Origin of the sequence: Nocardiopsis rhodophaea (genome assembly GCF_039530945.1) — a bacterium.
Taxonomy (GTDB): Bacteria; Actinomycetota; Actinomycetes; order Streptosporangiales; family Streptosporangiaceae; genus Nocardiopsis_C; species Nocardiopsis_C rhodophaea.
On the sequence record NZ_BAAAPC010000028.1, the window covers coordinates 1 to 57,671 of the forward strand.

37 protein-coding genes are annotated in these 57,671 nt (G+C 65.4%); 16 read left to right on the top strand and 21 right to left on the bottom strand.

All coding sequences use genetic code 11. The annotated features are described in order from the left end of the window. Nucleotides 1-317 precede the first annotated feature (317 nt). Nucleotides 318-1,826 carry a cellulase family glycosylhydrolase gene (locus tag ABD259_RS23695; protein ID WP_344165324.1) on the bottom strand — a complete coding sequence of 503 codons (1,509 nt, stop codon included), beginning with the start codon at nt 1,824-1,826 and terminating at the stop codon, nt 318-320. 256 nt (nt 1,827-2,082) lie between these two features. Between ABD259_RS23695 and ABD259_RS23700 the strand changes: the two genes are divergently transcribed. After that, a complete protein-coding gene (locus tag ABD259_RS23700; protein ID WP_344165326.1) occupies nt 2,083-2,508 on the top strand; it encodes a hypothetical protein in 426 nt (141 codons plus the stop codon). A 236-nt stretch (nt 2,509-2,744) separates the two neighbouring features. Then, a complete protein-coding gene (locus ABD259_RS23705; protein WP_344165328.1) occupies nt 2,745-3,380 on the top strand; it encodes a Crp/Fnr family transcriptional regulator in 636 nt (211 codons plus the stop codon). A gap of 310 nt (nt 3,381-3,690) precedes the next feature. Here ABD259_RS23705 and ABD259_RS23710 read toward each other — a convergent pair whose 3' ends face one another. Continuing rightward, nucleotides 3,691-4,071, bottom strand: a complete 381-nt coding sequence (locus ABD259_RS23710; RefSeq protein WP_344165331.1) for a YbbD-related protein — start codon at nt 4,069-4,071, stop codon at nt 3,691-3,693. 390 nt (nt 4,072-4,461) lie between these two features. Here ABD259_RS23710 and wrbA point away from each other — a divergent pair, with 390 nt between their 5' ends. Beyond that, nucleotides 4,462-5,079 (top strand): NAD(P)H:quinone oxidoreductase, encoded by a 618-nt coding sequence (gene wrbA, locus ABD259_RS23715; protein WP_344165334.1) that lies wholly within the window; start codon nt 4,462-4,464, stop codon nt 5,077-5,079. A gap of 83 nt (nt 5,080-5,162) precedes the next feature. Here wrbA and ABD259_RS23720 read toward each other — a convergent pair whose 3' ends face one another. Continuing rightward, nucleotides 5,163-6,494, bottom strand: coding sequence for an MFS transporter (locus ABD259_RS23720; RefSeq protein WP_344165337.1), 1,332 nt, complete (start codon nt 6,492-6,494; stop codon nt 5,163-5,165). A 186-nt stretch (nt 6,495-6,680) separates the two neighbouring features. On the opposite strand from ABD259_RS23720, the gene ABD259_RS23725 reads away from it, so the two are divergent. Continuing rightward, a complete protein-coding gene (locus ABD259_RS23725) occupies nt 6,681-7,280 on the top strand; it encodes a TetR/AcrR family transcriptional regulator (RefSeq protein ID WP_344165340.1) in 600 nt (199 codons plus the stop codon). 106 nt (nt 7,281-7,386) lie between these two features. Further along, a complete protein-coding gene (locus ABD259_RS23730) occupies nt 7,387-8,166 on the top strand; it encodes an aminotransferase class IV family protein (protein ID WP_344165343.1) in 780 nt (259 codons plus the stop codon). 47 nt (nt 8,167-8,213) lie between these two features. On the opposite strand, the gene ABD259_RS23735 is transcribed toward ABD259_RS23730, so the two are convergent. The 3 genes from ABD259_RS23735 to ABD259_RS23745 form a co-directional block, all read right to left on the bottom strand. Further along, nucleotides 8,214-9,455, bottom strand: a complete 1,242-nt coding sequence (locus ABD259_RS23735; protein ID WP_344165346.1) for an FAD-dependent monooxygenase — start codon at nt 9,453-9,455, stop codon at nt 8,214-8,216. Then, nucleotides 9,452-11,110 carry a (2,3-dihydroxybenzoyl)adenylate synthase gene (locus ABD259_RS23740; RefSeq protein ID WP_344165349.1) on the bottom strand — a complete coding sequence of 553 codons (1,659 nt, stop codon included), beginning with the start codon at nt 11,108-11,110 and terminating at the stop codon, nt 9,452-9,454. The genes ABD259_RS23735 and ABD259_RS23740 overlap by 4 nt, the downstream gene beginning before the upstream one ends. A 93-nt stretch (nt 11,111-11,203) precedes the next feature. Then, complete coding sequence (locus tag ABD259_RS23745) at nt 11,204-11,812, bottom strand: pyridoxamine 5'-phosphate oxidase family protein (protein WP_344165351.1); 609 nt, start codon at nt 11,810-11,812, stop codon at nt 11,204-11,206. Nucleotides 11,813-12,012: 200 nt separating this feature from the next. Here ABD259_RS23745 and ABD259_RS23750 point away from each other — a divergent pair, with 200 nt between their 5' ends. From ABD259_RS23750 to ABD259_RS23760, 3 genes are all read left to right on the top strand, one after another. After that, nucleotides 12,013-12,729 (top strand): methyltransferase, encoded by a 717-nt coding sequence (locus ABD259_RS23750; protein ID WP_344165354.1) that lies wholly within the window; start codon nt 12,013-12,015, stop codon nt 12,727-12,729. 63 nt (nt 12,730-12,792) lie between these two features. Then, nucleotides 12,793-14,265 (top strand): AMP-binding protein, encoded by a 1,473-nt coding sequence (locus tag ABD259_RS23755; RefSeq protein ID WP_344165357.1) that lies wholly within the window; start codon nt 12,793-12,795, stop codon nt 14,263-14,265. A 48-nt stretch (nt 14,266-14,313) separates the two neighbouring features. After that, nucleotides 14,314-14,982, top strand: coding sequence for a TetR/AcrR family transcriptional regulator (locus ABD259_RS23760; protein WP_344165360.1), 669 nt, complete (start codon nt 14,314-14,316; stop codon nt 14,980-14,982). A 41-nt stretch (nt 14,983-15,023) separates the two neighbouring features. Here the strand turns inward: ABD259_RS23760 and pabB are convergent, their stop codons facing one another. The 6 genes from pabB to ABD259_RS23790 form a co-directional block, all read right to left on the bottom strand. Then, complete coding sequence (gene pabB, locus ABD259_RS23765; RefSeq protein ID WP_344165363.1) at nt 15,024-17,159, bottom strand: aminodeoxychorismate synthase component I; 2,136 nt, start codon at nt 17,157-17,159, stop codon at nt 15,024-15,026. Nucleotides 17,160-17,184: 25 nt separating this feature from the next. Then, nucleotides 17,185-18,360, bottom strand: a complete 1,176-nt coding sequence (locus ABD259_RS23770; protein WP_344165366.1) for a 3-deoxy-7-phosphoheptulonate synthase — start codon at nt 18,358-18,360, stop codon at nt 17,185-17,187. Between the two features lie 6 nt (nt 18,361-18,366). Beyond that, nucleotides 18,367-19,404: a class I SAM-dependent methyltransferase gene (locus ABD259_RS23775; RefSeq protein ID WP_344165369.1), complete on the bottom strand. Its 1,038-nt coding sequence runs from the start codon at nt 19,402-19,404 to the stop codon at nt 18,367-18,369. A 41-nt stretch (nt 19,405-19,445) separates the two neighbouring features. Continuing rightward, complete coding sequence (locus tag ABD259_RS23780; protein WP_344165372.1) at nt 19,446-20,174, bottom strand: thioesterase II family protein; 729 nt, start codon at nt 20,172-20,174, stop codon at nt 19,446-19,448. 70 nt (nt 20,175-20,244) lie between these two features. Next, a complete protein-coding gene (locus ABD259_RS23785) occupies nt 20,245-21,399 on the bottom strand; it encodes a Gfo/Idh/MocA family oxidoreductase (protein WP_344165375.1) in 1,155 nt (384 codons plus the stop codon). 45 nt (nt 21,400-21,444) lie between these two features. After that, nucleotides 21,445-26,958, bottom strand: a complete 5,514-nt coding sequence (locus tag ABD259_RS23790; protein ID WP_344165378.1) for an amino acid adenylation domain-containing protein — start codon at nt 26,956-26,958, stop codon at nt 21,445-21,447. Nucleotides 26,959-27,210: 252 nt separating this feature from the next. On the opposite strand from ABD259_RS23790, the gene ABD259_RS23795 reads away from it, so the two are divergent. Next, a complete protein-coding gene (locus ABD259_RS23795; RefSeq protein ID WP_344165381.1) occupies nt 27,211-28,764 on the top strand; it encodes an MFS transporter in 1,554 nt (517 codons plus the stop codon). A gap of 583 nt (nt 28,765-29,347) precedes the next feature. On the opposite strand, the gene ABD259_RS23800 is transcribed toward ABD259_RS23795, so the two are convergent. Beyond that, a complete protein-coding gene (locus tag ABD259_RS23800; RefSeq protein WP_344165384.1) occupies nt 29,348-29,779 on the bottom strand; it encodes an ester cyclase in 432 nt (143 codons plus the stop codon). Between the two features lie 58 nt (nt 29,780-29,837). Then, complete coding sequence (locus tag ABD259_RS23805; protein ID WP_344165387.1) at nt 29,838-36,887, bottom strand: amino acid adenylation domain-containing protein; 7,050 nt, start codon at nt 36,885-36,887, stop codon at nt 29,838-29,840. A gap of 846 nt (nt 36,888-37,733) precedes the next feature. Between ABD259_RS23805 and ABD259_RS23810 the strand changes: the two genes are divergently transcribed. The 5 genes from ABD259_RS23810 (at nt 37,734) to ABD259_RS23830 (ending at nt 45,165) form a co-directional block, all read left to right on the top strand. Beyond that, nucleotides 37,734-38,594: a thioesterase family protein gene (locus tag ABD259_RS23810; RefSeq protein ID WP_344165390.1), complete on the top strand. Its 861-nt coding sequence runs from the start codon at nt 37,734-37,736 to the stop codon at nt 38,592-38,594. Between the two features lie 55 nt (nt 38,595-38,649). Further along, nucleotides 38,650-39,867, top strand: coding sequence for an MFS transporter (locus ABD259_RS23815; protein WP_344109402.1), 1,218 nt, complete (start codon nt 38,650-38,652; stop codon nt 39,865-39,867). A gap of 52 nt (nt 39,868-39,919) precedes the next feature. Beyond that, nucleotides 39,920-41,629 (top strand): acyl-CoA dehydrogenase family protein, encoded by a 1,710-nt coding sequence (locus ABD259_RS23820; RefSeq protein ID WP_344165393.1) that lies wholly within the window; start codon nt 39,920-39,922, stop codon nt 41,627-41,629. A gap of 49 nt (nt 41,630-41,678) precedes the next feature. After that, nucleotides 41,679-42,851 (top strand): FAD-dependent monooxygenase, encoded by a 1,173-nt coding sequence (locus ABD259_RS23825; RefSeq protein WP_344165396.1) that lies wholly within the window; start codon nt 41,679-41,681, stop codon nt 42,849-42,851. A gap of 349 nt (nt 42,852-43,200) precedes the next feature. Beyond that, on the top strand, nt 43,201-45,165 hold the full coding sequence (locus ABD259_RS23830; RefSeq protein WP_344165399.1) for a helix-turn-helix transcriptional regulator: 1,965 nt from the start codon (nt 43,201-43,203) through the stop codon (nt 45,163-45,165). Between the two features lie 116 nt (nt 45,166-45,281). On the opposite strand, the gene ABD259_RS23835 is transcribed toward ABD259_RS23830, so the two are convergent. Then, nucleotides 45,282-46,217 (bottom strand): sulfite exporter TauE/SafE family protein, encoded by a 936-nt coding sequence (locus ABD259_RS23835; protein ID WP_344165402.1) that lies wholly within the window; start codon nt 46,215-46,217, stop codon nt 45,282-45,284. Nucleotides 46,218-46,648: 431 nt separating this feature from the next. Between ABD259_RS23835 and ABD259_RS23840 the strand changes: the two genes are divergently transcribed. Continuing rightward, entirely contained in the window at nt 46,649-48,106 is a 1,458-nt protein-coding gene (locus ABD259_RS23840; RefSeq protein WP_344165405.1) for an SDR family oxidoreductase, read from the top strand. 92 nt (nt 48,107-48,198) lie between these two features. Here ABD259_RS23840 and ABD259_RS23845 read toward each other — a convergent pair whose 3' ends face one another. The 6 genes from ABD259_RS23845 to ABD259_RS23870 form a co-directional block, all read right to left on the bottom strand. After that, nucleotides 48,199-49,515 (bottom strand): cryptochrome/photolyase family protein, encoded by a 1,317-nt coding sequence (locus tag ABD259_RS23845; RefSeq protein WP_344165408.1) that lies wholly within the window; start codon nt 49,513-49,515, stop codon nt 48,199-48,201. Between the two features lie 589 nt (nt 49,516-50,104). Further along, nucleotides 50,105-51,016: an NADP-dependent oxidoreductase gene (locus tag ABD259_RS23850; protein ID WP_344165438.1), complete on the bottom strand. Its 912-nt coding sequence runs from the start codon at nt 51,014-51,016 to the stop codon at nt 50,105-50,107. A 616-nt stretch (nt 51,017-51,632) separates the two neighbouring features. After that, nucleotides 51,633-51,806: a hypothetical protein gene (locus ABD259_RS23855; RefSeq protein ID WP_344165411.1), complete on the bottom strand. Its 174-nt coding sequence runs from the start codon at nt 51,804-51,806 to the stop codon at nt 51,633-51,635. A 380-nt stretch (nt 51,807-52,186) separates the two neighbouring features. Then, on the bottom strand, nt 52,187-53,044 hold the full coding sequence (locus tag ABD259_RS23860) for an NAD(P)-dependent oxidoreductase (protein WP_344165414.1): 858 nt from the start codon (nt 53,042-53,044) through the stop codon (nt 52,187-52,189). A gap of 84 nt (nt 53,045-53,128) precedes the next feature. Then, on the bottom strand, nt 53,129-53,392 hold the full coding sequence (locus tag ABD259_RS23865; protein ID WP_344165417.1) for a Cif family virulence factor: 264 nt from the start codon (nt 53,390-53,392) through the stop codon (nt 53,129-53,131). Nucleotides 53,393-53,973: 581 nt separating this feature from the next. Then, nucleotides 53,974-54,102, bottom strand: coding sequence for a hypothetical protein (locus ABD259_RS23870; RefSeq protein ID WP_344165420.1), 129 nt, complete (start codon nt 54,100-54,102; stop codon nt 53,974-53,976). A 1,215-nt stretch (nt 54,103-55,317) separates the two neighbouring features. On the opposite strand from ABD259_RS23870, the gene ABD259_RS23875 reads away from it, so the two are divergent. Next, on the top strand, nt 55,318-57,291 hold the full coding sequence (locus ABD259_RS23875) for an ATP-binding protein (RefSeq protein ID WP_344165423.1): 1,974 nt from the start codon (nt 55,318-55,320) through the stop codon (nt 57,289-57,291). The last annotated feature ends 380 nt before the right edge of the window (nt 57,292-57,671 follow it).

Consider the following 57,671-nt stretch of genomic DNA (forward strand, 5'->3'; position numbering starts at 1 on the left):
CCCGCCAAATCGGCGGTTCCGCGTTCGCCCTTGCGATAAAACCCGCCCGCACACGATTTCCAACACGGATTCTGCGTCCGGGCACACGCCAGTATGCCAGGAGAAATCCGTGCGTCGAACCGTGCGAAGAGCGCGGCCGCATCCACCGGGTCAGACCCGCGAGCGACCAGAGAGAAGACCGCCGCCCCGAGCGCCGGACGAACCGACCGCTTCAAGGCGACCCGAGCAACTATAGTCCTCCCCTCCCCGCTCCACCAACCATGCACGTAGTGATGTGAGCCACATCTACCGTTTCGGATGCGATCACTATCGGCGCCCTAGTTGGTGGGGGATACGACCAGCTCATGTTCCTGCAGGTAAGGAGCTGACTCCACCTTCCACACCCGGCGAGCAGCGTCCCACTCCGCTGCCCAACTTCCTTCGGGATCGCTGGAGCTGATGATGCCTCCCTCAGGAAACTCCCGCTCCGGAACGTAGATTTCCGTCGGTCCAGTCACGCTTCCGTCGTTCTTCTCCGCGAAGGACACGGTCAGCGTCTTGGCGGGCTCGTCGTAGTGCACAGCCAGCGGCTCGCCCGCGATCGCCCGCGGGTAGGGACGATTCATCACCTCGGCGAGCGGCCCCGGCTTCGCTCCTTCCCCTTCTTCTCCATCTGCGCGGCCCAACCAGGGGCCCCACCCGTCGAGGTCGTTAGACCAGTAGGCCCGCCCCGCCCCGATCTCGTCCGTCAACGCGAGCATCCGTTCGACATACTCCATCGCGCCCGGGCTGCTCGTATCGAGGCCGAATTCGCCCAGGACGATCGGCGCCTCCAGCCGGTCCGCGGTCACGAGGACATTCCGTCGCCAGAGGCTGATGCTGCGATCGATCCACACGCGGCTTGACTCGCTGCCGCCGATTCGCCCATCGTCACCACCTCCGTGCTCACCCCGGCCGTACGCCTTCCCCAGGTCCATCGGCAGCGGGTAGATGTGTGGTGCGTAGACGATGCGCGCCTTGCCCTCACGAGGATCGTCAAGGTGGGGAAGTGCCGACGGCAGGCCCCAGTTGACCCCCACGGCCTGCGGCTCGACAAAGATCCAGGAGTCGTTGTCGACCGTCCTGATGGCCGTGATGCTGCGCCGATAGAGCTCGGCCAACGGCCCCCGCTCGAACTCGGGGCCCTGCAGGGTGCCGCCCCATGGTTCGTTCATGAGGTCGTAGCCGATCACCGCTGGCTCGCCGGAGAAGCGATCGGCCACGTGGCGCCATGCCCGCACGTAGTGGCTCATCAACTCCGAATGTTCTCCGGTGGTGTTCCAGAAGTGGTCGAAAGAGCGCATCGTCCCGGGTTCGAGGTAGACGAGTTCCCATTGCTCCTGCTCCTCGACCGTCAGGCCGTCGGTATGGGTCGCCCACTCGGGTGCGCCGTTGCCGACCCTGCCCGCCTCCGTGATCCCCTGACCCCACAAGTCCTGATGCATATCCAGGAGCACGTGGTAGTCCCTCTCGGCGTACCAGGAGACGCGTTCGGCCACAGCGTCGAGGTACTTCTCGTCGTATTGACCTGGTTCCGGTTCCAACGCGCTCCACTGCAGCAAGAAGCGAACGAAGTTGGTGCCCATCCGTTCATACTCGTTCTCGACGTCCTGCTCCTCGATCCACGGCATCGCGTCTGGATCGCTCTTCGTCGATCCCGCGGTGTTGAAGCCGTGGAGGATGATCGCCCGCCCCTGATCATCGGTGATGTACCGGGGGCCTTCGGGAGAAGGGCGACTCACGACGGTGAGCGAGCCTCCGACCAGAACCAGGGCAAGAGCGAGGACAGCCCAGGGGGGACGTTTCATGGACGGCGATCCTTCGTGGGGGAGGGGAGAGGCGGGAGGGCCGAGAGGGCAAGGAAGTCGGGGCTATCTCAATGAGACGTGGGTCACTATCATCCAGAACGTGAAATCGTTTCGCAATATCCCCCTCCCCTCCTTCTCCCGGTCGTCCTCAACGTCAACGACTGCCACTGCCGCGGTCGTGGCCGTGCTGGGGATCTGTCTTCTCTTCGGAAGCACGTGGGTGGTTACACGGTTGACGGCGCGTTTTCCCTGGATCGTGGCTCCGTCGACGCTGGGTGCTCCGTTCGGCCTGCCCCGACTGCGTGCCACGCCATTCGGTGAGCAGGGGTGGGATGCGCTCGTCGTCGAGGTCATCGCGGTAGCCGCGCTCGCGGCGGTCACCGGTGCATGGACGCGACGCACTCTCAAACGCCGCCCCGCACTCGGCCGGGTACGCGCCGGTCGGTCGGCATGGGTGGGCTTCATTCTGGGGGCGGCGATCGCCAACGCCCTGCGGGCAATTGGGGCCGGAACAGCGATGGGATTCGGACCCGTCGGATATGGCGTGATGGTCGTCCTAGGCATGCTCAGCGGCACCGTCTGGGGGATCACGCTCGGCTGGATCCCCGGCATGGCCGCTGGCGTCGCCACCGCGCGAGGCGAATCCCGGCCCCCAGCGGCCCCGACGACACCGGCGAAGTGAAGGCGGGGGCTCCCGTCCGAATTCCACGCCGCCCCCGCACTCGCGCCCGCGCCATCGCCTCCACATCCTCCTCGCACCCGCTCCCACCTGGTCGCCCGCCCTGGACAGGACGCGTGAAGTCCAGGAAGATCGATGTTGGAACGGCTGCGCCGAGCGAGGAGCTATGGTGCACGATGGCGCACGATCACTGGTGTCAATCTGAGGTAGCCGTCTTCCAAGACCTCACCGACACGGAGATGGTTGCGATCGGCGCGCAAGCACCGACGCGTTCTATACAGGCCGGGGAGACGATCTATTCGCCACGCGATCGCGCCGAGACGATGTACATCGTGAAGCGCGGCCGGGTCCGCTTGTACCGGGTGGCGGACGACGGGCGCACGGTGACGACGGGGCTCATGGGACCTGGCGCCATCTTCGGTGAGATGGAGCTGCTCGGGTTGCACATGGGCGGCACCTGGGCCGAAGCCCTGGACGAGAGTGCCCTCCACCTGATGAGCCATGACGACGTGCGCGGGCTCCTGCTATCAGATCCCATGGTCGCCACCCGCATCGCCGAACAGCTGGGAGCTCGGCTCACACAGCTGGAGCAGCGCCTTGTCGACATGGCGTGCAAGTCCGTGGCGGAGCGGACCGCCAAGACACTGTCCACCCTCATCACGCCAACCGGGAGCTCGGGCCAGGACATCCGACTCACGCACGAGCAGCTGGCCCGCCTCACCGGCACCACTCGGGAACGAACCACGAAGGCGCTGGGCGAACTCGCCGATTGCGGTCTGGTGCGGCTGCGGCGCGGGCAGGTCGTGGTTATCGATCCCCCGGGGCTGGTCGCTTACGCCGACGGCGGGCACAGGTCGCCAGCTGGTGTCGTGTGAGAGGCGGAGCGAGGGAGCGGTTCTCCCTGTGGCTCTGTGTTCCCTCGTTTTCCCCCGCGCCCCCGAGAGCGTCCCGAGCGTGTCCCGTATCGACATGGTGATGTGCCGAGAGATGGGTCTATCGTTTCGTCGCGATCTCCGTTTGGCGCGATGTCGCGATGTGAGGATGTCGCGATGGCGGTGTGCGGTGATACCGCGATGGCGTGATGCCGATGCCGCGTGATTTCGACACGGGCTCATGCGCGCTGCGGGCGGCCGCCGATGCTCCCCGTCTTCCTCCTCCTGCGCGCGCAACAGGCGTCCCCCGCGCTCAGCCGGCGTCCCCGTTCGTCCAGGCGTGAATCCTGCCATCGCTCAGAAAGGCGTGGAATTCTCCGCACCGCTTGGTCAGAGACCCAGGTCTCCGCGGGAACCAGTCAGCCGACAGTCTCGGGCGTTCGGGATCGACCGTCAGCTCCTCGCAGGTCTCCGGCATCGTGCGGGACGCGACCGTGAACGTCAGCAGCTGAGCGTTGCTGTCAAGGTCGTGCTTTTCCTGGATGTTCCGTGCCTCCTCAGGCACCCACTCGGGAACCCAGCCCTGGTCCACCGCGCCTTCCGCCCGTGCCTCATCCAAATCGTCGTAGTGCGCTTCCCGCGTGTCGGCGGAACAAGAGGTCAGCAGGGCCGCAACCGCCAGCGGGCTGATCATCCTGAGAGCGGTCGCAGGTCGGGGTCCACGCATGCCGTCAGTGCCTCCCTACTCCGAGTCCTTCGGTTCGGACTCCGTCGTCTTGCGGATCACGCGGCCGAAGCTCAGTCGCGCGTCCTACGCACATGACGCCCACCCCCACCGCTCCGGTTCGCCTGCGCCACCGAAGGCGCTTTACAGCGATCGCGTCTCCATGACCGTCCGAGGCGGAGGCAGGCCAGGGCGACCGCGCAGCGCGACGCACCTAGCACCGGCATCAGCGCAGGTAGACCGCATGGCGCTCATCACATCCGTCCTCCAGGGGGTCGCCAAATCAATACATAGGAATTATCTTTCATGGAAGAAATTTCGCCGCAAGGCGACACCCACGTTCGTCAGAGAGGCACATCCATGAGCGAGACCGTGAAGCTGAGCGTCATCTACTACTCGTCGACCGGAACCGGTTTCGACATTGCTCGCGAGATCGCCGAGACAGCGGAGAAGGCAGGCGCCGAAGTGCGCCTGCGCAAGGTGGCCGAGCTCGCCCCGGCCGCCGCCATCCAGGGCAACCCGGCCTGGGCCGCCAACGTCGAGGCGACCAAGGACGTCCCCGAGGCCGCGGCTGAGGACGTCGTGTGGGCCGACGCGGTCATCTTCGGCTCGCCGACCCGCTTCGGGAACGTGTCGTCGCAGCTCAAGCAGTTCATCGACATGCTCGGCGGGCAGTGGGCGCAGGGCCTGCTCGCCGACAAGGTGTACAGCGCCTTCACGTCCTCGGCCACCCTGCACGGCGGCCAGGAGTCCACCCTCCTCGCCCTGTCGAACACCTTCTACCACTTCGGCGGATTCATCGTTCCGCCCGGCTACACGGACGCCAGCAAGTTCGCCGACGGCAACCCGTACGGCACCTCGCACGTGGATGCCCAGGGCAACAACCCCGTCGACGACACCACCCGCACGGCCGCCCAGGTGCAGGCCAAGCGCGTCGTCCGCGTGGCGCGTGCGCTGAAGGCCGACGCCTCTCTCTAGTCCCCTTCTCCCCTTCCCCTCCTGTTCCTGCCCCGCACCGACCCCAATGCGCACTCGATGGTGGGACGAGCGGGATCCGCCGGTCACCGTGCGAGCCCGGCGGATTCCGCTTCCGGATCCACCGGTCGACGGAGGGACACCGCGTCGCGATCCGGCCGAATGAGGAGGAACGCCGCCAGGGAGCCTGCGAGAAGCAGAAGCGCCGCCAGGTCGAAGGAGAGGGAGAAGCCGACGCCTTGGGATGGCGCCGCGTCGATGATCCGGCCGGTGACATAGGGAGCGAGCACGCTCGACATCGTGGCCGCCGCGTAGGAGGCACCGAGCACGGCGCTTCGCTGCCGCTCCGGACACACATGGGAGATCGCGGCGTTGGCGAGCGGGGTCTGCGTGTTGCCGATAGCGAAACCCACGCCGAAGCAGAGCAGCACGAGCGGAACCGCCTCGACCCGGGTCATCCCCAGCATGAACAGGCCGCCCACTGCGACGGCCGTCCCTCCCACCACCCCCTGGGCGACCCGGTAGGTGACGCCCCGGCTGATCAGCCGCTGGGCGAGACCGCCGCCGACCAGCACGAGGACGATCGCACACAGGCTGGGGAGACCGATGGCCAGGCTCAACCCGGCCTTGCTGAGGCCGATCTCGTCCTCCAAGTAGACGGGGATCCAGGCCAGCGCGAGCGCAAGCGCCCACAGGACGGTCGCCGTCGCGAAGGTCGCGCCAAGCCACGTTCCCGTCGTGAGGATGCGCAGGTAGGGCACGCGGTCGGGCATCGTCGCGTTCGACGACCCTTCGCCTCCGGGCACGGCCGGCGTTCCGGGGGCCACCGGCGTCTCTTCCGAGGCGCCGTAGGGGCCGCTGCCGCCGTAGCGGAGCCAGGCCACCAGCCAGAGCAGTCCGGCCACGCCGAGCGCACCGAACGCGGCGCGCCAGCCGAGTGCTTCGGAGATCAGGATCGTCAATGGGCCACCGACGATCGCCCCGAGGGCGCCGCCCATGGTGACCAACGCCGCGGGGAGCGATCTCCGGTGCGAGGGGAAGTGCGTGAACGCGGTGTGGTTGGCCAGCGGGAACCCCGGGCCTTCTCCGGCCCCCAGGAGCACACGCGTCACCAGCAGGAAGCCGAAACCCGCCGTGGGGATGAGGATCGGCAGCTGGGCCACCGACCAGACGAGCACCAGCCCGGCGAGCAGCGGTCGGGCCCGTACCCGGTCACCCATGAATCCCACCAGCAGCGCCGAGACGCTGAACAGCAGATAGAAGGAGCCCGCCACGGTTCCGAACTGGGTGGCGGAGAGGTTCAGCTCCTCCATGATCGAATCCGCCGTCAGCCCGAGGACCGCCTTGTCCGCGAAGTTGATGACCATGAAGACGACGAGGAGGGTGAGGACGCCGCGGGGACCTGCGCGTGCGCTCATCGCATCCGCCTCCCGGGGATGTGCTCGGGGAGGTCAGGGGGAGCGAACGGTCGGGGTGGGGGCGGGGGTCTCATCCGGTTCCCTTCCGTGTGTTCACGGAACGGATCGGTTCCGTTCTTAACTACCGGACAGTAACCGTGAAAGGCTTCGGAACGCAACGGTTCCGTTCTGGAATATCCTGCGCTTATGCCGAGAGCCAACCAGCCGCGGGGAAGCGCCCTGCTGCGGGAGAGCGTGACCGCGACGATCCGGTGCGCGGTCTTCGAGGAGTTGGCCGAGACCGGCTGCGCACGCATGTCCATGGACGCCGTCGCACGGCGCGCGGGGGTCGGCAAGGCCGCCCTGTATCGACGATGGGCGTCCAAAGACCAGATGCTGATCGACCTGGTGTCCACCGCCGCCCGCGACGAACTTCCAGCACCGGCCGACACCGGGTCCCTCCGGGGAGACGTCGCGTCCCTGGTCGCGGAATCCGTCGGCATCCTCGACCGCCCCCAGATCCGCCGCATCCTGCTCGACCTTCTCGCCGAGGCCGGTCACAACCCGGCACTCTCGGAGGCCGTGCGCTCGGCCATCGCGGCTCCCCTCCGCGCGACCCTCGACGCCATCCTCGACCGGGCTGTCACCCGCGGCGAACTCCCACCCGACCTCGACCGCGCCCTCGCGACCGACCTCCTGGGCGCCCCGCTCTTCTTCCGCCTCCTGGCCGCCGACACCCCCGTCGACGCCGGCTACCGGACCAGGCTGACCCGGTCCCTCCTGGCAGCCCTGACGGTCGCCCACTGAACACACGCCATGACCGCTGAGCCCACGCATTGGCGATCGGCCTGTGGAACACAGAGGGCACGCGTCGAAGGGAAGAGCCCCAGCCGCGGGTGGCAGACTGACGCGTATGGGTTACCTCAACGGCGCACCGGTGGACGTGACCGCTCTGAAGGCTCTCGCCTTCAGCAATTTCGGCCATTTCACCACGATGCGCGTCACTGAGGGGCGAATCCGCGGGCTGTCGCTGCATCTCGACCGGCTAGTGCGGGACTGCCGCGCAGTGTTCGACACCGACCTCGACCGTGAACGAATCCTCGAACTCATCCGGCAAGGGGTCAGGGAGCGTTCCGGAGTGTTCATTACCCGTGTAACGGTCTTCGATCCGCAGCTGGACATTGGGCATCCCGACATATCCCATCCGCAGATCTTGGTCACGCATCGGTCGGCTCCAACAATGCACTTGCCGCCCCTGCACGTGCAGACGGTTGCATACCAGCGTGAGATGCCTGAGATAAAGCATGTCGGGCTATTCGGTCAGCTCGCTGCCCGACGTGCGGTTCAGCGCAGGGGGTTCGACGATGCGCTCTTCACCGACCCTTCCAGCGGTGCCATTTCCGAGGGGGTCACGTGGAACATCGGGTTCGTCGATGAGCGGGACCGCGTCGTCTGGCCGAAAGCGGCAATGCTGCCAGGGGTGACCATGCGCCTACTCCACGATGTTTATGACTCGCTGGCCGAACCAATGGTCTTTGACGATCTACGCCATGTCCGGGCCGCGTTCGCCACCAATTCGTCCGTCGGTGTCCGGCCCATCAGGGCTGTGGGGGACGTGGAGCTCGAAGTCGATCATCCCGTTCTCACCGAGTTGCGCCAACGGTATGAGACCGTCCCGGACGACCCCATCTAGGGCGCTGGGGTCGTCCGGTACCACCGCTTCAGTCGGCCCATGGAGACTCAGTAACCGATCCGAGTTTTCGCCATGGTGGTAGTACGGGGACCATACGGGGCGCGCTCCAGCCACTCACCCAGACGCGGAATCCAGGGTGCCAGGCGCCCGGCAAGCTCGATCTTCGTCTGGGCAGCCGTTCCGCGGGGACGCAAGTGGGCCAGTGCGGCGCCCACCGCAGCGCTGTTGTCGATCGCGGCAGCGCGGCGGCGGTGCGCATAGGACCTGATGGCGGCGTCTGCTCGTCTTGCGTTGCCGGACAGCAAGGCAAGGGCGACAGCCTGCGCTGCCGCGTCAGCATCGGCGATACCGCTGTTCATGCCACGTGCCCCGAATGGGGGGAACAGGTGAGCGCTCTCTCCCACCAGCAGTAATCTGCCGGTATCGTCGACGAATCTGTCAGCGAGAACCTGCAGAAAGCGATACTGGGAGACCCACATCACCTCGCCGATTGCTTCCGGGGCGACGAGTCGGGGAAGCAACCGCTTAAGAGTCTGCGGGTCGGTAAGCTTCTCGACAGGGTCATTCTCCTTGCACTGCACATCGATCTGGAATCCGCCCGCGAATGGGACCATCAGCACATGGCGCCCACCGGCAGCGGGATGCGCGTAGTGCAGCACGCGTTCGGCGCTTCTTGGCCGTAGGCCGTCCGCGATGTCAATTACCACATGGAAGCCCTCTGCGCGGCTGCCGCTTAGATCAATGCCGACCCCTTGGCGCACGGCGGAGCGCGCACCGTCGGCGGCGATGACATACGGTGCGCTCCACGTCCTCCCATCGACGACGCCGATGCGAACGGTGTCGTCGGACGCTTCGACGGAGCAGACTTCGGCGCTCCATTCGATCCGGGCACCTGCTGACTCGGCGGACTTGAGCAGGAATCGTTCGGTCTCTACCTGACGGAGGCTCGTGAACGGTGGCAGGTCGCCATTTGAGGCTTCGGGGTAGGTACGTGCGTATACCTCGCGGCCACGGTAGAGAGTGCGCCGCGTGTGCCACACGACTCCGTAGTCCGCGATGTCACGGCCCAGGCCGGGACTGACTTCTTCGAAAAGCCGAAGTGAGGAGCGATGTACGTACAGTGCGCGGCTGCCAGGACGCTGTGCGGTGCGTTCGCGAGCTTCCAGCACGGTTACAGGAATATCCAGCGCGCGCAGCGCGAGTGCCGCGGTGAGGCCGACTGGGCCGGCTCCCACGACCAGGACCGGAGTCTCATCGGGAGTAAGGGCTGTCGGTGGGCTTGTGTTCACCTGGCATCTCCGTGGACTGTGCGGGGTCGGCGGGCGGGGCGGGCCGCCGACCGGACGGCACGGGCCCGCAGGTCAGCCTTGTCGGCCTTACCTACGCCGGTTCTAGGAAGGCTTTCGATCGATTCCCAACGGTCGGGGATCTTGTAGTCAGCCAGTCCGCGGCTGCGCAAGAACTCCTTCAACTCCGCGAAGGCATCGACCGATCGGTCCTGCGGGCCCTTGAACACTACGAAGGCGCAGGTGCGTTCGCCGAGTAGGGCATCGGGGGTTGCGACCACGCCGACGTCATGCACCGCTGGGTGAGCCAGCAGATGTCCCTCGACCTCCTCGGCCGAGACCTTTTCGCCGCCTCTGTTGATGATGTCCTTCACCCGGCCACGGATGACGAGATGTCCCGTAGGCGTGCGGCTGGCAAGGTCCCCGGTGCGGAAGAAGCCATCAGAAGTGAAGTCACGCGCGTTGTGCTCCTCGGCTCGGTAGTATCCGCGAAGTGTGTAGGGGCCACGCACCAGGAGCAGGCCGATCTGTCCCTCCGGTACGTTCTTTCCCTGGCTGTCCACCAGCCGCACCTCGTCATCTGGTGAAAGCGGACGGCCCTGGGTCTCAATGACGACCTCGTCGGGATCGGAGAGCGCCGTCTGGCTGAGCAGACCTTCCGCCATGCCAAAGGACTGCTGCAGGACACAATCGAACCGCTCCCTCATGCGTCGCGCCGCGGCCGGCTCGAAACGTGCGCCCCCTACTTGGAGCAACTCCAGGCTGGAGAGGTCATGCTCGGTGGTCGCCGCAGCATCCGTCCACACCAGAGCCAGCGGGGGAACGAGGCCGGACGCGGTCACCCTCTCGCGTTCGATCAGCGGGAAGGCGTGGTCGGGGTTGCCGCTGTCGGCCAGGACGACCTTGCCGCCGGAGCGGAGCGTACCGAGTACGCCAGGGCAGCCAAGAGCATAGTTATGGGCGGCGGGGAGCACGGTCAGATAGGTGGTCTCCTGGGTGAACCCAGCGTTATCGGAGCTGATGCGGACGTTGTAGGCGTAGTCGCGGTGGGTACGTGGAATAAGCTTCGGCAGCCCTGTGGTGCCGCCAGACAACAGAAAGAAGGCCACCTCATCGGCGTCGGGCTCAGGGAGAGGGGACGGTTCGGAGTACAGGTCATCCAATGCGGTGAAGTCGCCGGGGTCGCCAGCCACGACTACTTCGCGGAGGGAGGGCACATCGGCCAGCACCCGCTCTGCGAGCTTCCGGAAATCCGTGCCCTGATGCTCATCAGGGATGATGTATGCAGTGGCCTCGGCAAGCGAGCAAAGGTAGCTGATCTCGTAGTAGCGGTGTGCGGGCAGGGCGAAGACGGGCAGCGCACCGAGCCGAAACAACGCGAAGCACACAGCGACGAACTCAGCGGTGTTGGGAAGGTGCACCACCACGCGGTCTTCGGGACCGATCCCTTGCTGCAGGAAGCCTCCCGCCAGGGAGTCCGCCCTCCGGTCCAACTCCTGGTATGTCCAGCGGCGGTTACCGTCGACCAGAGCAGTGCGGTCCGTGTAGCTAACCGCCCAGTCGCGTAGCAGGTCACCCAGGGTCTGCGTATTCCAATACCCCTTAGCCGTGTAGCGATCAACAAACTCTTCCGGCCATTCCACACAGCCCGAAAGCACCGGACCTCCTCAATAGATCAACTCTCCCGGCCCGTCCACCACTGAATGACGGAGCCGATCTTCTACTACTTTCCACCAGGCGCACGGTAGCACTCAGGCAGATTCACGGCGGACGTCCCACGTCTTATCGTACCCAGCGTTCCGATAGCGGAGGATATCCAGAACGCCGTCGCCGCTGGCCTGTCGAAAACACATTTCACTGACAATGACACGGTAGCCACCCCAATATGTTGGGCGGGGTATCAACTGACCTGCGAAGCGATCCGCGAACTGTGCCACTGAGTGGGCGATCTCGTCACGGGCGACACCCTCCCGCTCCATTCCTCCCGCCCACACCGCCAGCTGTTCCCGCTTCGGCAGTCGACCGTAGTAGGCATCCGCCTCAACGGCCGACACACGGTCGCAACGCCCCTCGACGACGACCACTCGACTCTGCTCTGACCAGTCAAAGGCCAGGGAAACAGCCGGGTCTATTGCGAGCGCGAGCCCGATGCTGCTGCGGTGGTGAAGGAAGAAGGCGAACCCGTCTGGCAGCGGAACCACTCGCACGCAATGCACCAAGGGGCGATCCCGGCCCCCCATAGTTACCAATACGGCCCCCGCACCCCGTCTACCGCCTACACGGCGACGACTGGAATACCATGAAGAAAAAAGATCGAAGGGATCCTTCGGGAGCTCTTCGTCGAAGATCAAATCACTCATTCAACATCTCCGCAAGGGCGCTCACGACATGCCCGCCAAACCATCTTTCCAAGCTCGCGAGTCAACAAAAGTGGCACAGCTCACATCATTTTCCAAACCATTGTCTTGGGTATTGCTATGGACCGACGTTACGGTACATAATCGACCGACATCCCATCACCTTCTCCGGCCCGAATCGCATGGAAGGACACCAACTCGCCATGGAGTCAACAGCTGGCCATGTCGCCCAAGAATTGCTGCGGCAACACGAAGGAATTTCCGAACCGACCACGTTCCGGCTGCTCGGCCTGGACTGGGACCTCCTTCCCGGTGTATACGCCCCACACTTGACCCGCTCCGCCGCCCTGTACGCCGAATGGATCCCCTACCCCACTGGCGGTTCCCTGTGCGAGATCGGTTCCGGAACCGGGTATCTGGCCGTGACGGCAGCGCAACGGGGCTGCCGCTACGTTCATGCCACCGACATCACCTCCGCAGCGACAGAGAACATCGCGCTCAATGCACAGCGGCACAGCGTCGATGACCGGGTCTCCGTCTTCAAGGGTGATCTGTTCGCCCCCCTCCCCGAGGGTGAGCGCTACGACGTGATCTTTTGGAACTCCAACTTCGTGGAAACCCTTGACAGCGCCAGCGGCCCCAATACGGCTGGCACAGACGATCTGCGGCTCGCCTTCTTTGATGCGGAGTACCACGCCCACAGCACCTTTCTGCGGGACGCTGCCTCCCGACTCGCTCCGGGTGGCCGTCTGCTGCTGGGCTTCACCAGCCTCGGCAATTCCGCCAAGCTCACAGCATTGGCCCGGGACCACGGCTGGCGGCCCAAGCTGTTGCGCGGCGTCAGCTATGACACGACATTCGGTGAACGTATTCACTACCAGCTCATCGAGCTTCTCCCGCTTGCCCCCAGGCACAACTGATCTCTCCCAGAGTCGCGTTCCGTACCCGGAACGGAAGCCCGACCACAGGAAGGAATCCTGCTGATGAATGCAGCCGCCGATCTCGAGTCCCGCGCAGCACGGCGCGGTTGGAACACCAAAACGGCCTACATCTCCGGCTCCGCACGCGTCACCCATGGGGAGATCCATGACCGTGCGGCACGCACCGCCAGCGTTCTCGCCGACTGCGGTGTCACCCCGGGCCGCCGTATACTGCTCGCCCTTCCGGACACGCCCGAATGGATCATTACCTTCCTGGCCGTAGCACGGCTGGGTGCGGTCTCGGTCCTCGCCAATCCAGGCATGACAGCCGAGGACCACACACACCTGGCCGAGGAGAGCGAAGCGGCACTGGCCGTGGTTGAGGAGCCGCTGATGGATCGCTTCGACGCCCGGCTCACCATCAGTCCGACACAGCTCACAGCCCAGGCCGCCCTTGCCCCGCCAGCGCCCGTCCACCAGGTCGCTCCCGATGCACCGCTGTACATCCAGTACACGTCGGGCACCACCGGCCGACCAGCGGGTGTCGTGCACCGGCATTCGGACCTGCCGCACCACGTCAAGGCGGTAGCTGAGCACATGCTCCGCATGAACGAGAACGACGTCAGCCTCTCCGTCTCCAAGCTGTTCTTTGCGTACGGCTTCGGCAACTCCCTCGTCTACCCGCTCTACACGGGCTCGGCCGCAGTGCTCGTGCGAGACAAACCCGCTCCGGACATCATCGCGGAGCTGGCCGAGCGGCATTCGGTGACCGTGCTGCACGCGGTGCCTTCCGCCCTGGCGTACCTGGTCGCCGAGGCGTCGCCCCGATCCTTCGAGCAGGTGCGGGTCGCGGTATCGGCCGGCGAACGGCTCAGAACGTCGCTGGCAGAGGAGGCCCGCAAGCTGCTTGGCGCCCCTGTACTCGACGAACTGGGCTGTACCGAAGTCGGCGGCGCTTTCTGCGCCAACACCCTCGACCACGCGGTGCCGGGCACCCTCGGGAAAGCGCTCCCGGGCTTTCGCGTGGAGCTGCGGGACACCGCAGGTCAGCCGATCACCGCCCCCAGTGTCGAGGGTGAGCTGTGGGTGACGGGACCAACACTCCTGATGGGCTACCTTCACCAGCCCGAACGCAGCGCCGAGGTAGTGCGGAACGGATGGCTGCGCACCGGTGACCGGGCGGAGTTCGATGAGGATGGAAATGTCCTGCACGCCGGCCGAATGGACGACATGGAGATGGTCGGCGGCATCACCATCTCGCCATTGGAAGTGGAGCAGGTACTGGATGAGCACCCGGCGGTCCGTGAATCGGCGGTCACCGCAGTCCCCGACGAACATGGCGCCACCAAACTGCGCGCCTTCGTCGTGGCCCGGCCCACTACCGATCACGCCACTGTGGAGCAGGAGCTGCTCGATACCGCACGGCGGCGACTGGCGCCCTTCAAGGTACCGAGATCGGTGCGTATCGTATCGGCCCTCCCGCGAACAGCTACCGGCAAGCTGCAGCGGTTCATACTGCGCACAGGCCATTCCTAGGGCCGCTCCCATTACCAGCCGCACGCAAATGGATGCGAAAATCTGTTCATGGGCCCCCAAGAGGAAGAACGCAATCGCGGAGGTCGGCCTCCACGTCTGACCCTGGATGACATCGTCCGGGCCAGCGAGAAAATCGTGCGGCGTGAGGGAGCAAATGCCCTGACCATGCGGCGTCTGGCCAAGGATCTCGATGCTTCCCCTATGGCCATGTACCGGCACGTGGCCGACAAGGACCAGCTGCTGGTGCTGGTGCTGGACCGCATCGTCGCCCATATTGAACGGCCGGAACTCCCGCAGGACCCCCGGGGACGACTCATGGTGCTGTGGCAGCTGCTCCACAGCGAACTCAGCACTCGTCCCTGGGCAGTGGAGGTACTGGTAGCGGGGGATGTCATGGCACCGTCGGTCATGTGGCTGGTGGAGGACATTCTCAGCGCATTCGTCGATGCCGGCCTCGACCACACTGAAGCCGCCACCGCCTACCGCGCGGTGTGGCAGTACACGATCGGCGAGATCATCGTGCACACATCGACGGATCAGCGCACAGCAGAGCTGACTCGCTCGCCCCACGCGATCACCATGATCTCCAAGGCGGATCAAACGACGATGCCGCACCTCGCCCACCTGGCGGACCAATGGACCGCCGCGCGGAAGTCCAACGCGTACCCCGTCGGTCTGAGCGCGATGGTCGACGGATTCATCGGCTCCCGCTCTTGAGCAGTAGCCTGCTGCGGACGCGTTCTGGTCCTGCTCCGCGCTCATCCCCTCACAGCCTCAGCGTGATCGGGGAAACGCTCTCCGAACAGCCTCAGCAGAGCGGCTGCCTTTACAGCTGTCTCCTCCAGTTCCTCCTTCGGGTCGGAGAGCGCGGTGATCGCGCCGCCGACTCCAAGACTCACTCTTCCCTGTTGGGAGACCAGCGTGCGAATCACGATGCTGTGGTCGGACCCTCCGTTGAGCGAGAAGTACCCGATCGCCCCGGAGTAGATGCCACGCGGTCCGGCTTCCAGTTCATCGAGGATCCGCATTGTGCGGATCTTAGGAGCGCCTGTCATGGAACCTCCCGGGAAAGCGGCAGAGAAACAGGAGACAGCCGTTGCGCCCTCGTCGAGCCGTGCCCGGACCGTGCTGACGAGCTGGTGGACCGTGGCGAAGCTTTCCACATCGAACAGCTTGTGCACCCATACCGAGCCGGGAGCGGCACAGGATCCCAGGTCGTTGCGGACCAGGTCGACGATCATGAGGTTCTCGGCACGCTCCTTTTCACTGGTCCTCAGTTCCTCACGCAGTCGGTAATCTTCCTCAGGATCGGACGACCGGGGCCGTGTGCCCTTGATGGGTTTGGACTCCACCACGCCGTCAGTGCCGACCCGCAGGAAGCGCTCGGGTGAGGTGCTCAGAACCGACAGCTCCCCGAAGCGCAAGAGGGCAGAGAAGGGTGCCGGGCTGGAGTGGCGGAGGAACTGGTAAGCGCGCCAGGGGTCGATGTTGACCGTACACGTCAGCATGTTGGTCAGACACACCTCGTACGTCTCGCCCGCCTCGATCTCTCGTTGCGCGTCATGAATGAGATCGAGGTAGCGTTCAGGGACATGGCGCGATGTGACACCGTCGGCGGCTCTCACCGCCTGTGGTGACCTCGAAGGCCCCGGACGATCTGCCTCCAGGGCGCGCAGTCGCCGCTCTCTGCCATCGAACCAGCGCTCTGCCGCCTCAGCACTTGCCTCGGATTCCCTGTCGGATACGGCCAGCGCCAGTAAGTGGACTTCGCTGGTGTCATGGTCGAAAGCGATCGCACGGTCCGAGAACACCAGGGCGGCATCGGGCTGTTCTGACCGGTGCTCGCGCTCACCTCCACACTCGGCCTTCAGCTCGTACCCAAGGCAGCCCACCCAGCCCAATGCGAAGTCGAAGGGCAGCTGAGGCGTTTCGACGGACATCGCACCGAGATCGGCCTCCAGCCAGTCTAAGAAGCGCCCGTGCACCCGGGACTCGCCGACAGCCGAACGGACAGTGGTGACGCCCTCCCACACATCGTGCTCGACCACACGCGATAAAGGCCCGGAGGCGTCTCCCATGAAGGAGAAGCGCCCTAGCGAACTGTCGGAGAGACTGCTGTCCAGCCAGAAGGCGGTCGGACTCCCGCTGTAGAACCTCTCGAAGACCTGCTCCGCTGTTACCTGAACCGTGAGTCGCCGCGCCAGCACCCGGTAATCGGGCGCGTGTGAGGCAGGCGCAGAAGAGCGCCGAGTTGGGGGTACCCGGTCACAGGCGAAACGGCGATGGGATCTCGAACGCCGCCGCCACTGTTCGGTCACCGCGGCGAAGTTGGCCAGGAGCTGGTGACCGTGCTCGGTAGAGACCGACTCCGGGTGGAACTGCACGCCCCACTGCGGACGGTGGCGGTGCCGGACACTCATCAATGTGCCGTCCTCCGCCCAGCCCGTCGCTTCGAGCTCCGGAGGCAAGGCCGTCACCAGAAGTGAGTGATAGCGGACCACATCGAAAGGCGAGGGCAACCCGGCGAACAATTCGTTTCCGTCATGTGCGACCGAAGAGAGTCGTCCGTGGCGCACCTCAGGAGCTGGGCCAATTGTGCCACCGTGTAGGTAGCACAAGCCCTGGTGGCCAAGGCAGACACCAAGCAGGGGTATCTGACTGTGCAGTATGACGTCGGTGCAGATGCCGAAGTCAGCCTGGCGCTCCGGGCGTCCAGGGCCGGGAGATATCACAACGTTGTCGAACTGTTCCAGGTCGGCCAGGTCGAATCCGACTTCGTCGTTGCGTATGACCTCGCATGGTTCGCCATTCACTTCGCCGAGATATTGAGCGAGGTTATGGGTGAAGGAATCGTAGTTGTCGATGATCAAAGTACGCATGTAGGTGCCTTCCACCGATCCTGGGCCGTGCTACGGCTGGTCACAGCTGGCTGCTGAAGTCCTCGACGATCCGCTCGGCCTGCTCGGCGTTGAGCCGGGGGTCACACACGGAGCGGTAGCACCGGGGCCACTGTTCCGCGGTCGCCTCGCGCTCGTCCTCAACGCACTCGTCGACGCCGTACGGAGTAAGTTCCAGGTGCAGTCCGCCCGGATGCTGCCCCGTTCGGCGCAGGATCCGGACGAACGCCCGGGTCTCATAGCTGACATCGCCGATCAGACGTGTCTTGTGTCCCGCGCGGCCTGGCACGGTGTTCCCGTGCATGGGATCGCACAGCCACAGCACCGGAACACCGCTGCGGTCGACCGCGGCGACCAGGTCCGGTAGCAACTCGTCCACACGCCGCGCGCCGAGTCTGACGATGAAGGTCAATCGCCCTGCAATACCAGCGGGATTGAGCCGACGGGCCAGTTCAACGGCATCGCTTGCCGCTGTGGTAGGACCGAGCTTCACCCCGATGGGGTTCGTCAGTGAAGCTCCCAGCTTGATATGTCTGCCGTGCGTGGAGCGCGTGCGGTCACCGATCCACAGGAAGTGACCGCTCGATCCGTACAGGCCACGGCTCCCCGGTCGGACGAGCGGCTCTTCGTAATCCAGCAGCAGAGCCTCATGGGCGCACATAACGCGCGGCACCTGGGGGGCGGCCGACCAAGTGGCACGGACGGCCCGCAGCACCTCGGCGGAGGCGTCATAGGCCCGGAGGAGTCGATTCGGATCCGCCGCCCTGGCATCCCCGCTGGGAACGGGCGAGTTCACAGCATCGCCACGATAGACCGGGATACTGCTTCCGTCGGGAAGCTGCTCGATATCGCAGGAGCGCGGTTTGGCGTACTGCCCGGCGAGCCGCCCCACCGGTTGCACATCGATGCCGTTCGCACGCCGCATCAGTGCCGCCAGCTGTAGCAGCTGGCCTACCTTGACATGCGCAACCGAGGGAACGGCGTCGGTGAACTCCTCCGCGCAATCACCGCCCTGCAGAACCAGGGCCTCTCCCTTGGTCGCTCGCCCGAGCGACGACAGCAGTTCCTGAGACTCGGCTTCGGTAACCAACGCCGTCCTGGCCGAGAGAACACGTCGTGTCTCGGCCAAGGCCTCGGGAAACGGCCAGGGCGGCTGCTGCGGCGTCCCCAACCGGGGCGCCTGAGGAATCGTCGGCATGGAGACTCAGCCGATCAACCGGTAGAAGCGGTGGTACATGTCCTCCACCGGCAGTATCTGAGTCTTCGAAAACCCGGCTTTCTCTGCGTAGGCGTCTACCGTGGCAGGGCGCATCGCCGTACCTGTAGCAGCGGAAGGCTGTTCCGCCAGTCCCACGGGCAGGCAGTGCAGGACGCTGGCGGCGTAGAGAAACCGTTCGACTTCCCCGGCGGGAGCGGTGAACTCTTCGGCCACCTTCGCATCCATCACCAGCACGGACGCCCCGTTGGACAGCAACGAACGACAGGATCGTAGGACGTCTACAGGCCGAGACATGTCGTGCAGGGCATCGAATATGCAGACGAGGTTGTACTGACCGACCAGCGAGGAGTCGGCGCAGTCACGGACCTGGAAGACGACCCGGTCAGCCACACCGTGTTCTGCGGCATTGCGACGCGCATCCGAGATCGACTGCTCGTCCAGGTCGTATCCGTCCACCTGAACATCCGGGTATGCCTTGGCGAGCGCGATACTCGACCATCCTGCGCCACATCCTACGTCGGCGATCCTGCCTCCGATCAGCAGGCGGTTGTGGACGTCCGGCAGTGCGTTGCGGACCCACTCCGCCAGGTTGTGAGTGAACAGGGCGCGGTTGGAGCCGGCATGCCCATCACGGGAATCATCGCCGTAGGCGACGTAGGGGACACCGGATCCCGAACGGAAAGCGGAGATGAGCTCGGGGAGGACCGGGCCGGTGGCACCCATCGGTAGCACCGCGATGGGCGCCACCGAGTAAGGGCTGTCCGGCGCGAGCAGCGCTTCAGCATGGCCAGCCGGAAGCTCGTAGACCCGCTCCGACGCGGGCTTGCCCGCGTCGTCGACGGTGATGATTCCCGCCGCGGCCTGCTGCTCCAGCCATTCGCGGGTATAACGCTCCGCGGTTTCAGTGCGTTCGGCGAGCTGGGTGGACGTCGCGCTGTCCTCGGCCAGCGCACCGTACAAGCCAAGCTTCAGGCCGAGATAGCAGGTATAGAGCTCTTGTGCCGCTACCGCAGAGGTGAACATGCGGATAGCGAATGACCGGGCCTCATTGTCCCGTCCTCGCCTCATCGCAGGAACCTTCCGTCGGACGACTCAGAAGGATGGTGGGAGACCGCGGGGGTGAGCGTCGCGGCCACCGCATCCACGACCTGAGGCTCTTGAGTGGTGAGGTAAAAGTGATCGCCAGGGAAGTCCCGCAGGGCGAAGGAACCGCTCGTGGTGCGTGACCAGGCCAGCGCCTCCTCGCGCGTCACCTCCGGATCCTCCTCCCCGATGAGAGCAGTCACCGGGGTGCGCAGCGCTGGGCCGGGGGAGGGCGAATATCGTTCTATGAGGCGGTAATCGGCGCGCAATGTAGGTATAAACAGCCCTCGCAGCGTTGGGTCCGCGAGCGTTTCCGGGGCGATCGCACCCAAACGGCGCACATCTTCGATCAGTCCGTCGTCATCGCCCCGATGAAGCGCACCCGGGCGCTGGACTTCAGGCGCGGGCCGACCGGAGACGAACAGTCTCTCGCACGTGAGGTTCGGCGCCTCGCTTTCCAGCCGTCGCATCACTTCATAGGCAACGGCGGCTCCCATGCTGTGGCCAAGCAATGCCAGCGGCCTGTCCCGCAATGGGCGCAGTGCGGCGGTGATCGCCTCTGCCATCGCGTCCATGTCGTCGACGTGCGACTCCTCGAAGCGATCCTGGCGTCCCGGGTACTGAACCGCATGCAGTTCGATCTCCTCCGGCAGGTGGCGGTGCCAAGTACGGAAAGCACTCGCCGCACCTCCAGCATGTGCGAAGCACACCAACCGGACCCTGCGTTGGGGGCGGGGGAGAAAACATCGGAACCACGAGGAGAGTGTGGTGTCTGGGTGTCTAGTCATTCCATCCGTCCTTCGGCCCCACGGCCAGAGCCGCCTTCTCGAGATCGTCTGCCGGGAGTACATCGGGGGCGTCGGAACGAGTGAGCTGCGTGGGATAGCCGAGTCGTGTCGTGAGGTCCTGCCAGAGGCGGCAGAGGGTCAGGTAGTACTGGCCTTCCTTGAGGGGGTCCTCTCCGGCGATGGCGGCGTGCTTCAGCTCGCCCAGCGCGGTACGGACGCCACCGGGCCACACGGACCCGACGATCTCGCGGTAGTCGGGACCGGTCGCCGGGCCGAGCACCGTGGCACTGGGGTAGGTGAGGTGTTCAGCGTCCGTATCGAAGAGCCGTACGGTGTGCCACGCCTCTTCAGGGCCATGTGGGCGCGGGCTCCACAACAGTGGTCCCTGGGTATTGGCGAGGGTGAGATGGCCCCCGTCCGTACCCACGGTGATGCGGTGAAACAGGTGCGTGTAGTTGTCCGGGTCGCTGGACTTCATCTGATTCTGCATACGCAGCGTCATCGGCACGCCCGAGAAGACACCGTCCACGGACCGGTAGGGGAACTCCAGATCCGTCAGCGCCCGCACTTCCTCCGGGATCTCTGGAATATCCGCGAAACCCCACGGCCGTGCCGCGCCAAGTGCCCGACCCAGAACGTCGAACAGCGTGTAAGCCACCTGGATGGCGCAGGTGGCGTCGATGAACTCGGGGCGCTGCTTGGCGAACAGCGCCCGGGCCGCGGCGATGAACCTCCGCACAGGCTCGATGTGGGGGTAGTGCGTGTTGAGCCGGTACTGCACACCGTTGCGGCGCGCAGCCCGCAGGCAGTCGGCGAGCTCGTCGTGATGCAGGGCATGCTCCTGCAACACGTGGATCCCGCGATCCATGAACGCCTGGGCCATCTCGGCTCCCCGGCCACCCTGCACCCCGGAGCTGATGACCACGCAGGCGATATCGACATCATCCGGGATTTGCTCCACGTCTGTGTAGAGCGGCACCTCGTAGTACTGCGCGCACGCTCTGGTGCGGTCGCTCCCTTGACCGACGATTCCGACGAGCTCGAATGGGAACTCGGGTTCGAGGAACGCCTGGAGGTAGACCCTCCCCCATCGCGTCCCGCAGACGACCACCTTCGGCCTGTGCGCCGGATCCAGCGTCCTAGCCACGGACAACACCTCTCCTCACCATTGCCTCTACCGGTCCGTACACCCTCAACCGACCGCTCCGTTGTGCAGCCCGACGGAAAGAATCTCCTTCGCCGTCGAGACGACATGCGGGGGTTCCAGACAGCTGAAGTGGTCGCCGGGCACGTCAAGCACCCTTAGGTCGCCGAGACACGTCTCGCGCCAGTAGGCGGTCATGTCCTCCTGCAGTCCGGGCAGGAACTGGAGCTTGCCCTGCGGATTCAGGAAGGTGATGTCACCGGCGTACAGGTCAGGCCTGTGCAGGGTCGCAGCCGCGAAGCTGTGCCGGAAGACGTCGTAGAGCTCGCTGACCTGGTCGGCAGAACTGACGGGCGAACCCTGCTCGATGAGCTGAGTGCTGAGGTCCCGCAGACGCTCGTGCCGGTCGCGCTTGCGCATCGCCCTGAATCGCTCGGCGACCGCCGACAGGCCCGCATCGCCGCTGAGGGCGTCGAAGGCTCCGTCCGGCACCGTGCCCGGAGTGGCGGCGAGCACCGCACGAAGCGCCCTCCCCATCAGGTGCTCGTCCTCATGGAAACCCATGCGACCGAGGTCTGCGGAGAGCACACGCCCGAAGGCGTACTCGAAGAGCAGTTCGTCGTCGATCCGGTACGGGACGCGGTAGCTGCTCACAACGGTGAGTGAGGCTACGTCCGCGCCGGCTTCGGTCAGCCGACTCGCCATCTCGGTCGCGAGCAGGCCGCCCAGGCAGTAACCGACGATGTGGAACCGCCGGTGCCCCTGAGCGAGGAGCTCATCGGCGTAGGTGCCCGCCAACCGGGAGATGAGTTGTCCTGGGTCCATGCTGAGATAGCCGTGCATATCGTTGACGGCGAGTCCGGCCAAGGGGCCGTGTCCCGAAAGCTCCCGGGCCAGCGTCCGGTAGGGCGCCATAGTGCCGATTCCCTCATGGACCAGCACCCGCACCGTTCCTTCTGAGGCGTCGTTAAGCGGGACAAGTGGGGAGAGCGCGGCTGCGTTCACCGTGGCTTGCTCAGCAGGCTGGTACTGCCGTATGTACTCGGCGAGATCCGCGATCGTGGGTTGGTTCAGCATGCGGCGAAGCAAGCCGTCGAAGTAGAGATCGACACACTCGGGGACCTGTTCTCGCAAACGGCCCACGAACTGCGCGACGAGCAGCGAGTCCCCACCGAGATCGAAGAAGTTCTGCCGACGTCCCACGACTTCCGCGCCCAAGACCTCTCCGGCCAGACCGGCCAGCACACTCTCCAGGGGGTCGGTAGCCTCCTCCTGGACGGTCCTCTCCTCCGACTGCGGCACACTGCTCACTCGGCTCCGCAGAGCCTTGCGGTCGATCTTGCCGTTGTCGGTGAGTGGCAACGTGTCGAGGACCTCGATGTCCGCGGGGATCATGTACTCGGGCAGGCGCCGCCGCAGCTGCGTGGCCAGCTCTTCGGTGCGGACATGGGCACGTTCCGGCCGCAGTCGGGCTGCGAAGACGTGCTGACCCATGGCGGACAGCGCGTCGTCCTCACTCGGGAAACAGGCGGTCACGTCAGCGCCCAGGTCGTCCAGAAGACCGAGCCATTGCGCGCGGGTAACGAAGGTGGTGTCCCGCTCGGAACGGAAGTCCTCGAACTCCTCCATCATGAAGGCCTGCGAAACACTGATCTCAAGGTGTTCGCGGGTGGCCTCGATAAAGACCAGCCAACCGCCTGGTACCAGGAGCTCTTTGAGCCAGCGCAGTGTGCGTTCTGTGTGCCGGGCATTGTTGAGCACACCAGCGCAGAGCACCACGTCGTAGGAGTTCGCGGCGAAGCCCTGGGACCAGTAGTCCTGGTTCAGGTCATAAATCCTGCATTCCATGCGCGGCCGGTCGGCGAAGCGGGTGCGGGCTCCCTGGAGGAAGTACTGCGAGACGTCGGTGAAGGTGTAGTCGACCTCGTGCTGTGCCAGGGCCTCAACCGCGTGCCGAGTGGTGCTGGCGATACCGCCACCGACTTCCAGCACTCTCAGCGGTCCTTCGTCGGCACGCCGAGCTTCGGCAATGCACCGCAACGCGTCGGCCGCGACCCGGTTGTTGTGCTCGGCTGCCACGTTCAGGCTGTAGGTCGCCTCCGCGACGTCCTGTCGCCCTTCGGGGAAGAACAGCCGCGAGGGGTTGGCTTCTCCACGAAGAAGGGGGCGGAGGCTCTCAGCGCTGCCACGGAAGTAGGCCATCAGCGGCGCAGGGCAGATCCGTTCGTTCCTCGCCGCTTCGGCGCGGTCCCAGGCGCGAGTACGTCCGGTGATGTCGACCTGTCGCAGGTCGTGGAAACGCTCGCCGTCGACGTCACGCCGCACCATCCCGGCGGCTTCCAGCTCACGCAACCAGCGCCGCACGAGGGAACTGTGCTGCGGTAGTGCGCCCAGCGCCGCGTCGAGCTCCTCGGCGGTCGCTGTCCTGCCGTCTGCGAACAGGCCGGTTTCTCCGAGAATATGGGCCATGGAGGCCAGCAGTGCGTTGTCCAGTTCCTGAACGAAGTCGTGGATAGCCTGCTCGTCGATGTCGCTGTCCAGGTCGCCACGTACCGCCGCGGCCGCCTCGGTGAGGGCGGTGACGATCGCGTCGGGAGGCTCTGGTACGTCGTCCAGCGTCCTACCGGCCACGAAAGCGTACAACCGCCGGTCTGCGGCTCCTTCCCCCGTAACCAGTGCGGCGGCGGTGCCGACGGCGTGTTCGGACAGCAGCGCTGCCTCGACCTCCGCCAGTTCGATGCGATGGCCCCGGATCTTGACCTGAGAGTCCTCCCGGCCAAGGAACTCAATGGTGCCGTCGGCGAGATAGCGCCCGAGATCCCCGGTACGGTACAGCCGTTCTCCTGTTTCCGGGTGATGGATGAACTTGGCGGCGGTAAGTTCTTCATCTCCCAGATAGCCCAGGGCAAGTCCGGCCCCGCCTATGTAGAGCTCGCCCGCGACGTAGTCCGGGCAATCGCGTAGAGCGCGGTCAAGGACCGAGAAGGTCTGGTTGGTCAGCGGAGTTCCGTAGGGGATGCTGGTCCAGCCAACGGGTACCTCGGTGATGGGGTAATGGATCGACCAGATGGCCGCCTCCGTGGCACCGCCCAGGCTCACCAAGCGCAGTCCAGGCAGCAGTTCGCTCATTTCCCCCGGGAGCGTCACGGGGATCCAGTCACCGGACAGCAGCGCTAAGCGCAGTGACGAGAGAGCGGGGGAGGGCAGACGGCTCTGCTCGGCCTGCAGGTAGTGGCCGAGCATCTGCATCTGGGCTGGAACGGAGTTCCAGACGGTCACGTGATGCTCGGCGGCCGTGAGCGCCCAGTGCGAAGGATCTGCGCGTCCTTCCTGATCAGGCAGGACGAGTGCGCCACCGACCGACAGTGGCCCGAAGATGTCGTAGACGGACAGGTCGAAGCCGAGGTTGGCGAGGCCCAATACGCGGTCCTGATCGGTGACATCGAAGCGCCGGTTGATGTCATGGATGGTGTTGAGCGCGGCGCGATGGCTGATCATCACGCCCTTGGGCTTGCCCGTGGACCCTGACGTATAGATGATGTACGCGAGGTCGTCGGGTGTCGCCGTGACCTCGTGCGAGCGTGCCTCGTCGGCGCGACGGGCGAGAGTATCCGCCGCGATCCAGGAGACCTCGTGGCCTGCGGCCCCCTGTTGTGCGTCCTCCAACAACCAGGATTGGGTGAGCGCGCAGCCTACGTTCGCGTCGGCAAGAATCTTGGCCCGGCGTAGGGGCGGCTGAAGGGAATCGACCGGTAGATAGGCGCAGTCGGCGAGCAGGATGCCGAGCACGGCTGCGATCTGCTCCCAACCCTTGTCCATCACCACGCCGATGAGGTCGCCGCGATGCCCTTGAGAGCGCAGCGTGTCTGAAATGGCGGTGGCGTGCTCCAGCAGCTCACCGTAGGTCAGGGTCCTCCGGCCGCTGATGACAGCAGGACGATCGGGGGTCTGCTGAGCCTGTAGAACGAACCCATCGTGCAGCAAGGCGTCCGGCAGCGGGCCGGCGGTGTCATTGGCTGTCTGTCTCCGGTCGCGTTGCCTGCGGGGCAACGCGACCGGGGAGTGCTCCTGCCAGACCTCGTCACTTTCGGCCAATCGCAGCAGCAGCTCGCGGTAGGCGTCGAACATGGCGTCAAGGACTGGGCCAGGGACGACGCCTTCACGTACGTCCCAGTTCGTGGACAGGCCACCGCGCCGTTCGATGTTCTGGCAGTCGATCCACACCTGGGGTGTCTGGCTGATGCCGTGACCGAGCCGACCCCAGGACTCCTCACCCAGGCCATCGTCGGTGCCACCAACACCAATGGCACTGGTGAACACGACCGGCATCAACGCGGCGTCCTGACCGCGCCGACGGGAGAGTTCACGCATCACCTCGACGCCCGAGCACAGCCGGTGGTCCAGGTCCTCCCACAACTGGCCTTGCAGGGCTTTGGCCCGTTCAGCCAGCCCTATCCGTTGACTCTGCGTCACCTCGAGAAGGTTGACGGAGGTGAAGTCGCCGATCATCCGCGGCACGTCCGGGTGCAGCGGCAGACGGTTCAGCAGGGTCAAGTTCAGTGTGAACCTGGAGTTCCTACTCCAAGCGCCGATGACATCGGAGTATGCGGCGAGAACGGCAGTCGAGGGGGTCACACAGTGCCGGCCTGCTCGCTCCCGTAGAGCAGACCACTGCTGCGGCGTCAGGTCGAGGGCGTAGCGCCGGAAACGCGGTCGCTCTGCGGTGGTGCTGTTCGGCTCCAGGGGAAGTTCAGGGGCGGGGGGAAGGTGGTCGACGCGCCGCCACCAGTAGTCCCGGTCACGCTCGTAGCGAGCACCATCGCGCAGCGCGCGTTCCGCCCGTAGATAGTCGCGGAACTGCACGTCCAGAGGGGGAAGTTCAGCCTCGGGGTACTCGTAGAGCTGACGAAGTTCGTCGAGCAGGATCTGAATGCTGACGAAGTCCGCGATGAGGAAGTCGACGGAGAAGTGGAGTACGGCCTTCTCCGGACCGCGCGTCACGCGCAAGTCGAAGAGTGGCCATACGTCGCTCTCGTAGACGCGATGGCCCATCTCCTGTCGAATCTCGTTCGTACGTGTAGAACACTGCTCGGCGGAACTCGCCCGCAAGTCTTCGACATGGATGCGGTACGCGGGTGTGGTCTCTGCCACCCTCTGGGTACCGTCTTCATGGACGGTAGCGCGCAGCATGTCGTGGCGCTCGATCATCTTCTGCCAGGCAGCCTCCAGGAGAGCCGGGTCGAGCGCGTCGAACTCCAGTTCCCCATAGCCGTGACAGGAGACGCCGCCGTATGCGAACACGTTACGGCGGCCCAAGAGGTAGGCGGACTGCATGTCCGTTAGGGGGAACGGCTCGTACCGACTTGAGGGGTCCGGCTCGACTTCCCCCTGAGCTGCGGCGCTGCGCAGCTGTTCAATGACGTCGTACTTACATCGACGCAGCTCTTCTCGCAGCTCCTCCGTCAAGACGCCCTCCGGCGCCCGATATCGGAGTGTGCCCTCCTCCTCCCAGAGCTGGACCCCCCGTCGTCCGAGTTCGACTATGAGCTCATCAGCATTCATTCAGCGTCCTCCTGAAATAGGTTTTCAGCACAAAGGTGCCACCCCAATCAGCAACCGTCGACGGAAGCCGATTCGCGAACCTGAAGTAACCAACACACGTCAAGGAGCACCGCGATACATTTCATGATCAAGACAATCAGACCAGAACCTAACACCCCCAACGCGCATTCACAACTCCTTTTGAAGCATGATAAATGATGGTTTGATTACAGGTATACTTGGGGTCCTTCCAAAGAGATGAGGGGTGCAGCTATGACGGAAGAGTCGGCCACCGAGAGCCGCGACTCGCCGCCACAGACGGAGCGCTGGCTACCGGCCCAGAAGCGACTCTTAGCAGTAGTCGCGGCAGCAGCCGGAATCTCCGGCATCGACACGACCATCGTCAACGTCGCACTTCCACACATCGGCGCCGATCTCAAGATGTCCCTGGCCGGTCTGCAGTGGGTGGTAGACGCCTACAGCCTGCTCTATGGAGCCGTCCTCCTCACCGCGGGCGTTCTGGCCGACAGGTATGGCTACCGCAAGCTCTTCACCATCGGCGTGATCGGCTTCGCCCTAACCTCGACGGTCATCGCGCTCTCGCAAGGTGAGGGAGTACTGGTAGTGGCCCGGGCACTGCAGGGGATCTCTGCGGCAGCCCTGACTTCAGCTGGCATGGCACAGCTGGCAGCCGGATTCCCAGGCACTGGAAGGGCACGTGCCCTCGGCATTTACACCACCGTGGCGTCCTTGTCCTTCGTCATCGGACCCCTGCTGGGCGGGGTGTTGGTCGACTCAGCGGGCTGGCGCTGGGCCTTCTTGATCAACCTCCCTTTGTGCCTGGCGGTGGTTGCGGCCTCCCGCGGGCTGCCCGGTGACCACCGGTCCACCCATCGGCCTATGGACCCGATGGGCCTGTTGCTGTCCGCCGCGGGGCTGCTTGTGATGACGTACGGGGTGATCGCCGCACCTGAGCGCGGCTGGGGCAGCCCGCTGGTTGTCGGCTGCCTGATCGGCGGCAGCGTGCTGCTCGCCCTCTTCGTGATGGCAGAGCATCGAGGGCGCCACCCATTGCTGGACCTGCGGTTGTTTCGCGTTCCGGCCTACAGCGGCGCACTACTGACCCTCTTCACCATCGTGGCCTCGTTCTTCGGCCTGATGATGTTCCTGGCCATATGGTTCCAGCAGGTGCGCGGCTACTCCGCGCTGCAGGCGGGACTAGCCCTGCTGCCCATCATCCTTCCGTTCATGGTGACAGCCCCACTGGGCGCCCGGCTGCTCAAGAGGTTCAGCACAGCCTCCGTGACCACAGCCGGAAGCACCATCACAGCCATCGGTCTACTGCCCCTGACGACCCTCCACTCCGACAGCAGCTGGCTACTCCTTGCGCCCGCGCTGGTGGTACTGGGAGTGGGCGGGGGACTGGTCCAGGCCCCGGTTATGTCGGCCGCGCTCGGTGCGGTACCGGCCGAGCAGGCGGGGCTGGCGAGCGGCGTCGCCAACAGTGTCCGTCCACTGGGGATCGTGGTCGGCGTCGCGGTACTCGGCACAGTTCTGGCACAACGCGTCAGCAGCTCATTGCAGGAACCGCTGGCCACAGTAGACATCGACGGCGACGCCGCCAGCGAGATCATCCACTCTGTGTCCGCGGGACGACTGGAGGCAACCCACGGTCTGTCCTTCCAGATGCTCCAAGACGCTTACACGAGCGGTTTGACGTCCGTGGCCTGGGGCAGCGCGGCCCTCGCCGCGTGCTCCGCCCTGATCGCCCTGCTGACACTGCGTAACAGGTCTGCACAAGCACAGGAAGAGAAACACAAAGCCTGATCCTGGGCCAGGGGTGAGGGCCTCAGGTGATGGGACTCCCCCCACCATCAGGGTTCCATCCTGTGCGCGGTCTCTCCAGCCCACACCACCCGCAGGCGCCAGAGGTCCTGCACCGGGTGTCAGCGGTGCAGGACTGGGTGCGCTAGCGCACCGTCTACCGGCGATTCCGACGCTTGGCGGCCGACGGCCCCTGGGAGCGCATCGAAGCCCACCTCATCGCCGCCCAGGACACCAACCCGCACGTCCAACGCCGACTCCACTGTCATACGCCCCCACCAGCACGCCGCGGGTACCGGAAAAGGGCATCAAAAGAGGACTCGCGACGCGTCCAGTGGATCGAAGGAAGGGCATAAAGGGCACGATCCCCGGACGAGAGGACCAGAAGGACAACCGCAAATTGCACGGCCGCCGAGGGGGTTGGCCTCCAGTCTTCGACCGCGAGGTCTACCGGGACCGCAACCGGGGGAGCGGCTGCGGGAGCCCGGTGGCTGGGCACGGCGGGATGCCCCACAACCCCACCTCTTTGGAAGAGGCGGGACTATCCGATGAGATCCTCAAGAAACCTCATTACCGAGGAATCAAGTCACGGCTTCGGCACGAACCCAAGTTGTTCCATGAACTGAATACCATCGGAGCACACCCAATATTCAGAAAACTTTCCCTCCGCATACCGCATGATATCCATCCCGGAGAAGGAAACTTCCGCCCCAGCCTCTACAGGGGAACCCGGAAATTCACCATTGTAAACTCCGCGGAACATCCATCGAGCGGACACCAGGTCTCCTTCAACCAGCGGACCCACCGTGACCTCTACCCGCACACTAGAGAAAAGCGACACACCGTCACGGATCATCTCCGCAAGCTGGTCTGGCCCGTAGATGTCCTTGGTCGGCCAGTGACCAACGAAGTCAGGTGCAGAAATTTCTGCAGCGATAGCACCCATCTCCTTCGGATCTGCGTGCCACAGCTCGTCAATCCACTTCGCGTAGAGGGTCTTGGCCTGCTCCACACTCATCCATGCCTCCATTGAAAGATCTGATTGGCTACAGCCTTGTAGATTTCATCGCTCTATGTCAGATGCTGCCCTCGTCCATCAGCTGACCAGCGCCTGCAGCGCCCCGCGATGTGATCAGCCTCGCGAGTTGCCGGACGGTCGGCGTCGCGAGGAACTCTCGCAGTGTCACTTCCACCCCGAATGTCTTGCGAAGCCGTTCGACCAAGTGTGTCGCCAGCAGGCTGTCACCGCCGAGGACGAAGAAGCTCTCGTCCCTCCCGACCTGCTCCACTCCGAGCAACTCCTGCCACTCGCTTGCCAGTTCCGACTCGGTTTCGCCTTCCGGCAAGGCGTATTCGGAGGTCTGCGGACCTGCATCGCTCAGCTGCCGGACGATCTCGGCACGGTCGACCTTTCCGTTCCCGCTCAGTGGCAGCCTCGGGACCTCCACCAGCAGCTCCGGGATCATGTAGCCGGGCAGCCGCTCCATGAGCCAGTCCTGCAACGCGTCCGCGTCCAAACCAGCAGCCTGCGCGCTGCGGGGCGACTCGGGCACTAGGACCGCACCCAGCCCGACAGGGCCGTTCCCGACGGTCGTGACCACACACTGTGCGATGTCGGGGTGGGCGGCGAGTGCACTCTCCACCTCACCCAACTCGATCCGATGCCCCCGCACCTTCACCTGATGGTCAGCACGCCCCAAAAACTCCAGCGTGCCGTCCGGCCAGTACCGACCGAGGTCCCCCGTCCGGTACCACCGCACACCATCTACCTCAAGGAACTGAAGATCCGTCCGCTCCCGATCACCGCAATACCCCAGCGCCACACCCGCGCCACCGATCCACAACTCCCCCGCCACCCAGTCAGGACAATCCCGCCCCAACTCATCCACCACACGGAAGTACTGGTTTGCCAGAGGGCGTCCGTAAGGAATGGAAGACCAATCGGGGTCGATCCTCTCCACCTCAAAGGAGTTGGACCACACGGCAGCCTCCGTGGCTCCGCCCAGCGCGATCATCCGGCAGCCAGGGGCACCTGACGAGAGCCGAGGGTGCAGGTCGAGGCCGACCCAATCGCCAGAGAGAAGCGCCAATCTCAGCGATGCCAGGGGCTGCTGGGAACTCGCCCCTATGAGAAGCATGTCCAGGAGCGCGGGAACAGTGTTCCAGACGGTGACGTTCCAGCGCCGGATCAGCTCGGCCCAACGACGAGCCTCCCGTCGTTCGTCCTCCTCGATCAACACGACGGCACCCCCAGCCGACAACAGACCGAAGATGTCGTACACCGACAGATCGAAGTCCAACGCCGACACCGCCAACACCCGGTCACCCGGACCCACGCCAAAGCGCCCGTTGACATCCGCCAACGTATTCACCGCCGCCGCATGACTGACCATCACCCCCTTCGGCTCACCCGTCGAACCCGACGTGAAGATGATGTAGGCGACAGAATCCTCAGCCACCTCCGCCAACCCCGACACCGGATCCGCCCGCAACGCCTCCTGCATCTCGGCTTCGGTCAACAGCGCTGATATGTCCGCGCGAACAAGAATGCGATCCCTACGACGTTCCGGCTGATCGACGCCGACCGGTACGTACGCCGCACCTACAGCGAGCACTCCGAGCACCGCCGCGACCTGTTCCGGTCCCTTCGGTAGACACACCGCCACCCGGTCGCCCGGGCGGACGCCATGCGCCGCCAGATGGCCGGCCACCCGCAGCGACCGGTCCGCGAGCTGGCCGTAGGACCATGTCGCGGCCTCACCCCACGCCAATGCCAGCGCATCGGGATCCTCAGCAGCGCGCGCGAAGAAAGACTCGTGTAGTAGAACGTGCTCCTGCGGAGCGGTAGTCGCGTTGACCCGCTCCCGCATCACGCGCTGCGAGTCGGGCAGTAGCTCCGGAGCCGACCGCGTCCAGTCCACCTCGGCGAGGGAGAACACTAGTTCACGGTGTGCCTCGAACATCGCGTCCAGGACGCCTTCATGGAAGAGGTCTTCAACGGCATCCCAGTTGAAGCGGATGCCGCCTTCGAAGTCCATGACCTGATAGTCCAACCAGACTTGCGGTGTCTGTGAGAGGCCCCAAACCTGTTTCGCGAACGGCGCCGAGGCCAGTTCCCTGCCCACGCCGAGCGCACTGGTGAACACCACTGGCATAGATCCGGAAGCGACATCGTCCGACCGCGCCATCTCCCGCATGACCTCGATCGCCGAGACGTCGCTGTGGTCCAAGTCCTGCCAGAGGCGCTCCTGGAAACGCAGGGCACGCTCCAGCAAAGTCTCACCAGACTGCGGCTGGTACCCGGCCAGCAGGAGCGAGGTGAAGTCGCCGACAACAGACTGGACCTCTGGGTGCACCTCTTTCCGATCGAACAGGGTGAGGTTCAGCGTCACGTCCGGACGGCTGGACCACCGGCCGAGCACCTCCGCGTAGCAAGTTGCCAGCAGAGCCGCTGGGGTCAGGCCCTGGGATCGGGCCTTCGCGCAGATGGCCTCCCACTGCTCCTGGGGAACGACCGCCTCGCGACGGGTGAACTTCGGCCGTGTGACAAGAGCTGGATCCATGCGCAGCGGCAGCTGCGGTGCCGGCGGCAGCTCTTCGGCGCGCTCACTCCAGTAGCGCCGACTTGTTTCGAGGCATTCGGGGTCCGAAGACACGTCCAACACGTAGTCCCGAAACGACAGGGACAATGGGGGGAGTTCAGCCTCGGGATCGCGGTAGAGCTGACCGAGCTCCGAGAAGACGATCATGATGCTCAGCGCATCGAGGATCAACAGGTCAAGGCTGAATGCGACGCGAGTACGCCCGTCCCCGCAACGCACCGCCCGTATGTCGAACAGTGGCCAGGCCGTGGAATCCAGTACCTGATGGGAGAGCTGCTCACGCAACTGCCCCAGGACGGCACTCTCCTCACTGTTCGCGGCGTCGACGACCGTGATCCGGTAATGGGGCACATCAGGCAGGATGCGCTGTGTACCGTCCTCACCGAATACCGCACGCAGCATCTCGTGTCGTTCGATCAGCCTGTTCCACGCTGCTTCAAGTCGCTGCAGGTCAATGTCGTTCTCCTCGAACTCCCAATACCAATGGGAGGCCACGCCACCCAGCGCAAAGTCCTCTGTCCGTCCCATCCAGTAGGCGCGTTGCACATCGGTCAGCGGGAACGCCTCGAAGCGGCTTGGAAGGTCTGAGGTGATCACCACCTCAGAGGTGTTCGCTTCCGTGTCTCTGCGCAGGGACGCGGCAAAATCCTTCAAGACCGGATTGGACAACAGGGTGCGCAGGTCGACCCCCGCCAGTCCTGCGGCACGGAGACGGCTTGCGGCGCGGGTCGCGAGCAGACTGTCCCCACCCAGGGAGAAAAAGCCGTCGTCTCTGCTGACCGCGTCAGCCCCCAGCAGTTCTTTCCAGACTGCTGCCACCTCCTCCTCGACCTCACCCTGTGGCGGGCGGGCGAGGGAGTCTGACGACTGCTGTGCGGCTAGCAAGTCGGTGATCCTCTTGCGATCGACCTTGCCATTGGCATTCAAAGGCAAGGCATCGAGCATGAGGAAATGTTCCGGAATCATGTAGGAGGGAAGCTGACAGCCGAGCCAGTCGATTAGTTCCGAAGTCTCCGCTACGTGCTGAGATGGCTGTACGGCCGCGGACAGGCGGGCTGACACGCTGCCCGTCACGGTCACCACGGCCCTTGCGATGTCGGGGTGGGCGGCGAGTGCACTCTCCACCTCACCCAACTCGATCCGATGCCCCCGCACCTTCACCTGATGGTCAGCACGCCCCAAAAACTCCAGCGTGCCGTCCGGCCAGTACCGACCGAGGTCCCCCGTCCGGTACCACCGCACACCATCTACCTCAAGGAACTGAAGATCCGTCCGCTCCCGATCACCGCAATACCCCAGCGCCACACCCGCGCCACCGATCCACAACTCCCCCGCCACCCAGTCAGGACAATCCCGCCCCAACTCATCCACCACCCGACAAGCGACGTTTTTGAGCGGGGTGCCGTAGGGCACGGATCGCCAGTGTTCCGGTATGGACGTGACCTCGCACACCGTTGAATGGATCGCTGCCTCCGTGGTGCCCCCGAGCCCGGCCAGGCGGCATCCAGGGGCCTGTTCCTGCAACCGACCCCATAGGTCAACGGTCACCCAGTCGCCGCCAAGCAACGCCACACGCAGGCCCAGATTCCCTCCAGCGTCTTCTGCGGCGATGAGCAGCATGTCGAGCAGCGCCGGTACCGACTGCCAGACCGTCACGCCGTTACGCTGGACGGAGTCAACCCAGCGCACCGCGTCCCGTCGTTCGTCCTCCTCGATCAACACGACGGCACCCCCAGCCGACAACAGACCGAAGATGTCGTACACCGACAGATCGAAGTCCAACGCCGACACCGCCAACACCCGGTCACCCGGACCCACGCCAAAGCGCCCGTTGACATCCGCCAACGTATTCACCGCCGCCGCATGACTGACCATCACCCCCTTCGGCTCACCCGTCGAACCCGACGTGAAGATGATGTAGGCGACAGAATCCTCAGCCACCTCCGCCAACCCCGACACCGGATCCGCCCGCAACGCCTCGTCGAGAAGCATCGGCACAGCCCCCGATGGCCACGCCTCGTCGTTCCGCTCGTCGGTCTCTGTCACTACAGCGCGCACACCCGCACGGCGATAAATACGAGCCCTGCGGGCAACTGGCTGGTCAATTCCGACCGGAACATACGCCGCACCCGCAGCCAGTACACCCAGAACGGAGGCGACCTGACCGGCACCCTTGGGGAGAGTGACCGCCACGGTGTCGCCCGGCGCCACTCCCCGTGCTTTCAGGGCTCCCGCGATTCGCAACGCCTGCTCGGCCAGGTCGCCGTAGGTCAGGTCGTCCTGTCCATCTGCCACTAGTGCGATGCGCTGCGGTGCGGATTCGGCCTGCTGGAAAAACCCTTCGTGGAGCAGCAGTCCACTGGTCGGGGCCTCCGTAGCGTTGCGTTCGGCACGCACCGCTTGCTGCTCGTGAGGCAGAAGGGAAGGCAAATGCCGGTCCCAGTCCTCCTCACTGCCGACGAGCCAGTCGATAAGGCGGCAATAGGCCCCGAACATGGCATCAAGGACACCCTCGCTGAACAGCGCTTCGTCTGCATCCCAGTTAAGCAGCAGACCTCCATCGTGTTCGGTGACCTGATGGTCCAGCCAGACCTGGGGGCCCTGGGAGATCATCCATGAAGGTGTGCCGAAGCATCGGCGTACGCCCTCGCTGAACAGCTCGCCCAGACTCAATCCGCTGGTGAACACAACGGGCGCGTACACGGGGTCGCCATCATTGATCCGGGTCAGGTCGCGCAGGACATCGATGCCGGAGTACTCCGTGTGCGTCATGTCGCCCTGCAACTGACGATGCAGCTGTTTGACCCGGTTGAGGAAGCTCGCTGACTCCCGCAGATCCACTTCGAGGAGCAGGAGGTTGGTGAAGTCCCCAGTGAGCTTGAAGACGTCGGGGTGCACAGCTTCACGGTCGAAGAGTGGCAGATTAAGCAGGAAGCGTTTACGCGAGCTCCACGCTCCCAGAACCTCAGCGAACGCGGTGGCGAAGACCGTCGGCAGGGTCACTCCATGCCGCCGAGCACGCGCGGCGAGCAGGTCGCGATCATCGCCACTGATCCAGTGGTGGCGACGACTCGGAGAGCGCTGCGAGAGACGCTCCGGCTCGACCGCGAGCGGGAGTTCAGGTCCGCCAGGCAGATCGGGCAGGCGTTTCTGCCAGTAAGCGCGGTCCTTCTCCCGCCCTTTTTCGCGCCGTCGTGCGCGATACGCCAGATACCGCGGGTAGCTGTAGTCGATGGGGGGAAGGGGCTCGTGCGGAGCGTCGTAGAGCGCTGCCAAATCGGCGAGAACGATTCTGAAGCTCAACGCATCGGCCACCAGCATGTCGATGTTCACGTGCACTCGGCTGCCGCCGTCCGGCAGCAGCGACACCTGTACATCGAAAACCTCACCGCGTTCCACGGCCAGACGTCTGCCCGACAGCTTCTGGCGGAGCCGCCTCTGGTGCTCTTCGGCCTGTTCATGGCTGTAACCACGGAGATTGTGAACGGTGATACCAGGCCACGCACTCTGGTCGGCGATCCACTGCCGACCGTCATCGGTAAAGTGTGCGCGCAGCATCGCGTGGCGCTGCGTCACGGCCCGAACAGCATGCTCCAGTCGGTCCACCTGAACTTCACGTCCGGTGAACTCGTTGTAGAAGTGTGCCGCCACCCCGCCGAGCACTTGTTCATCACCGCGGCCGATCCAATAGGCATGCTGCATCAGCGCCAGCTCGAACGGTTGCGCCTCGTCCACAGGAGGGGCGGTGTCTCCGAATTCCATACTCTCCGGCACATCGACTGCCCCCGGCGCCGCTGCCACAGCTGCCCACCAGTCCTGAAGTACGGTGCTGGCGAACAAATCGCCGAACGTGACCCCGGAACCGTCGGCCCTCCACCGGTTGACCAATGTCATGATCATGATCGAGTCAAGGCCGAGAGCGGTCAGATCGGCATCGTCAGTGATCCGGGCCAGCGGCTCGTCCAGGACTTCGGCGATGTCCTGCCGCATCAATTCGACGGACAGCCGCGGCGCATCAGCGTCCGCGATCGGAGCTCCGCCCTCGTGCTCGTCCGCGAAGATCATCGCAGAGTCGAACAGTCCGGAGGACGAAATCAGGTCCTCTGCGGAACCTCCATCGGTCTCAGCCACGGATCCACTGGAGGTCGCAGTTTCGGTGTATCGCTCGACGCGCAGCACGTTCAGAGCTCCGCGGCGGTGCAGCTGGAGGATCTCATGCTCCACCGGCTCTGCGTCGGGCGACTTCGGCAGTGCTCCCAGAGGCACGCACGTGACCTCGTCAGGTGTCACCTTCCATTCGCGGATCAGATTCGCACGTGCGCCCTCGGCCACCGCGGAAAGAGCGGACTCATCCATTCCGTGCGCACACTCGACGAAGATCAACAGCCGGCCGTCCGAGGTCCCCTGTGTGGCACAGACCGCGCTACAGCCATCGTCTGCCAGGTGCCGCGCGAGAGCGTGCTCAAGATCCTTCGCCAGCACCGGACCTATGCCTGTGCCAATTTCTCGCCACGCGTCCAGCATCCTCGCCTCACCCGAATCGGAAGTTTGTTTACTTGTATCCTAGTTGCATAGGGTTTGTACAGAGCATTTCGGGTCAAACGCGTGTTCGACGCAATTAAGGGCTCTGACCCCAAATCCTGGATTTGCGCTGGGGAAACACCTGAAGACACACTGATGAACGCGCTCCCAGGAGGCACCATCGATGGCGTTCAGCGGCGTGCAGGGGTGAGCTGGATAACCCGCTCACGGACGAGGGCTCCGATGTTGACGCGCAGCTCGTATCGGCCCTCGGAGGCTGCGGTGGACTCCTGAGGGCCCTCGGAACGGGAGAGTGCGGCTCACGGGTGAACTGCTGACCCTCCGGCGAGGCGCGCTCACCCGATCCCACCCCGCCGCGGCTCCGGCGCAAGACTGTCGTTGGTACGCCGGGGACGAAGGTTCCACTCCGCAGTCCTCGGAACCGACTCCTTCGCACTGCGTAGAGCCCGCGCCGATGGGCGCAGTCTGGTCAACACGGAGGCCCGCAGGGGCCTCGGCCTGTTGGCGAGCCGCGGCACGGGGGCTGGTGACCACTCATCTCCGATAACCCTGCACCGCCCTGGTCACTCTCCGCTCTTCCCCGGGCTTCCGTCGGCTGGTGTTAACGCGCTTCATCGAAGGTGATCCGTACCGGCGACCTTTTCATGGTCGAGAGTCCGTTCGCTGTATCCCACCAGCGAAATACCACGTGAAAAACGATTCACCGTCCGCCGTCCCACGGACCTACTCGTTCGAGTAGTTCTGCCCCGCCCCACTCGAACGAGTAGGTCCAAAGCGAACAAAAGGGAACTAGTCTCTCGGCCAGGATTCTGGGAAAAAGGGGTGGCATTGAAGCAACCGAGAGAGGCGCCCTTGATCGCCGACTCGTTCTATGAGCGAATCGACGAGAAGACGTACGTCAGCACGTGGTCGACGGCCGGGCCATGGGGACCGAAAGCACAGCATGCCGGGCCTCCCTCCGCGCTGCTGTCGACGCAGATGATGAACGACCACCACCGTCCGGATTTCCACCCGGCTCGTGTGACATTCGAACTGCTCGGGCAGATTCCGGTCGATGACCTTACGGTCCGGACCTCGGTGGAGCACTCGACGCATCGGACAGATCTGCTGTCCGGAACACTCCTGCACCACGACAGAGCCGTGGCGATCGCCCGTATGTGGAGATACAAGGCCGCGCCCAGCGCTCTCGACCGTGTCCGCGAGCCCCGGCTCCAGCAGGACGGTCTCGCCTTCGACGACAGCGTGGCTCCCTCCGCCCCACTGGTGCTGGCCTTCGACGAGTCCGTGACGCCTCCCGTGCCACTTGAGCTGACCAGTCACACGGACGGCTACATCTCCGCGATGGAATGGCGCTTCGCCGAATCGGAGCCCTTCACGACGTTCGGCCCCGGAAAGGCATGGGTCCGTCCGCGCATCCCCCTCATCCTCGGCGAGCCGGACACTCCGTTCGGCCGCCTGATGCTCATCGCCGACAGCTGCTGGTCCATCGCCCGGCGGATCGACATGATGAAGCACTTCGCGATCAACACCGAGATCACCGTGCACTGCCACCGCCTGCCAGAAAGCGACTGGTTGCGGCTGGACGGGACAACGGTCGCCTCACCGGGCGGCGCGGCGGTGAGCCACGCGACCATGGGTGACCGCAGCGACGACTGCGCCTTTGTTCTCCAGTCGATGTTCGTCGCATAGGCCATCAGGCGGTGAGACGCGACCTCATTCTTCTCCTGGGACAAGGAATATTTCCATGCCAGCAATCGAGAGGGTCCGCACCTTTTCCTTTTCCGTGACCCTTGTCAGCGTCGTGGCCGTTATGGCCCACACGGCTCTGCCGACGCCGATATACGCGATCTACAGTAAAGAATTCGGCCTCACCACGCTCCAGGTGACCGAGGTCTATGCGATATATGCGCTGGGCGTGATCGCCGCGCTCGTCCTGTTCAACTCGCTGTCCAACACCATCGGCCGACGCCCGCTCCTGCTGTTCGGGCTCATTTTCAGCGTCGCCTCCAACGTCGCGTTCCTCGCGGCGGACTCGATCGGCTACCTCTTCGTGGCCCGTCTCTTCACAGGGCTCGCGGCGGGGACCTTCATGGGCACCGCAACCGTGGCGGCCGTGGAAGTCGCACCGCGCAAGCTCGCGCAGCACGCCGCCGTGTGGGCCAGCGCGGCCAACATCTTCGGATTGGGCATCGGCCCGGTCATCGGCGGGCTCGGCACGCAGTTCCTCGGCGATCCCGAGCACGGCCTCTTCCTGGTCCATCTGGCCGCCGTCGGCGTACTCGCCGTCCTCATGCTCACCATCCGGGAACCTCTGGACCGAGACGACCGCGTTCCGTTCCGCTGGTCGGCACCGAAGCCGCCGTCCGCGGACCGCCTTACCTACGCCGGGCTCACCATGATCGGCGTCTCCGGGATGGCCACGCTCGGCATGCTCGCCGGCCTGACACCGCACTTCTTGGACTCGTTCTATCCGCACTCCAGCGGGCTGGCCGCCGGTCTCATCGTGGGGGCCGGATTCGGCGGCTCAGCGCTGGCACAGCTGGCATTCCGACGCGTCGCCATCAACCGCGGCCTGACGTCCGGAGCTGCTGTCATGTCCGTGGGACTGGTACTCCTGACCGGCGCCATCTACTTCGGCAGCGGGGTCCTTTACACCTGCGCCGCGGTATCCACCGGCCTTGGCCAGGGCCTGACGATCGGCCGGTCCATCCAGGAGATCTCCGCCCGCACGTCGCTCGGGGAGCGCGTGAGCGCGGTGAACCTCTTCTACGTCGCGCTGTACACCGGCGCCGCCGTCCCGGTCATCGCCCTGGCCTTCATCGAAAAATCGTTCGGCCTGTCTGCGGCCGGACTCTCGTTCTGCTTGTTCGCGCTGGCCTTCTGCGCGATCGGAATCCTCCAGCTCAACCGGGCTGGTGTGGGGCGCGCGGCGACGACCGAACCGGTCGAAAGAACCGGCTGAGCCAAGCGCACTCGAAATCATCACGGGGGAGAGACACGTGATAAATGACCACATGCCGAGCTCTTCGCGTACGGCCGATCGGCTGGGCGGCACCGGAGTCCTGGTGCGGCCGGACCGCACCTTCGCGACCGAAGTCTCGGACTGGTTCCTTCATATCGGCCGCGACAAGGTCCTGCGGCAGGAGATCTCCCGGGAGTTTCCCGCCGAGTACCTGTACTTCCTCAAGTCGTCAAAACTCCTTGAGCGGTCCCTCGTCCCGGCATGGCTCGGTGACGGACCCGACGGCTGGGCACCGTACCGCGTCGCCGGGCTCAGCGAGCACTTGGCGTTCCACAGCTTCACCCACTGGCTGATGTGGCACGTGAGCTCGCTGTCGGCCACTCCCGTCTGGATGTCGGACAACACCGCGGTCCAGGACACCTACAGGGAGCAGTTCCGGGCCGGCATGGTGGGCGCGTTCGGGATGTCGGAGCGGGGAGCGGGAGCGGACTGGCGCACGACCGCGACCTCGGTGAAGCGCCTCGCCGACCGCTACGTGGCGAGTGGCGGGAAGGACTACACGGGCAACGGCAACGTGTCGAGCCTGATCACGACCTTCGCGCGGAACGGCGACGGCGGGTCCCGGGACTACATGCTGTTCCGCGCGGACTCCCACCGGCACGGGTTCGAGCTGGTGGGCAACTCGGTCCCGGAGCAGATGTACGTCAGCGAGTTCCGGCTCTCGGACTACGAGTTCGGTGACGACGACGTCATCTCGACCGGGCCCCAGGCCTTCGCGGACGCGGTCAACACCATCAACGTCGGCAAGTTCAACCTGGCGACCGCCGCGACCGGCCTGGTGTCGCGCGCTCTGGTGGAGACCTTCCGGCACACGTCGCACCGCTCGATCTTCGGACAGCCGGTGAGCTCCTTCGGGCAAAACCGCGACGGGCTGTGCCGCGCGACGCTCCGGCTCATCGGGATGAAGGCGTTCAACGCGCGCTGCGTCGACTACATGCACACCTCCGGGGAGGAGGACAACCGCTACGTCGTTCTGAACGCGGTGGCGAAGGCCAAGGTCACCCACGACGCGACCGAGGTCATCCACGCGCTGTGCGACGTAATCTCGGCCAAGGCATTCGAGACGGACTCCGCGTTCCGGTCGGCGATGAAGTACGCCGAGTACCTGCCGCGTCTGGAGGGGACCAGGTACGTCAACCTGATGCAGGCGGTCCGAGCGGCGCCCAACTTCTTCGACTTCGCCAACCGCACCGCTCACGTGCCCGGCACGGCCGACGGGTCCCTGGAAGGGCCGCGCTACCTGCTATCGCAGCGGAGGCTGGGCGGTCTGGAGAGGCTCGTGTTCAGCGACCACAAGCCGTTGAAGGACGCGCTGGGGCACCTTCCCTCGGTCGCGCTGTTCTTCGACGCGGCCGAGCGGCTGGGGTCGACCCTGTTCGTCGAGCCGATCGACCAGACCGACCAGCGGAAGGTGCAGGCGGTCGGCGAGATCTTCGCGCTCGCCGTCTACGGCACCGTCATCGCCGAGTACGCCCGTCTCCGGCCCGACGACGAGATGTGGGAGGCCGTGTTCGGCCTGGTCTTGGAGGACCTGGCCACGGCCCTCGTGCGGTCGCGCGTCGACCTGGCGGACCATCGCGAGGTGGCGCGATCGCTCCTCGGCTCGATCCAGGACAACCGCACCGCGTGGCCGGCGGACCGGATCATCGATCACCTGCGGTCGGCCACCGAGCGCGTGAGCGGGCTGTGGGGGGTCCGATGATGCCGTCGGCGGCGACGGCGCGCGCGGGAAGAGGATCGAGGGACGGAGCATGCTGAACATCGCGGTCATCGGCGGGGGCGTCGGCGGGCTCAGTGCCGCGATCGCCCTGCGCGCCACGGGACACCGTGTCCATGTCTACGAGCAGACAACCGAGTTGAGGGCGATCGGCGCCGGCTTCGGTGTCCTACCGAACGCCATGCACCTGCTGGCCACCGTCGGCCTCGACGACGACGTGATGCGCATCGGCCACTCCGCCGACGACTCCATCGTCCGGGACGCCGCCGGGAACAAGCTCGGTGTGGAGAACTGGCCGCAGAAGCGGAGCTCGCTCGGCCGCACGTTCGCCGTCCACCGCGGCGAGTTCCAACAGGTGCTGGTCTCCCGGCTCCCTTCCGAGGTGGTGCACCTGGGCAAGAGGGCGGTCGCGGCCCGGCAGCACGATGGCTACGCCGCTGTCGATTTCGCGGACGGCTCGACGATTGCGGCCGACCTGGTGATCGGTGCGGACGGGATCCGCACCGTGGTGCAGGGCGCGCTGGGCCTGGACGTCCACGCGACGGGGGAGGGCATCATGGCCTACCGCACCCTCGTGCCGATCGAGAAGCTGAGCTGGGCGATGCGGGACCCACGGCTGGCCATCTGGTTCGGCGAGGGCCGCACGTTCCTCTGCTACCTGGTGTCGTCCGGCAGGACCATGAACGTGGTCGGGTATGTTCCGAGCGACCGCGACGCCGAGGAGACGTGGTCGGCGGCGGGGGACCTCGACGAGCTACGGGCCGAGTTCGCCGGGTGGGAGCCCCGCGTCCAGGAAACGATCGGTGCCGCCGAGTCGACCTTCAAGTGGGGTGTCTTCGACCGGCCGCCGCTCTCTCGGTGGTCAACGGAATCGATCACGCTGCTCGGCGACGCCGCGCACGCGATGGTCCCGCACCTCGGGCAAGGGGCGAACCAGGCCATCGAAGACGCGTTCGCGCTGGCCGCCATTCTCGAGGGCGCAGACCGGGAATCCCTCCCCGAGCTCCTGAAGGTCTACGAGGGGGTGCGGATCGAGCGGACGTCTCGCGTTCAGAATGTTTCACGTGAAGCGGGCCGACTGTACCGGGACTTCAGCAACGACGACATGACGAAGAAGGCGGAGGCCATCTCCGATTTGATCTCCCGGAACCACATCGCCGGATACGACGCCATCGCTGAAGCGAAGCGCGCTGTGAACCGCCCCTGAGGAGGAAATCCCAGCCGAGTCCGGTCCCTTCCTGTGAGGGGCCGGACTCGGCGTTCCCAGGACCGCACGGCGCGCGAATGACGGGCACATGTGACAAAGGACACCGCCGCCCCCCTGAAGCGCGTTCCCGCAGCCCTCGCCGCCTTTCTCAAGCTACTGGCCGGTAGCGGCCGCGCCATCCATGCGAATTCCCGGACCTGTGGAATTACGATCTCGCCTGGCGAAAACTCTGTTGACGGGTATTTCCGAGACTGGGGAGACTCCCGCACCGGAGTTGTGAGGTGGATTGCTCCGGTCAGGCTGCCGAGAGGTGCGTGTCAGCCGCTACGACCTGGGCCTATGGGGGATCATGCGCAATCGTGAAGCACTCGCCGTGCAACCGCAGCAACCGGGACCGCAGGGTCACGTGCGTCCCGAGGAGCCTGAGAACATCGCCGAAGCGGTTCCCGACAGAGTACGGGCCGAGGTTCGGGCACTGCTGGACGAACTGTCCGAGCAGGCGCGCCAGCTGGTGCGCGCGGCCTCCCTGCTGGGCCCGACCTTCACGCTTCACGAGATGGCGCTCATCCAGTCAGTGACGACCATGTCGCTGCTACCCGCGCTCGACGAGGCGGTCACGGCCTCGCTGATCCGCTTCCGCGAGGACCGGTTAGCGTTTCGCTCTCCCCAGGTCCAGCGGTCGGTCCGGGAGGGGATCCCGGCTGAGGTGCGGCGGATTCTGGGCAGCGGAATGCCGTCCCCGGATCCGGGCGACACGGTGGCCGACCCGACCACCGCGGTGGTCAGTCACGCGGAGGCCGAGGAGGATGTCCAGCACATGATGGCCTCGCTCTTCCTCGCCCAGGGCGCCCTGTCCCGACCCCTGGCCCCTCGGGCGTTGGCGATGCTGCGCGCAGCCCTCGCGGGTGTACTGGCGACCTGCGGCTCCGAAACCGCGGCAGACCATATCGCCGGGCTGTTCCGGGCCGGCGAGCAGGTGCAAAAGGCGAAGGCCTCGGGCATACTCGCGGAGAACCGCTCCGGCCCCGCGGCCGCGGTGGCGGCCGTCGTGCTCTCGAACCTCGCGTGGGCCGCCGGGCACCTGGACGAAGCGCTCCACCAGGGGCGCGAGGCCCGGCGTCTCTCCGAAGGCCCCTTCCCGGCGGCATGGCGCCCGTATCCCGCCCTCGCCCTCGCCCTCAAGTCGGTCCGTCTGGGCGAGCTCGCCGAAGGCCGGGCTGAGCTGGCGCGGATTCGCGCACAGGCGCAGAGTCTCGGCCATCCTCGGGCGATCGCCGACTCCGCGATCCTCACCGGCCGCCTGCTGATCTCCGCGGGGAAAACGGCCGAGGCCGAGGCGGAACTGGCGAGCGGAGTCGCCCTCGCCCACCGGATCGACGCCGGACACACCGCCGCGCAGGGGGAGTCCCTGCTCGCCCTGACGTCACTGCGCCGCGGGGAGGTGGAGGAAGCCGTCAGCCATGTGTGGCGGGGGCGCATCGAGCACGCCTCCGAACGCACCGCGTTCCCTTCGGTCCATCAAGAATGGGTCGACTTCCGGGTGGCGTTGGGGCGGCTGGACCCCCACGCCGCCATCGACCTCCTCGCGGCGCACCACGCCGACCTGTCCACCTCACCCCTCCTATTCGTGGGTGACCACAGCGCTGCCGCGAGCCTGGTCCAACTCGCGCGCGCCGCCGGGGAGTTCGCGCTCGCCTCAACGGTCGTACGGGCGGCCGAGCGCCTCGCAGCGCGAAACCCGGCCCATCCGATCCTCGCGACCGTGGCCGCGCACGCCCGCGGGGTCCTCCACGACGACCGGCACGCCCTGGAGCGGGCGGCGCAGGACCATCGCAGCCGCTGGGCGTCCGCGTCAGCCAGAGAGGACCTGGGAATGCTGCTGAGCCGCCAGGGACCAGAGCTGGCCTCGGCGCGGCGGCGACTCCGGTCGGCCGCCGAGCACTACGCCGACATCGGGGCCACAGCCGACGTCGCCCGCGTCCAGGCCCGGTTGCGAACGCTCGACAGCGGCGCATTAAAGGCCCGAACGGGACGTCAGGCCACACCTCCGCGCTCGGCTCCGGCGCTCCTCAGCGCGCGCCCCCTGCCCCTGCCGCGCGCACCGCACACACGGGAGGTGGAGGCGGACCGGCTCACCGAGGCGGAACTCCGGGTCGCGCTCCTGGTGGCGGAGGGCAAGACCAACCGGCAGGTGGCGAGGTTGATCTCCCGCTCGCCGCACACGGTCAACTACCACCTGCGACAGATCTTCCGGAAACTCGACCTGAGTTCCCGGGTCGAACTGGCTCGCCACTTCCGCGGACGATGTGCGTGACCAGGATCCGCCGACGGCCCCGTCGACGCGGGCTACCGGTCCCGGCTCACGCGGTCCCTGCTCGCCGCCCTCGCGGTCGCGCACTGACGCAAAGCCCCGCCCCTCCCCTCGTCCGGTCAGCTGTGTGCCTCGATGGAATCGGCGGCGGAATTCGCGGCGGCACCGCCGGAGACCCGCGCGCCGAGGCGCCGTTCGGCCAGGTAGGCACGGACTGACCAGGCCGCCGCGCCAAGCCACAGGACCCACACGAGGACGTAGACCGATACCTGCGGCGCGGGGGGCAGGGTGATCCATTCGGTGTTGAGCAGTGTGCGGGTGTTGGTCAGCACGATGAGTCCGCCCACCACGGAACCCAGGATGCGCGGCGGAACGCGGCGAACCACCCACGCGGCGAGCGGGGCGGCGATGACACCGCTGACCAAGAGCGCGACGACCCAGCCCGCGTTGATTCCGGCGGTGCCGAGGCCGACGAGGAATCCGACACTCGCGGCGAGGGTGACGACGAACTCGCTGGCGTCGATGGATCCGATGACCTTGCGCGGCTCGATGCGGCCGCTGGCCAGCAGTGCCGGAGTGCCCACGGGTCCCCAGCCTCCGCCTCCTGTGGCGTCGACGAATCCACCGAACAGGCCCACGGGCACGAGGAAGCGTCGACGGAGTGGTGCGCCGAGGTTGCCGCTGGGCGGTCCCGCCGCGGTGAAACGAGCGAGGATGTAGAGCCCGAGGGCGAGCAGGATGAGGGCCGTGATCGGCTTGGCGGCGGCGGTGGACAGCCAGCTCAGGAAAGTGGCGCCGGCGAACGCGCCGATGGCGCCGGGGAGGGCGATCCGGCGCACGACCGCCCAGTCCACGTTGCCCAGCCGCCAGTGGGAGATCCCCGAGGCGAGGGTTGTGCCGATCTCGGCCAGGTGGACGGTGGCCGACGCCGCTGCCGGGTTCGTACCGAAGAGGAGGAGCAGGGTCGTCGAGGTGACGCCGTAGGCCATGCCGAGGCTGCCGTCGACGAACTGGGCGAAGAACCCCGCGATGGCGAGGAGGACGAGCGTGCGCAATGGTCCCTCCGGGACGGCGGCTGTTCTTGGTCGGGGAGCGGGAACTGCGGTTTCCGTCGGCCGTGGGGCTGCGGCGAGTGACGCCTCCAGGCACGCCGCCGCGGCACGATGGGAAAAATATACTAACTAGGTAGGAATTGTGGAAATGCCCGTCGTGCCGCCGGAAATGAGCAGCGCGCTACATCAACGCGCGGGGCGGCACTTCATCGGCGGCATCGGCCACCGACTCGCTCGGCGTGAGCAACGCGAACTCCCGATTACTCCAGCGCGTCGCCGACCTGCGTCACGTGTGGCTGGAGAGTCCCGCGGGACCAGCGTGCCTACACGGGACGCATGGGTATACCCGGTGTCGGGGGTAAGGGGCGACGACAGGCACCGCGTGCGGCGCCTCCGGGTCGCCTGCGCTCCGGAACGCTGGAACGGGGGGCGGCATGCGCGTACTGGTGACAGGAGCGACCGGCTACATCGGCGGGCGGCTGGTCCCGGAGCTGCTGGACACCGGCCACGACGTGCGGTGCATGGCACGCTCGCTGGGCAAGCTGCGGGACCTGCCGTGGCGGGACAGGGTCGAGGCAGTGCCCGGCGACGTTCTCAATCCCGCAAGCCTCGACCCCGTGCTGAGCGGTATCGACACCGCGTACTACCTCGTGCACTCGATGGGCGGCGGCGACTTCCGCCGACATGACGAGCAGGGGGCACGCAACTTCGCCGACGCCGCCGCACGGGCCGGTGTACGACGCATCGTCTACTTGGGCGGGCTCACGCCGCGAGGAGAGCGGTTGTCGGCCCATCTGGCCTCGCGGGACAAGGTCGGACGCATCCTCCTCGACTCGCCGGTTCCGACCGCGGTGCTGCGCGCGGCCGTCATCATCGGGTCGGGGTCGGCATCCTTCGAAATGCTCCGCTACCTCACCGAGCGGCTGCCGATCATGACTACCCCCCGCTGGGTGAACACCCGGGTGCAGCCGATCGCCGTGCGCGATGTGCTGCGTCTGCTGGTGAAATCGGCAGAGTTGCCTCCTGATGTCGACCGCGCGTTCGACATCGGAGGCCCGGATGTCCTCACCTACGCGGAGATGATCCAGCGCTTTGCGCACGTCTCCGGCATCCGCAGGCGGATCATCCTCCCACTGCCGGTTCTCACGCCCTGGCTGTCAAGCCTGTGGGTCGGACTCGTCACCCCGGTCCCCGGCTCTATTGCCCGGCCACTGGTGGACTCGCTGCGTCACGAGGTCGTATGCGCTGAGGACGATCTGGCGGACATGCTCGACGACCACGAACGCTTGGGGTTCGACGAGGCGGTACGGCTCGCCCTGTGCCGTGTCCGCGAGGCCAGGGTCGACACCCGGTGGTCGTCCGCGGACTGGCCGAGCGCGCCGTCCGAACCGCTGCCCACCGATCCGGGGTGGACGGGCGGCTCCCTGTACGTGGACGAGCGGCGGCGCGACGTCGACGCCCCTCCTGAGGCACTGTGGCGGGTCATCGAGCGCATCGGAGGGGAGCGGGGGTGGTACTCCTGGCCCCTGGCGTGGGCGGCGCGTGGCTGGTTCGACCGCCTGGTCGGTGGTGTGGGGCTGCGCCGCGGACGCCGGGACCCAGAACGGCTGCGGGTGGGCGACTCCGTGGACTTCTGGCGGGTCGAAGAAATCGAACCCGGCCGTCTGCTGCGGTTGCGCGCCGAGATGCGGCTGCCCGGCCTTGCCTGGCTGGAGCTACGGGTAGAGCCGGGGGAGCGGAATGCTGTCCTTCGGCAGCGGGCGGTCTTCTACCCCCGTGGACTGGCGGGCCAGGCCTACTGGTGGGGCATCGCTCCGTTTCACGGAGTGGTCTTCGGGGCGATGGCGGACAACATCGCCGCCGAGGCGGAAACGGACGGGGAGGCGGGCTGAAACGCGGTCGGCGGGAGGCTTCAGCCGCCGCCCCCGCGGGCTCCGCCCCCACGACCGCGGACCCCGCCTGCCGGACCCCCGATTCATCCTCCTCACTCTCCGAGGTCCGTCAGCGGTTTCGGGTAGTCGGCCGGCGGGGTCCGTGCCCTCCACGGTGCGTGGATGTCCGCGCCGGAAAGGTCCGCGAGCTCGGCGACGTGGCGCCGGATGTAGGCCCCTTCGGGGTCGAACCTCCTGGACTGCCGCAGCAGGTTGAACCTCCGGTTGGGCCGGGTGTCGTTCCCGGTGCCGGCCACCCACTGCCAATTGCCGCAGTTGTCAGCAATGTCGCCGTCAGTGAGTAGGGCGTGGAAGTGGGCCACGCCGTGGCGCCAGTGCAAGCGCAGGTGTCGGGTGAGGAACGCCGCCGTGATCATGCGGGCGCGGTTGTGCATGAACCCCTCCGACAGGAGCTGCCGCATGCCCGCGTCCACGATCGGGACGCCCGTCTGGCCGTCGCGCCACGCCTCAAGGGCGTCCTCATCGGTGTGCCACTGCACATCGCGCGGCCGGTAGTCGCGCACGGCGATGTCGGGGAAGGCCGCGGTGACCTGGTGGTGAAAATCCCGCCAGGCGAGTTGGCGCACCCAGGACCGGCCAGCCGGGTGATCGCGGGCGGCTCGCGCGGTTTCCACGGGGGACAGGCAGCCGAACCGCAGGTCGGCGCTGAGCCGGGAGGTCGCGGCCGCGGCAAGGTCGTCATGCAATCGCTCGTAGCAGGCGCAGCCATCGGACAGCCACGCACCCAGTCGCCGCCGCGCCTCCTGCTCGCCTCCGCGTTGCCGAAGCGCAGACAGGCCGCCGACCCCGGCGTCGCCGAACACCTCGTCGGGCGAGATGCCCTCGTCGATCCCGGCGGGCAGGCTGAGGTGCCTCGGCTCGGCGACCATTCCACGCCAGGAGTGCGACTCCCACGCCCGCCAGTAGGGCGTGAAGACTTTGTAGTGATCGCCGCCCGCCGGGACCAGATCGCCCGGGGGAACGACCGTCACCCCGGGGAACTCAGCCACCTCGACACCCATAGCGGCCGCCTCGCGGTGCAGCCGCGCCGAACGCGCGGCGGCAAACGCGCTCACATCGGCACTCAGATGGATACGTCCGGCACCCGTCTCCTGAGCGACACGCAGCGCCTCGCGTACCGTATCGCCGCGGCGCAGGACGAGGCCCCCGCCCGCCGCCCGGAGGGCGCAGCGCAGATCGGCGAGCGCCTCGCGCAGGTAGGCGATCCGATTGCGCGCTGCGCGGGCCGTGATCGCGGGATCAACGACGAACAGCGGCACCACAGGGGCATCGCGGTCGACCGCCGCCGCCAGCGCCGGGTGGTCGCGAACCCGCAGGTCCCGGGTGAACAAAACGATGGTCGGACGCATACGCCCTCCTCCTCTACACCCCCGAAAGATACTCAAAGCAATGGCCTTAATTCGAGGAGTAGCGAGGGCGGCGGGGCGCGGCGGTCCACCGTGAGAGCAAAATGCGGCCCCAGCGCCGTCACCCCACACTGGAGATCCCCGGCGAACCAGGTGGACAGTGGCACCACGGAGCAGCGCCACCGCTCCACCCCGCACACGGCGGGAGTGTCTGGATGGCAGCGAAGGGTCGGCAGTGCGGCGGCACCTAGGGATATAGGCCGACGACTTGCAGGCCAAAGGGGGCGTTCCAGGACAAACCACCGATCGCAGAGCCCAGCGAGGACCAAAAGAGATCACCGACGCTGTTGGCGGCGGATCGCCGACCTATAGCCCGATCCCTCTTTCCCCTGGCCCGGTCCCTCTTTGGCCCGGCCGAGAGTGGCAGCAGCGCGACGGTTGCCCCGGGGAACAACGCTGCAGCGACGACTCCGAAGACCGAGCGGCTGACGATCAGCGGGGGATACGACGTTGCGAATAGGCCTGCACCTCTTGCGGCTCTGTGGAGCATTAAGCCGCGTGAGAGTGGTACCAGCACCCCCGGTCAATCAATTCAGCCGACCAGCAAGATGACCTTGCCCCTGCCATGACCCGACTCGACGTCCCGGTGGGCCTCGGCGGCCTGCTCCAAGGGGTAGGTGGACCGCACGTGGACGCGCAGGAGGCCCTCGGCATGGAGCCGGGCGAGGTCGGCTAGCCGCTCCAGGGAACGCCGGCTACCGATCCAGCGAGCGCCGAGTTCCTCGCAGGCCTCGGCTGAGGTGATGGTTCCCACCCTGTCTGTGTCCTTGACCAGGGCCATCGCATCCCGGAGGCCGTCAGCGCTCGCCGCATCCAGAGCTGCGTCTACGCCCTTCGGCGCCAAGGCGCGGACACGCTCCACCAAACCCTCGCCGTACGTCACGGGGACCGCTCCCAGGTCCCGCAGGTAGTCGTGATTGCGCCGGCTGGCCGTACCGATGACCGTCGCGCCACGGTGCCGCGCCAGCTGCACCGCCACTGTGCCCACGCCGCCCGCCGCTCCATTGATCAGGAACGTGTCTCCGTCGCCGACGCCGAGAGCCTCGACAGCCGTGTGCGCGGCCTGACCGGCACCGGAGAGCCCGCCCGCGACCTCCCACGACATAGCGTCGGGCTTGACCACCACCTGATCGGCCGGGACGACCACGTACTCGGCATACGTCCACTGGGTACGGAAACCCAGCACGTGGGCGTCGAGCTCGATCCCCGTCACTCCTTCACCGACCTGATCGACCACACCGGCGAATTCCCCGCCCGTCACGTGGGGAAAGTCGATGGGCAATCCAGGACGGCGCCGCCCGGAGCGGACCGCGCAGTCGATGGGCTGCACCCCCGCGGCCCGGACCCGAACGCGGATCTCGCCCGCACCCGCCCGGGGTGCCTCGATATCCGTTGGCTCCAGTACCTCGGGAGCACCAAAGGAACGGAACACCACTGCCCTCATCATCAAGCACCCTTCATGATCGATGTCTCCGCGGCGACGGATCACACACGGTGGGTTCGCCGGACATCCTGCTTCCTGAAGTTCGCTTGAGGTCAATCGTGATGCGGGGCGCACATCTACCGGCCGTTTCCGCCGTGCTGGATAACACGGCGGCGCACCAGCCACCGCACCTCCCTCGCGACGAGATCGTCTCGGCAGACCGCATTGGCGACAATCTCAAGACCTCTGCCAGCTGGTTAGGAGTGGCCACCACGTAGGCACAGGTGTGCAAGGTGCCGTCAGACTGCGGCGAACGTCGAGCAGGGCGAGGCAGTGGTGGAGATCGATGAGTTCGCGGCCTTCCGCGGCGTCCTGGGCACCCGCGTCTCCAGTGTCGGACCCGCAATCCTGAGGCCGCGGGGACCGATCGAACGCGTCGGCGGCTCCCTGGAGACCTTTGCCGTCGGGCCAGCACTCCACTGAGCGACGAGGTCGCCGAGAGCCAGTGCATCACCAAGGCGGACAGCTTACCGGCTGTCCGTGAACCGGTCGGCGTGGATGAAAGCTGACCGCCCCGCCCCCGGGCAGCGTCCAAGGAGTTGCCCGGCCCCGCGCCGTGCCGACAGAAGTTCGGCGACTACGCGCTGGAGAGCTGGGCCAGGTGGCGGACGGGGCCGGGGGCGCAGGTGAGGGCGTCGCACAGATCGAACAGGGCGTCTGCTCGCGCGGTCAGGCAGGCGTAGAGCTCCGTGCGGAATCGGGACCATGCCGACAGTGGCTCGACAGGGCTGTAGTTGTACAGCAGACTCACCTACACGGCCTTGGGTTTGATCGTTGGCGTCTCGACAGCGCACATGATCGTCCCGAGGCCGCTCTGCTGTCTGGGGAACGAGGAAACCCGCGGCCGAAACGGTGATCCGACCACGGGCTGAGGTTAAACAACAAGACAGACGGCGCGGCCTTCGACCGCCTACAGCACGGCCGACGCCGTCTGGCCGAGCGCGGGTTCCCGCCACTCACTCGGCGCTGGCGGCTGTTTGAGCACATCACCGCGATCTCGGGAAAGATCGTCTGTATCTCTCAGGTGGCGCTCGTTCTCACACATTTCGCGTTTGGCCGCTTCGCCTGAATATAGCTGGGATCGTCCTGTCCACATGACTATTTCACCGATCCGACGGAAAAATTGCACGACTATTTTCTGCGGAATTGCTTGACCATGGATGCGTAGCTGTTCTCGGCGTCACCGTCGGCCACAGCGCGATGGACCATTTTCAGGAAAAACTTCGGCAGGTCCGTGTTCACACCGAGGGCTTCGCTCTCCTCGAGGAGGTGCTGCATCCCACCCAGGTGGACGTTCATGGTCGCATCCGTGGGCGGAAACTCTCGGGCGTCGATCTGCTGGGAGTAACCCGTTACGTAGTCGGCGCTCACATTGATAGCCGTGACGGCCATGTCCGCGAACGTCGTCGCCTTCACACCGGCCGTGCCCAGCAACGCCGCCCCGTGGAGGAAGCTGTTGAGCACGCCCCACATGATCGTCAGCACGGACATGTCGTACAGGGCGGCCAAGCCGTGGTCCTCGCCGAGATACACGGTCGCGGCGTCACCGAGGGCCTCGAGTGTGGCCTGGTGTTTTTCGAACGCCGTACCCGAACCGGCATAGAGCATGGTGGCCGTGTCGGTCCCGATATCCTGCGGAACCCCGAGGATCGCACCCTCCAGATACGCGATGCCGAGCCTGTCGGCCCACACCGCCGCGTCCCGCGCCTGAGTGGAGCTCGCGGTTGTCAGGTTGACCAGCGTGCGCCCCTCCAACGAGGAACCGATCGGGTCGAGCAACGCATGTACGGCGTCGTAGTCCGACACGCAAACAACGACAAGCGGGCTGGCTTCGACGGCGCCCTTGGCCGATTCCGCGAGGACGGCACCATTGCCGACCAACTTTTCGGCCTTGCCCGCCGAGCGGTTCCAGACTGTTGTCGGATGTCCCTTTGCAAGGAACGCGGCGGCCAACGCTTGGCCCATGAGGCCAAGTCCGATGACGGTCACCGGCGTTTTGGAGGCAGAAGGAGCGGACACAGGTAATTCTCCCTAGCTGGTGCGGCATACGCCGCGATGGGTGGTGGTGGCTGGTCAGCCGTCTCCGGATTCTTTTTCGCCGTCCGTGGCCCACGGGCCGCCGACACCAAACGGGTTGTCCACAACGTAGCGCCAGTAGCCGTCCTCGCCCTTTCTGAGCACGTCGATCGCGGTGCCTTCCAGATGTTCCTGCTCGCCGTTCTCGTCGAGCGCTTCCATCTGCCAATCGACCACGAGCATCTTGGTGTCGCCGACGGCCAGCTGCTGGCGAACCTGCGCATCGACAGTGAGTTTGCGGATGTTGAGGGAGTTCGTCACGTAATCGAGGGGCTTCGCCGCAGTGCGGGTTTCCTGGATTCCGTACGTTGACCGCGTCGTCAACGTACGTCGCATTCACGGCATCAACGTCACCGGAGTTGACGTTGACTCCGAATGCTTGCTGATATTGATCAATATCAAAGACAAGGATCTTTTCCCGTCGACCACGATTAATTCTCCATCCAAGACCGGAGACATGTGCATACCAGTTGGAAATGTGTAACGACACGTTAGTAGGGCTCGACCTCGGTACGTTCTTTCTCCAGTAATCGAGACCCCGCAGCCACGATTACCGCGTCGCGACGCCCCAGGTCGGCGTGGCTCGGGACGTCACTCAGCAGCGAACCTGGCTACCTCCTCCTGGTTCTCGGGGCGATCAAGGCCGACGACGAGTTGAGCAGGAACGCCACCCGTGCGGACGCAACGAGTAGGACCCCGTCGTCCGCCGCTGCCGCGAGAAACTGATCGAGGTAGGCCTGCTGGGCCTGCTGTTCCTCGGTCAGCTCCCTGCGCCCACTCCGGAAACACACGGTCCGCCCCACGGCTGTTTCATTGTTCAGTGAGGTCGGTGTTCGTGCAGGTCAGGGCAGACCGAGAAGGCCGAGTGGGCGTGTGAAGCAGTCATAACCCACCCAGCGGCAGGCCTCGGGGATGCTCGCGTGGCCCAGCCCCGCCAGGATCAGAATCGCCAGATTGCTCAGCATCGCCATGTTCTGCGTCCCTGTCCCCTACCGCACCCGGGAGGCGTCCCCGCCGGGGACAGGATGGAGGCGAGCATGGCAGACTGGGGCGCAACGGAGTCACTTGGAAATCAGAGATGTGCAAGTCCCTGGTCTTCTATCGGGTTCCGTCGTTGTGTATGGGGGCTTCCAGGGAATCGCTACGGGGCTGTGACCAGCCCTGTCGTCATCTCACTCCGCCTTTGAAACACCCCTGGCCGCAAGCAGGTTGTGCAGGTGCCCGCTCTGTTCTTCCCCAGCCGGTGCAGAGAAGTAGCCCGTTCGAACAAAGAAGTCGACGTACCTCTCCGACAGCGCGTTCAATGGCCTAACCGCACCTAGCTGGGGCATCGAGGGGCAGCACCACCTCCGAGACGCCAACTTCGACGAGAACGCCTGGGAAATCCACACTGGTCAACCTGAGTGCGCTTCGCAGTCTGGCCGTCTTCCCGTACTCCGGGCCCTTGGCCGCCACGGATCCCAACGCGATCCGGTGGGCGCCCTACGAGCGCCTCATCCACCCGCACGATCTGACCGGACTCCGCTGACCAGTTGATATACGGATCCACAGCGAGCACGAATCAGCCGTGGGACGTGCTGGTCCTGGAAAACCGCGAATCATCGAGCAAAATGCTCACTATCTCGCACCAGATTTGTCCGAATGATCTAACCTGCTGATCTGGACAACCCAAGGACTGACCCGGTGTGTCGATCATCACACTAATGGCGATCAGGAATGTCGGGTATCATAATTCGGAGCTCACGATTGCCGCGCCAACACGGAGGGCGAAACTGGAATAAAGTGGCGCTTTAATTTCCACCCTGACACGGAGTAAATGATCGGCGTTCGACAGAGCGATGATCTCGGCGGTTATTCGCAAATATTTCACTATGGATTCGGCTTCTTATGGTGAATTCGATACCGTTCGAGGGAGCAGGGCGGGGGGTTGATACGGGAATGTGGACAACGGTACCGTGATTGAGTTTAGATTACTCGGACCACTGGAGGTAATCTGCAACGGCGAACGGGCGGCACTCGGGGGTGTTAAGCAGCGCGCGCTCCTGGGACGACTTCTACTGGAGCCCAACCAGGTAGTGTCGATCAGTAGGTTGATGGACGCACTCTGGCCGATTGATGAACCGCCGGTGACAGCGCGGAAGATTCTCCAGAATTCGGTGTGGTCTTTACGGTCAACACTGAATTCCATGCGACCGAACGACGTTCCTCCGCTACTCATCACGCAGTCGCCGGGTTACATGCTCGATATCGACGAGAACGCAGTCGACCTGCACGTTTTCCAGCGCAAGCTGGAGTCGGGCAGGCAGGAGATGGCAAGTGGTCGGCCAAAGGAAGCAATTTTCGTTCTGCGCGAGGCGCTCGACCTGTGGCGTGGGGATGTGCTGGCGGACCTGGCTGAAGCAGGCCACAACTGGCCGGAATCCACGCTTTTCGATAATATGCGAGCGGATGCGTTGGAGCTGTACTACGAGGCCAAAATCGCACGCGGGTATCACCGCGAGGTCACCGGCGGTATTGAAAAGCTGGTAGAAGCTGAGCCGCTGCGCGAGGGTTCGGCCGGGTTGCTCATGTTAGCGCTGTACCGGTCCGGTCGGCAGACCGAGGCACTGGAGATCTACAGCCGGACGCATTCCAGACTGGCGCAGGACTTCGGACTCGAGCCAGGCCCTTCGCTCCGCCGGCTCCAGGAGCGCATCTTGTGCCACGATCCGACCCTCGATGAAGGCGGTTCCGCCCCTACCGTCGAGACGTGCGCCGATAAGGGCGACCCGCAACCGCTCAGCGTTGCCACTCGACTCTCAGCGCGAGCACGCGTCCAGACTGATGTCAGTCCAGGTATGTTGATGCCGGTGACCACACCTGTTGGGGTACTGGCGACAGCTGAGTCGGCCCGCAGATGCACAACAACCATCATGATCGTGCGAGCGCACGTGGGGACGGGCGCGACTACGCTCGACCCTTCCGGAGCCGACGAGCTACTCGCCGGTATCCACGCTCTCCTCAGGATGGGTGTGGAGTGCTGTGGCGGGCAGGTCGTTGCGTCGGTGGGGTCGGCGACTATCGCGCTTTTCAATCACGAAGATGCCGGGGATAATTCCGCGCGTGCCGTCCAACTCGCTTTGCTCCTACGCGACAGTCTGGACATGTCGGATGAGCAAAAGGATGGATTGACGATCCGCGCCTTGGTAGCGACCGGTGAACTTCAATGGCGCTCCGATGTTCCCGATGAGAGTGATGTCTCCGTCAATGGCGCACTGCTGGACCAGTGCTGGGAAGCTCTTCCCCTGGTTCCGGTCGGCGCGATCTGGGTCTGCGATCGGACGAGGTCGCTGACCACGGGCACATTGCGCTACACCACGAAGGCCGGAGACCCGCAGTACTGGGTGGCCGATGGGAAATCGGAGGACAACCTGGTGGAGACCGCCCCTTTCATCGATCGTGATCACGAGATGGAGATTCTTTGGCGCACGTTCGATCGGGTGGAACAGCGAGGCATCCCACACCTGATAACGGTGCTCGGGAACCACGGCACTGGGAAGACCCGGTTGCTATCCGAGTTCTGCCTATTGGTCCAGCGTCAGGCAAGGACTGCGCCACTGATTGTCAGGTATCGCGTGAGCAGGTCTGAGAGCGTCGATGAGATCGCCTTGGCCGCCGAGTTGCATTCGCGCGAGATGGTGGACGAAATTCACGATCAGGCGGGCTCGGTCGGGGGCGTCGAAGACCTTGTCCGTGACCTGGCACTGAATCGCCCTGTGATGATTGTCGTAGACGACCTGCACCTTGCCGACCATGAGACCCTGGAATTTTTCGAGCGACTCGGCACCTCCAGTCTTCCGGGCAAGCTTCTGGTTGTCGCGAGTGGAAACGAAGGCTTTCACCGGCGGTATCCGCATTGGGGCGCAGACCAGCCCAATAGTAATCGAATCGTGTTGGGGCCGCTATCGGTCGACGCCGTTACCGAGGTCTTCGACAACCTGGTGACCTCCATCGGTAAATGCATCAACGAATCAACTTGGAAAATTTTTCATCGAACATTCGGAGACCCGGAGTCTGAGCCGGTTCAACGGATGCGGCTAATGAGGGCGATCCCGCTAGTCGTCGGGACCGATTCGTTTCCTGGCGAATTCACCGAGGATGCAGCGACTATATCCCGCTGAGCGCGCGCGAATCGCGGGGCCATTCTGTCGGGCAACCGGGAATTCACCCACTTGAGGTTTCAGTCGGCCAGCCTCCCGAAAACCCACTGCTGACTCGTCGTCTGAGGTCCCGCGTGATCGCTTCTTTTTAGAAGGGGGCGCGGGACTTGCCGACATCGCGTCACCGTTGATGCACTATCTGGTGTTGGCGTGGTCGCAGCTATCCCGAATGGGCACGTCCGCATTATCTTCCCCTGGGGCGGGGACGGACTTGCTATGTTTGTAGATCGGGTGGATATGTCCAGGTGACAGATCGATCAGCCCATGCGAATCATTCTCTGAGTTATCTGGCGTAACTGTTTGTTATGCGATACAGAGGAGGTCGAGCGGGCGGGTGAAGC

Bases quoted from the DNA above. Each gene is read 5' to 3' on its own strand.
- ABD259_RS23695 (WP_344165324.1), bottom strand. From the start codon at position 1,826: ATGAAACGTCCCCCCTGGGCTGTCCTCGCTCTTGCCCTGGTTCTGGTC.
- ABD259_RS23705 (WP_344165328.1), top strand. From the start codon at position 2,745: ATGGTTGCGATCGGCGCGCAAGCACCGACGCGTTCTATACAGGCCGGG.
- ABD259_RS23710 (WP_344165331.1), bottom strand. From the start codon at position 4,071: ATGATCAGCCCGCTGGCGGTTGCGGCCCTGCTGACCTCTTGTTCCGCC.
- wrbA (WP_344165334.1), top strand. From the start codon at position 4,462: ATGAGCGAGACCGTGAAGCTGAGCGTCATCTACTACTCGTCGACCGGA.
- ABD259_RS23720 (WP_344165337.1), bottom strand. From the start codon at position 6,494: ATGAGCGCACGCGCAGGTCCCCGCGGCGTCCTCACCCTCCTCGTCGTC.
- ABD259_RS23725 (WP_344165340.1), top strand. From the start codon at position 6,681: ATGCCGAGAGCCAACCAGCCGCGGGGAAGCGCCCTGCTGCGGGAGAGC.
- ABD259_RS23730 (WP_344165343.1), top strand. From the start codon at position 7,387: ATGGGTTACCTCAACGGCGCACCGGTGGACGTGACCGCTCTGAAGGCT.
- ABD259_RS23745 (WP_344165351.1), bottom strand. From the start codon at position 11,812: ATGAGTGATTTGATCTTCGACGAAGAGCTCCCGAAGGATCCCTTCGAT.
- ABD259_RS23750 (WP_344165354.1), top strand. From the start codon at position 12,013: ATGGAGTCAACAGCTGGCCATGTCGCCCAAGAATTGCTGCGGCAACAC.
- ABD259_RS23755 (WP_344165357.1), top strand. From the start codon at position 12,793: ATGAATGCAGCCGCCGATCTCGAGTCCCGCGCAGCACGGCGCGGTTGG.
- ABD259_RS23760 (WP_344165360.1), top strand. From the start codon at position 14,314: ATGGGCCCCCAAGAGGAAGAACGCAATCGCGGAGGTCGGCCTCCACGT.
- ABD259_RS23770 (WP_344165366.1), bottom strand. From the start codon at position 18,360: ATGCCGACGATTCCTCAGGCGCCCCGGTTGGGGACGCCGCAGCAGCCG.
- ABD259_RS23775 (WP_344165369.1), bottom strand. From the start codon at position 19,404: ATGTTCACCTCTGCGGTAGCGGCACAAGAGCTCTATACCTGCTATCTC.
- ABD259_RS23790 (WP_344165378.1), bottom strand. From the start codon at position 26,958: ATGAATGCTGATGAGCTCATAGTCGAACTCGGACGACGGGGGGTCCAG.
- ABD259_RS23795 (WP_344165381.1), top strand. From the start codon at position 27,211: ATGACGGAAGAGTCGGCCACCGAGAGCCGCGACTCGCCGCCACAGACG.
- ABD259_RS23800 (WP_344165384.1), bottom strand. From the start codon at position 29,779: ATGAGTGTGGAGCAGGCCAAGACCCTCTACGCGAAGTGGATTGACGAG.
- ABD259_RS23805 (WP_344165387.1), bottom strand. From the start codon at position 36,887: ATGCTGGACGCGTGGCGAGAAATTGGCACAGGCATAGGTCCGGTGCTG.
- ABD259_RS23815 (WP_344109402.1), top strand. From the start codon at position 38,650: ATGCCAGCAATCGAGAGGGTCCGCACCTTTTCCTTTTCCGTGACCCTT.
- ABD259_RS23820 (WP_344165393.1), top strand. From the start codon at position 39,920: ATGCCGAGCTCTTCGCGTACGGCCGATCGGCTGGGCGGCACCGGAGTC.
- ABD259_RS23825 (WP_344165396.1), top strand. From the start codon at position 41,679: ATGCTGAACATCGCGGTCATCGGCGGGGGCGTCGGCGGGCTCAGTGCC.
- ABD259_RS23830 (WP_344165399.1), top strand. From the start codon at position 43,201: ATGCGCAATCGTGAAGCACTCGCCGTGCAACCGCAGCAACCGGGACCG.
- ABD259_RS23840 (WP_344165405.1), top strand. From the start codon at position 46,649: ATGCGCGTACTGGTGACAGGAGCGACCGGCTACATCGGCGGGCGGCTG.
- ABD259_RS23845 (WP_344165408.1), bottom strand. From the start codon at position 49,515: ATGCGTCCGACCATCGTTTTGTTCACCCGGGACCTGCGGGTTCGCGAC.
- ABD259_RS23850 (WP_344165438.1), bottom strand. From the start codon at position 51,016: ATGAGGGCAGTGGTGTTCCGTTCCTTTGGTGCTCCCGAGGTACTGGAG.
- ABD259_RS23870 (WP_344165420.1), bottom strand. From the start codon at position 54,102: ATGGCGATGCTGAGCAATCTGGCGATTCTGATCCTGGCGGGGCTGGGC.
- ABD259_RS23875 (WP_344165423.1), top strand. From the start codon at position 55,318: ATGCGACCGAACGACGTTCCTCCGCTACTCATCACGCAGTCGCCGGGT.